Origin of the sequence: Dactylosporangium sp. NPDC005555 (assembly GCF_040605635.1) — a bacterium.
Taxonomy (GTDB): Bacteria; Actinomycetota; Actinomycetes; order Mycobacteriales; family Micromonosporaceae; genus Dactylosporangium.
The window spans coordinates 125,059-182,223 of the sequence record NZ_JBEXDG010000014.1 but is presented as its reverse complement, the minus strand read 5'-3'; the positions used below and the strand labels follow the sequence as shown (position 1 = coordinate 182,223).

Below are 57,165 nucleotides of genomic sequence, written 5' to 3'. Positions count from 1 at the left end.
CGAACTGCGCTTCCCACCGCACTGAGGCGATTTTTTGTCACACCCTGGTCGTAGTGTGCGCCCGTGGCCGACTACCACCAGGAAACGCTCGATGCCCTGTTCGACGACCCACGTGCGGCGACGCTGTTCAGCTCGACGTTCGTGGTCGTCGACCTGGAGACGACCGGCGGCGCGCCCGACGGCGGCGGCATCACCGAGATCGGCGCGGTCAAGGTCCGCGGCGGCGAGATCCTGGGCGAGTTCGGCACGCTGGTCAATCCCGAGGAGCAGCTGCCGGCGTTCATCACCGTGCTGACCGGCATCACCGAGGCGATGCTCGTCGAGGCGCCGAAGCTCGACACGGTGCTGCCGGCGTTCCTCGAGTTCGCCGCGGGTGCCGTGCTGGTCGCGCACAACGCGCCCTATGACACCGGCTTCCTCAAGGCCGCCTGCGCCAAGCACGGCTATGCGTGGCCCAAGCCGATCGTGCTGGACACCGCCGCGATCGCCCGGCGGGCCCTGGTCGCCGACGAGGTGCCCAACAACAAGCTGTCCACGCTCGCCCGGCACTTCCACGCGAGCACCCAGCCGATCCACCGGGCCCTGGACGACGCCCGCGCCACCGTCGACGTCCTGCACGGGCTGATCGCCCGGCTGGGCAGCCACAAGGTGCACACCATCGGCGACACGATCGAGTTCGTCAAGGCGGTCAGCCCGTCCCAGCGGCGCAAACGCCACCTCGCCGAGGGCCTGCCCGACGCACCGGGCGTCTATGTGTTCCGCGGCCACAAGGACCGCCCGCTGTACATCGGCACCAGCTCGTCGATCGCCACCCGCGTCCGCAGCTATTTCACGGCCGCCGAGAAGCGTGCCCGCATCGACGAGATGATCAACGCGGCGCAGCGGGTCGAGGCGATCCTCTGCGCGCACTCCCTGGAGGCCGAGGTCAGGGAGCTGCGGCTGATCGCCGTGCACAAGCCTCCGTACAACCGCCGGTCCAAGTTCCCGGAGCGCGTCATATGGCTCAAGCTCACCGGCGAGACCTATCCGCGGCTGTCCGTGGTGCGCGAGGTGCAGCCCGACGGCGCCGCCTATCTGGGCCCGTTCAGCTCCCGGCGCGGCGCCGAGCTCGCCGCCGCCGGCATCTATGACGCGCTGCCGATCCGCCAGTGCACCCACAAGCTGTCCCTGCGCACCAAGACCCCCGCGTGCGCGCTCGCCGAGCTCGGCCGCTGCCCGGCGCCGTGCGAGCACCGCATCTCCCCCGGCGACTACGAGACGGCGGCCGCCGAGCCGTTCCGCACCGCGACGACCGGCGACCCCGGCCCCGTCGTCCGCGGCCTCATGGCCCGCATCGAGGCGCTGTCCGCCGCGCAGCGCTTCGAGGACGCGGCCACGATCCGCACCCGGCTGATCACGTTCCTGCGCGCCGCGATCCGCATGCAGCGGCTCGCCTCCCTGACCAGCCTGCCCGAGCTGATCGCCGCCCGGCCGTCCGCGAAGGGCGGCTGGGAGCTCGCGGTGGTCCGGCACGGCCGGCTCGCCGGGGCGGGCGTGTCACCCCCCAGGGTGCATCCACAGCCGACTCTGGATGTGGTTCTCGCCACAGCTGAGACCGTCCAGCCGGGCCACGGGCCGACGCCACGCGCGACGCCCGAGGAGACCGAGCGCATCCTCGCCTGGCTCGAGCGACAGGAGACTCGGCTGGTCAAGGCCGATATGGGCTGGTCATCCCCGGCGACCGGCGCCGGCAGATGGCGTCCGTTCCTCACCCGCGCGGAGGCCGCCGCTTCGGTCCGGATCGACCTGGAAGGCTAAGCACATCGGACGATCGCACATACTCAAATGACCGATCGGATGCCACGAGGGAAACTAGGCTGGAACCTACCCAAACCCAGGCCCGCCCGGCCCGTCGGTGAGGAGGTGCCGCATGGAGCCCGGTCTGCATCAGTCCGGCGCGCCCCTGGATGCTGGCCCCTCCACGGTCACCGGCGCCGGTGGTGCCGACTCCGGGTCCGCGTCCGCGCACAGCGAGTTCATGTTGGACCCACTGACGCCCGGGGGCAAGTCCACCGAACCGGCGGGTTTTGGGCACACGCTGCCGACGGGGTTCACGGTCGGCGGGGCGACGCCTCAGGCTCCCGGCGCCACCGACGCGCACCAGCTGCGGGACGCGGTGGGCGAGGTCCTCCTCGGGCCGCGGGGACTGCCGACCGCCGCGATCAACGTGCCCGCATCCCCGGCCCGGCGGCGCCACCCCGCGCACCAGGCAGAGCGGCCTGCGGACCGCAACTCGCGGGACAGGGTGCAGCAGGACCGCCCGCGCGACCGGGCGTACGCGGACAGGTCCCCCACCGACCACTCCGACCCTGACCGCCACCCCGCGGACCGCTACGACTCAGGCAGCCACGACCCGGCCGGTCACGACCCAGGCGGTCACGAGTCCGGCAGTCACGACTCGGGTGCTCGCGAGTCCGGCAGTCGCGATCCGAGCGGTCGCGATCCGAGCGGTCACGACTCGGGCGCTCGCGACTCGGGCCACCACGACTCGGTGTCGCACGGCGAGCCCTCGAACGGCGAGACCCCCCATGGCGAGACCCCGCACGGCGAGCCCTCGAACGGCGAGACCCCGCATGGCGAGACCCCGCACGGCAGAGCTCCGCAGGACGGGGCACCGCGGGACGGGTCCGGCGGTCGCGGCTCGGAACGTGACGGCGTCGCCCCGCAGGAGAGGGATCAGCGGGACAAGGGCCGCCAGGGCAGGGAGCCGGAGGACAAGGGCTCGCAAGGTGGAGGTCCACAGGGCAGGGACGCCCGGGCCTCGGACCTCCACGAGCCGGACGCCGCGCAGGGCACGGACCCGCGGGGCAGCGGTCCGCCCGGCGGCGGCGCTCGGGGTGCGGACCGGCAGGCAGGCGCCGGCCGGGGCGCGGAGTCCCAGGGTGGCGCCGGGGGGCGTTCGCAGGTGGGGACCGTCGGGGAGCAGGCGGCGGAGGGGCGCTCGGTGGCGCGGGACGACACCTTGAGCGACGCGGCGCCTGGGCAGCGGGTTCCGGTGGAGGACGAGTGCCGGTCGGTGTCCGCCGGTGCGGACAGCGGGCCGGACGAGTTCGGGGGTGCGGCGGGTTCCCTGGGGGAAGGGGTACCCGGGCAGCCTGGGGCACGGCGGGTGTCGCGGGACGAGCAGGAGACGGCCGCGTTGTGGGCGGCGCAAGGGCAGCGGGTGCCGCAGGGGCAGCGGACGCCGCAGGATCAGGGTGATGGCCGCAGGGACTGGCCCGCCAATGAGCGGCCGACGGCGGCACGGCCCGCGGGTGAGCGGCCCAGGAACGAGCGGTCCGGCGAGGCCGGCACCGACAGGGGCACCGCGGACAGGCCGGCAGGCACGGCCACCGGCAGGCTCGCGGACACGACCGCCGACGGAGCCTCGGCGAAGGCCACGGGCACGACCACCGGCGAAGAGCGGGCCAAGAGCGCGGAGCAGAGCACCGGCACGACCGCCGACGACGACCCGGCGAAAGCCACGGGCACGACCACCGGCGAAGGACAGGCCAAGAGCGCGGAGCAGCGTGCCGGCGGCGCGGCGGCGGGCGACCTGGACGGCGCGGCCGGCGCGGCCGCGAACACCGACGCGGGGAAGGCCAAGCGGGCGGCCGGGGTCGATGACCGGTTCGCGGCGCCGCGGGCCAGGTTGACGGCGCCGCCCACCGAGGACACGCCGGTGCCGCCGGTGCCGTCGTCGTACTCGGCGCTGGTCGGTGGGGCGGTGCCCGGGGATCCGACCTCGACGTACTCGGCGATCATCGGGTCACGGCTGCGGGCGATGCTGCCGTGGCAGTCGACCGAGGACCCGATGGGCAACGTGCTGCGGTCGCACAGGACGATCCATCCGACGGGCGACGTGGCGTTGCTGCGGCGGGCGTACTCGACGGCCGAGCAGATGCACCGCGGGCAGATGCGCAAGAGCGGCGAGGCGTTCATCTCGCACCCGCTCGAAGTGACGGAGATCCTCGCCGACCTGGGCATGGACACGACGACGCTGGTGGCGTCGCTGCTGCACGACACGGTCGAGGACACGGACTACACGCTCGGCGCCCTGGAGCGGGACTTCGGCGGGGAGGTGGCGCTGCTCGTCGACGGGGTGACGAAGTTCGACAAGATGTTCTACGGCGCCGACGCCGAGGCCGAGACGATCCGCAAGATGATCGTCGCCGCCGGGCGGGACGTCCGGGTGCTCGTGATCAAGCTCGCCGACCGGCTGCACAACATGCGGACCCTCGACGCCCGGTCGATCAAGTCGCAGGTACGGATCGCGACGGCGACGCGGGAGGTGCTGATCCCGCTGTGCGAGCGGCTCGGCATCCAGGCGCTGAAGCGGGAGCTCGAGGACTGGGTGCTGCGGGCGGTCAGCCCCGGCGGGTACGCGCTGATCGACGAGTACGTACGGCAGCGCACCGGCTGGGACGGCTACCTCGAGCGGGTCATCGCGGCGGTCAACTCGGACCTGAAGAAGTTCGGCATCGACGCGCAGGTCTCGCCGCGGCCGCGGCACCTGTACTCGATCTGGAAGGACACGGTCGACGGCAACTACGAGGACCCGCACGACATGCCGCGGGTCGTCATCATCGTCGACGGGCCGGAGACCGACTGCTACGCCGCGCTCGGCGCGGTGCACGGCAAGTGGCGGCCGGTGCCGGGCCGGTTCAAGGACTTCATCGCCACACCCAAGGGCAACAACTACAAGTCGCTGCACACGACGGTGCTCGGGCCGGAGGGCCGGTCCCTCGAGGTGCTGATCCGCACCGAGGAGATGCACCAGGCCGCCGAGTACGGCATCGTCGCCAACTTCCGGTATCCGCACGCGGCCGCCAGGTTCGGCCCGGCGTCGAAGGCGGAGCAGCTCAACTGGCTGCGTCGGCTGCTGGACTGGGAAGCCTCGGCGTCGGACCCGTCGCAGTTCATCGCCTCGCTGCGGTGCGACCTCGCCGAGGACCAGATCCTGGTGCTCGCGGAGGGCGGCGGCCGGCCCGTGCTGCTGCCGCAGGACGCGACGCCGGTCGACCTCGCGTACATCCTCGGCGCGGACGTCGGCAACCGATGTATCGGCGCGAAGGTCAACGGGCGGCTGATCGCGGTGTCGTCGCCGCTCGCCGACGGTGACACGGTCGAGATCATCACGCGGACCGGGCAGCGCGACGACTTCGACGCCGACGCCCCGGCGCGGGGGCCGTCGTCGGAGTGGCTGGACTTCGTGAAGACGCCGCACGCCAGGCTGCACATCAGCCGGTGGTTCGAGGCGCACGAGGCGCCCGCGATCACGGTCGCCAACAAGGTGCGCCTCGGGCGGCTCGCGGTCGGGCTCGCGCTGCGCAGGCAGGGCCGCGGCCTGGCCAGCGACCTGCCGCTCGTGCGGCTCGCGACCCGGCTCGGGTACCCGGACCTCGAAACGCTGCTCGTCGCGGTCGCCGATCACAGCCGGACGGCGGACGAGGTGGTCGAGGAGTTGATCGCCCTGGTCGACCACTCCCCCAGATAGGCGGCTAGCCTTTCCGGGATGGCGGTAAAACAACAACTGCGCATGGTGGCGTACCGGACGTTCTACCGTCTCCCGGCCCGCTGGAAGCGACGCATCGTGCGCACCTTCCAGCCGACGTACACCATCGGCGCCGTCATTCTCGTGCGCGACCCCGGGGCGAGCAGGATCCTGCTGCTGCGGCAGCCGCCCGGTGCGGGCTGGTCGCTGCCGGCGGGCCTGATGGACCGCGGCGAGCGGCCCGTGCAGACCGCGGCGCGTGAGCTCGCCGAGGAGACCGGGATCGAGCTGCCGCTGGAGCGGTTCCGCCCGGCGAACCCGAACGCCGTCGTGCACACCCGCGGGCAGTGGGTCGACATGGTGTTCGAGACCGAGGTGGAGCCGTCCGACGAGTTCACCATCGACGCCGCCGAGGTCATCGAGGCCGCCTGGCACCGGCTCGACACGCTGCCGCCGCTGACCGTGTCGACGTCGCAGCTGCTCGCGCACTACGGGATCGGCCCGTACAAGGACTACCCTGAGGTACTGACGAAATGACGGCGATCTGCGCGGTGATCCTCGCCGCCGGTGAGGGGCGGCGGCTGCGGCCGCTGACGGAGCACCTGCCGAAGGCGCTGTGCCCGGTCGGCAACGTGGCGCTCCTCGACAGGGCCATGGCCAGGGTCGCGGCGCTCGGGATCGCCGGCCCGGCCGACCTGGCGGTCAACGCGTGCTACCTCGCCGGGCAGGTCGTCGCGCACGTGGGCGACCGCGCGCACCTGTCCGTCGAGCCGGGCGACCCGTTCGGCACCGCCGGCGGCGTCGCCCTGCTGAAGGACTGGATCGCCGGCCGCGGCGTCCTCGTCGGCAACGCGGACGCGTACCTGGCACCGTCGCAGGAGCCGGACGGTTCCGATATCGCCGAGCTGCTGGAGGACTGGGACGGCACCACCGTGCGGATGCTCGGCGTGCCGGGGCCGCCGAAGGAGTTCGGCGGGCATCGGTTCGCCGGGTTCTCCCTGCTGCCGTGGGACCTCGTCAAAGGCCTGGAGGCCGTCCCCTCCGACCTCGTGCGGACCACGTGGCGGCCCGCGGAGCGGGAAGGGCGCCTCGACGTGGTCGAGTATCGCGGCACCTACCTCGACACCGGCACGCCGCGGGACTACCTGAAGGCCAATCTGCATGCCGTACACCAGCGGAACCTCATCGCCGAGGACGCCGTCGTGACCGGGGTCGTCGAGCAGGCGGTCGTCGGGCGCGGTGCCGTCGTCGCGGGGCGGGTCAGCCGGGCGGTGGTGTGGCCGGGCGCCGAGGTGCGGGAGGGCGAGACGCTGCGCGACGCGGTCCGGGTCGGGCGGGAGCTCACCGTCGCCGCCGATTAGCATGACGATGTCCACATGCTGGAAGGAGCACCGCAGGTGATCACCGCGATCGTCCTCATCGACTGCGCCACCGACTCGATCCCCGAGGTGGCCGAGAACATCGCCAACCTCCCCGGGGTCAGCGAGGTCTACTCCGTCGCCGGCAACGTCGACCTGATCGCGATGGTCCGCGTCCGGCAGTACGAGGAGATCGCCGAGGTCATCGCCGGTCGCATCTCCAAGGTGCCCGGCGTCGTCGACACCGACACGCACATCGCGTTCCGCGCCTACTCGCAGCACGACCTCGAAGAGGCGTTCTCGATCGGCCTTCCCGACACGGACTAATTTCCGGGTTTTTTGCCGCGCCTCGCAGAAAGCCGTGCGTCCCTTCGGTGGCAGGACCGCAAGAAGCCCCTGTTTGTCCTGCTGACGGCGTCGGGAGTGCGGCAAATCGCATCGAACGTGCCGCGCTGACCCGGTAACCTCGACGCCCATGAGGATCGGCATCGTCGGAGCCACGGGTCAGGTGGGCAGCGTCATGCGCCACATCCTGGCCGAGCGTCAGTTCCCCGTCACCCAGTTGCGCCTGTTCGCGTCCGCCCGCTCCGCGGGCCGGCCGATCGACTGGCAGGACCAGCAGATCACGGTGGAGGACGCGGCGACCGCCGACTACTCCGGCCTGGACATCGTGCTGTTCTCCGCGGGCAAGGGCACGTCGAAGGAGCTCGCGCCGAAGGTGGCCGCCGCCGGTGCCGTCGTCGTCGACAACTCCTCCGCCTGGCGGATGGACCCCGAGGTGCCGCTCGTCGTCGCCGAGGTCAACCCGCACGCGATCGCGGACCGCCCGAAGGGCATCATCGCCAACCCCAACTGCACCACCATGGCCGCCATGCCGGTGCTGCGCCCGCTGCACGACGAGGCCGGCCTGGTCGCCCTCGTCGCCGCCACCTACCAGGCGGTGTCCGGCGCCGGGCTCAGCGGCGTCGCCGAGCTCGACGAGCAGGTCCGCAAGGTCGCCGACGGCGCGGCCGCGCTCGCGTTCGACGGCTCGGCCGTCGAGTTCCCGGCGCCGAAGCAGTTCGCCCGGCCGATCGCGTTCAACGTGCTGCCGCTCGCCGGTTCGATCGTCGACGACGGCTCGTTCGAGACCGACGAGGAGCAGAAGCTCCGCAACGAGAGCCGCAAGATCCTCGAGATCCCCGCTCTGCTGGTCTCCGGCACGTGTGTCCGGGTGCCCGTGTTCACCGGCCACTCGCTGCAGCTCAACGCCAGGTTCGAGCGGGCGATCTCCGTCGAGCGGGCGTTGGAGCTCCTCGCCACCGCGCCCGGCGTCGTCGTCACCGACGTGCCGACCCCGCTGCAGGCCGCCGGCGCCGACCCGAGCTTCGTCGGCCGGGTCCGCGCCGACGAGACCGTCGAGCACGGCCTGTCGCTCTTCGTCTCCAACGACAACCTGCGCAAGGGCGCGGCCCTCAACGCCGTCCAGATCGCGGAGCTCCTGGTCAAGTGAGGTTGACGGGAGGGGCCCTGGCCCCTCCCGTCACCGTCAGACGTGCCGGCCGAACCAGTCCAGGATCGCGTCGAACCTGGCGACCCGGTGCGACGGCCGCCCGGTGCGGGAGAGCTCGTGCCCCTCCCCCGGGAACAGCAGCAGCTCGACCGGGGTCCCCCGCCGTTTCAGCGCCACGAACAGCCGCTGCGCCTGTTCGACCGGGCAGCGCCAGTCCTGCTCCGAGTGGATGATCAGCACCGGGATGTCGATCTTCCCGGCGTACGTGAGCGGGCTCTGCACCTCGAACGAGCCGCCGTCGGCGCCGTACAGCGAGTCCGCGAACACCCAGCCGATGTCCGAGCTGCCCTGGAAGCTGTCGATCGCGTTGACGGCCCGCTCGGAGACGGCGGCCTTGAAGCGGTCGCCGTGCCGGCCCGCGAGCCAGGTGGTCATGAACCCGCCGTGCGACCCGCCGAGCACCCCGACCCGGTCGCCGTCGAGGTCGTCTGCGGTCAGCGCCGCGTCGAGCAGGGCGAGCAGATCGGTGGCGGAGACCTCACCGACGTTGCCGCGGACCGCCCGGCCGTGCGCCTCGCCGTAGCCGGACGAGCCGCGCGGGTTGCCGTAGACGACCGCGTAGCCGGCGCCCGCGTACATCTGCGCCTCGTCGAAGAGCCGCCAGCCGTACTGCGCGAACGGCCCACCGTGGATCATCAGCAGCACCGGGTGCGGGCCGTCGCCGGCGGGCCGGACGACCCAGCCGTGGACCGGGTAGCCGTCGGGCGCGGTCCCCGTCACCTCGACCTGGTCGAGGGCCGTGACACCGGCGGAGAAGGTCGTCAGCCTGACGTCGCCGGCGTAGACCTCGCCCCAGTCGGCGGGTCCGGCGATCGTGGCGACGAGGGTCCCGTCCGCGGTCTCGCCGAAGCCGGTGACCTGCCGCTGCCCGTCGATCACGACGTCGGGGGCTCCGCCGTCGTACGGCACGCGCAACAGCTGGACGGCGCCGCGGTGCTCGTTGCTGAACAGCACGCCGCCCGCGGTGGCGGCGATGTCCCCGCCGGGCGCGGCGAGCGTGTACCGCTCGGGGTCGAGCAGCTGCCGGGCCGGTCCGTCGTCGAGCGGCACCGACCACAGCGACTCGTTGCGCATCACCGGGTCGACGCGGCCCTCGCCGGCGAGCCCGGCGGTGAACAGGACCGAGCGTCCGTCGGGCGCCCACCGGCACAGCCCGGCGGTGTACGTGGTGTCGGTCAGCACCCGGATGTCGCCGCCTGCGGCGGGCATGACGCAGACGTCGGACGCGAGGTCGTCGCCCCACGTGTCGTGCTGCTCCGACACGAACGCCAGGGTCCGCCCGTCGGGGCTCCAGTCGGGGTCGCCATGGCCGCGCTCACCGTCGGTCAGCTGCGTGACGGTGCCGTCGAGGTCGGCGACGTGCAGGTGCGCCGGGCGGTCCAGGAGGAACCCCAGACCGTCGATACGGTAGAAGTACCGGGTGATCCGTCTCGGTGCCTCCCCTTCCGCCCCGATCGTCTCGCCCTCCTCGGTTTTCCCTGTCCCGTAGCGCCCCTTTTCCGGTACACGAGCGGAGAACGCCAGACGAGCGCTGTCGGGCGACCAGGCGGGCGGGCCGGCGCCCAGTGGCAGGTCCGTCAGGCGGCGCGGCTCGCCCCCGGCGATCGGCATGACGCACAGCTGCGGCGGGCCCTCGTGCTCGGCCTTCGCGCCCCCGGCCCGGCTGCCCGCCGCCTTCGTCGCGCGCAGGAACGCGAGCCACCGCCCGTCCGGCGAGATCCGCGGCGCGCTGTCGTGCCACCCGTGGGTGAGCTGGAGCGGCTCGGCGCTGCCGTCGGTCCTCAGGAGCCAGAGCTGGGAGGTGTACGCGTCAGCGGCGAACTCGAGCCGGGTCACCGGCACGACGGCGATCGTGCCGTCCGGGCTGACCGCCGGCGCGCCGGGTAGGCGCATTTGGGACAGATCGATTGGCTTCACGTTCCGCACAGTAGTCTGGGTCACAGTTCTTACTCGCCGGTAACCTCCTACCTCTACCCTACGAATCCATGGAGTCGTCGGAGTTCCTGGCCCGCGGTGACGATCAGCTCGCGCTGCACCCGTTCCCGGTGGACGGCGCCGCGACCCTGGCCGTCCTGTGGCCCGCGATGGGCGTCCCGGCCCGCTACTACCGGCACTTCGCGGCCGCGCTGAACGCCACCGGCATCGAGGTCGTCGTCGCCGACCTGCGCGGCACCGGCGCCAGCACCCCACGCCCGTCCCGCGCGTCCCGCTACGGGCTCGCCGAGCTCACCACCGACGTCGAGGCGGTCCTGGACGCGTTGAAGCCCCGCCGGGCCGGCCGCCGGTGTGTGCTGGTCGGGCACTCCCTCGGCGGGCAGGTCTGCGCGCTGCACCTCGCGGCCCGCCACGCGGCCGGCCTCGACCCCGGTGTCGACGGGCTCGCCCTGCTTGCCGTCGGGCTGCCGTACTGGCGGCGCTACCCCGGCCGGATGGGCCCCGGCACGCTCGCCCTCACCTCGACCCTGGCGCTGACGTCCTCGGTCCTCGGCGTCTGGCCGGGCTGGGGGTTCGGCGGCCGCCAGGCGCGCGGCGTGATCCGCGAGTGGGCCTTCACCGCGCGGACCGGCCGCTATCCGTCCCTGGCCGGGGTGGACGTCGAGGCGGCGCTCGCCGGGGTGCGGCTGCCGGTGCTCGCGGTCGACATGGAGGCCGACCAGTACACGCCCGCTCCGACGGTGGACCACCTGACGGCAAAGATGACCGCGGCGACGGTCGAGCGTTCGCACTACTCGGCGGCGGAGGCCGGCTCGCCGATCGACCACTTCACCTGGGCCCGGCACGGCACGCCGCTCGCCGCCCGCGTCGCCACCTGGGCCGCCGCTCTCTGACCGCCGCCCGCGGGGCGGCCGTGTGCTCGATTCCCGTGATCCGGAAGACTTGTTGTCGCCAGGGCGACGATTTCTCTTCCGGATCACGGGCCGGCGGCGGGAGAGGGAAACGACGAAGCCCTCAGCCGTGGTGGGCTGAGGGCTCCGTGCGGGGTCGTTCAGTGGCCGCTGGTGATCTCTTCGCGGTCGCGGTCCGTGTCGGAGTCGAGCTGGCGCGGCTTGGGGGCCGGGCCGGCCTTTTCGATCGGGTAGAAGAAGCCCTTGACCGTCGGGGCGAGGGCGCCGAGGCGGTTCATCTTCTTCGGCACGACCCAGCCGGCGTAGTCGAGGCCGTGGTGGCCGTCTTCGTGGCCGTTGGCGGAGGGCAGCGGCTGGTGGATCTCGACGAACTTGCCGTCGGGAAGGCGGCGGATGATGCCGGTCTCCACGCCGTGGGCAAGGACCTCGCGGTCGTGCTGCTGCAGGCCGAGCGCGATGCGGAACGCCACGTAGTACGCCAGCGGCGGGATGATCAGGATGCCGATGCGGCCGGCCCAGGTCATCGCGTTGAGGCTGATGTGGAACTTGTCCGCGAAGACGTCGTTGCCGCCGGAGATCAGCAGGACGACGTAGAACGCGATGGCCATGGAGCCGAGCGCCGTGCGCAGCGGGTTGTCGCGGGGGCGCTGCAGGAGGTTGTGGACCGCCTTGTCCTTCGTGAAGCGCGCTTCCATGAACGGATAGAAGATCGGCAGCATCGTCAGGATGCCTGGTAGCACCACCGTGGGCCAGAAGATCGCCGGGATGGTGTAGCCGTCACCGTAGAAGAAGTCGAACCGGATCTCCCAGGCCGGGAAGAGGCGGGTCGAGCCGTCGAGGAACATGACGTACCAGTCGGGCTGGCTCGCCGCCGAGACGACCGCCGCCTTGTAGGGGCCGAACAGCCAGATCGGGTTGATCTGGAAGAGACCCGCGAGCGCCGCGATCATGGCGAACACGATCATGAAGAAGCCGCCGGCCTTAGCCGCGAAGCCGGGGAACATGCGCACGCCGACGACGTTCTCGTTGGTGCGGCCCGGGCCGGGCCACTGCGTGTGCTTCTGCTTCACCAGCAGGCCCATGTGCACGCTGATCAGGCCGAGCAGCGCACCCGGGACGAGCAGCACGTGGACGATGTACAGGCGGTCGAGGATGACCTCGCCGGGGAACTCGCCGCCGAACAGCGACGTGGTCACCCAGGTGCCGACGATCGGGATCGACAGCATGATCGCGCTGGCGATGCGCAGGCCGGTGCCGGACAGCGCGTCGTCGGGCAGCGAGTAGCCGCCGAAGCCCTCGAGGAAGCCCATCCAGAAGAGCAGGACGCCGACGATCCAGTTCGCCTCACGCGGCTTGCGGAACGCGCCGGTGAAGAAGATCCGGAACATGTGCACCACGATCGCGGCCATGAACAGCAGCGCGGCCCAGTGGTGCATCTGCCGCATGAACAGGCCGCCGCGCACGTCGAACGAGATGTGCAGGGCGGTGTTGTACGCCTGGGACATCTCCACGCCGCGCAGCGGGGCGTAGCTGCCCTCGTAGACGACCTCGCGCAGCGACGGGTCGAAGAACAGCGACAGGAAGATACCGCTGAGCAGCAGCACGACGAACGAGTAGAGCGCGATCTCACCCAGCAGGAACGACCAGTGGTCGGGGAAGACCTTGTTCATCAGCCGCCGGAGCGGGGTGGCCGCCTGGAACCGCTCGTCGATTGCCTTGGCGGAGTTGGCCGGGAGTGCCCGGACGTCGATCTTGCGCCGTTTCATGGCCGCTCCCAGAAGGCCGGTCCGACCGGAATCTTGTAGTCCGAGGTCGCGATGAAGTACCCCTCATCGTCCACCGTGATCGGCAGCTGGGGCAAGGCGCGGCTGGCCGGACCGAAGATGGGCCGCGCGTTGTCCGTGATCTGGAACTGCGACTGGTGGCACGGGCACAGCAGGCGGTTGGTCTGCTGCTCGTACAGGCTGGCGGGGCAGCCGGCGTGCGTGCAGATCTTCGAGTAGGCCACGAAGTTCTCCCACTGGGAGCCCTTGTTGATCTCCTTCGCCTTGCTCAGCGTCGCCTCGGCGTCCACCTCACGCAGGTGGATGAGCAGCGTCGGCGAGTCGGCCCACTTGTTGCTGGCGCCGTGCGGGATGCCGGGGAAGACGGTGATCTGACCGCCGACGCTGACGTCGGCGGGGCGGATCGGGGTGCCGTCCTCGTGGGTGAGGCGCACCGGCTTGCCGTCGTTGTACTTCGGGTCCCAGCCGGTGGTGAAGAAGATGTTGTCGCCGTTCTGCGTCGGCGCCTTGATCAGCGAGCCGACCAGGAGGGCACCAGCGACCGCGCCGAGCGGCGCGGCACCGGCGAGGAACGCCATGCCGACGAAGCGGCGGCGCTTGAGGCCGAGCTCGTCGCCCATGTTGAGGATCGTGGCCGCGGTCAGCACCTGCTCGGTGCTGTCCGACGGGCCGTCGTGCCGCTCCTGGATCGAGACCTCTTCGGGCAGGAGCTTCTTGCTCCACACCACGATGCCCAGGCCCAGGGTGAGCAGGGCCAGGCCGAGCGTCGCGCCGAGGACCGGCGTGTAGTACGGGTACAGCGAACGGTAGGTCGAGTCGCCCTCGCCGTACTTCCACGGCCAGGCGATGTAGGCGACCACGAACGCGGTCCCCGCCAGGCCCGTGAGCAGGAACAGGAACGCCAGGAGGCGCTCGATGCGGCGCTCCGCGCGGGTCCCCGGGACCGGGAACCGCGGCGCGTAGTGCACGATCTGCACGCCGTCGCGGCGCGCGCCCTCCTTGACCAGGTCGAACCTGGTCAGCGACGCGTCACTGGCGTCGAACTCGTCGTCGGACGGGTGGTGGGTGGTCATGACTTCCCTGCAATCCACAGCGTGGCGAACACGAGCGCCGCGATACCGACGAGGAAGATGACGAGGCCTTCGGGCACCGGGCCGTACCGGCCGAGGTTCCAGCCGCCCGGGTCGCTCGCCTGGTTCTTGTTGAGGTCCTGGATGTAGGCGATGATCGCGGCCTTGTCATCCGGGCTCAGCTGGTTGTTGCCGAACACCGGCATGTTCTGCGGGCCGGTCAGCATCGCCGCGTAGATGTCGCGGTTGGTCGAGTGCTTCAGCGACGGAGCGAACTTGCCCGAGGACAGCGCGCCGCCGCCGGTGGAGAACGCGTGGCACGAGGAGCAGTTGACCCGGTAGAGCTCGCCGCCGTGGGCGAGGATCTTGTCGCTGCCCGCGGCCTTCTTGATCTCTTCGTTGAGGCTCTCCGCGCTGGGCAGCTGGGGTCCGCCGCCGAGCTCCTGGATGTACGCGCCGAGCTGCGCGGCCTGGTCCTCGTTGAACTGCGGCTGCTTGCGCTCGGCCTGCGCCTCCTGGCGCGCCAGCGGCATGCGGCCGGTGTTGACCTGGAACTCCACGGCGGCGGAGCCGACCCCGATGAGGCTCGGTCCCCGGTTGTCCACGCCCTGGGCGTTGCGCCCGTGGCAGGTGATACAGCTGACCTCGTAGATCGCCTTGCCCTCGGCCGCGGATTCGGACAGCTTCACGGTCTCCTCGGCGCGGCCGACGCCGGGTGCGTACGCGGTGTAGAGGCCTCCGGCCAGTGTGAGCGCCGCGACCAGCCGCACAGCCGCCGACAACCGCCGGCGAAGCTTGCCCCGCGCCGCGCGCGCGCCACCCGGCACCAGCCGGGCAAGCGGCCGCTTGCTCTGCTCAGAAGTCATGGCCTCACCTTTGTCGTCATCACCTATGTCGTCTCGTGGCTCTGGTGGTCTCGTCGGGAGAGCGTGACGCGGCCCGATCGGCTACTGCAGGAAGTAGATCATTGCGAACAGTGCGATCCACACCACGTCGACGAAGTGCCAGTAGTAGGACACGACGATCGCGGCGGTGGCCTGGGCGGGGGTGAACCGGCCCATGGTCGTGCGGATCAGATAGATGATGAAGGCGATGAGGCCGCCCGTGACGTGCAGGCCGTGGAAGCCCGTCGTCAGGTAGAACATCGAGCCGTAGCCGTCGCCGTTGATCTTCACACCCTCGGAGACCAGCGTGACGTACTCGTTGGCCTGGCCGAGCACGAAGATCAGGCCCATCACGAAGGTCAGCGCGAACCACCGGCGCAGGCCGTGCACGTCACCGCGCTCGGCGCGGAACACGCCGATCTGGCAGGTGATCGACGACAGCACCAGGATCGTGGTGAAGACCAGCGCGTACCAGACGTTGAGCACGTGGGTGTGCTTCTCCCACAGCTCAGGAGCCGCCGCACGGATCGAGAAATACATCGCGAACAGCGCCGCGAAGAACATCAACTCGCTGGAGAGCCACACGATCGTCCCGACACTGACCATGTTGGGCCTGGTCAGTGAGTGGATCTGGCTCTTGGCAATCGCTGGGGCCGCAGTCACGCCGCCATTATTGCCCCCCGATCATCACCGACTTTTCACGGGGTCCACCAGCGAGGGACGATTCGGCCTCCGGCATAGGCTGTGCACGTGTTGCGAGCTGCAGAACCAGGGCCTCCGACGGCGACGGCGATCCTCGGTTCCTTCCACGTGTCGTGGCTGACGCTGCTGCTGGTCGTCGCCGCCGGCCTGTACCTGACGGGTGTGCTGAGCCTGCGCAGGCGCGGCGACAACTGGCCCGTGGCCAGGATCGTGCTCTTCCTCGGGCCCGGACTCGGCTCGATCGCCGCGGTCACCATGACCGGCGTCGAGGAGTACGACACGACGCTGCTGAGCGTCCACATGGTCCAGCACATGATGCTGTCGATGATCGCGCCGATCTTCCTCGCCCTCGGCGCGCCGGTGACCCTCGCGCTGCGCACGCTACCGCCGCGCGGCCGCCGGATCCTGCTCGCCGTGGTCCACTCGCGGGTCGCCCGCGTCCTGGCGTTCCCCCTGGTCGCGTTCGGGTTCTTCGTCGTGACGCCGTTCGCGTTGTACTTCACCGGGCTGTACGAGCTGACGATGCGCCACGCGTGGGTGCACGAGCTGACGCACGCGCACTTCATCGCCGTCGGCTGCCTGTTCTTCTGGCCGCTCATCGGCCTCGATCCGCTGCCGGGACGCTGGCCGTACCCGGCGCGGGCGCTGCTGATGTTCCTGTCCACGCCGTTCCACACGGTCCTCGGGCTGACCATCATGCAGAGCAAGGAGCTGCTCGGCGGTGACTGGTATCCGTCGCTGGGCCTGCCCTGGGCCGACCCCGCGCACGACCAGGTCGTCGCCGGCGGCATCCTCTGGGCCGGCGGGGAGATCGTCTCCGTGACGATGCTCGCCGTGCTCGTCGTGCAGTGGATGCGCCAGTCGGACCGGGAGGCGAGACGCGTCGACCGGCGCCTGGACCGCGAGGAGCGGCAACGGCTCGAGGAGCAGGAGTGGTCCGCCCGCACCGGCATCGCCATCACCGATGACGGTACGATCCCCGAGGCACCCGCCACACGAGGAGCAGCGCGCACATGACACAGCACACGGTCCTGCTGTACAGCGACGATCCCGAGGTCCGCGACCGCATGCGGCTCGCCATCGGCAGCCGTCCCGCGGCCGACCTGTCGGTGAAGTTCGTCGACGCCTCCACCTACGCCGAGGTCGTCGGCCTCGTCGACGACACCGACGTGGACCTGCTGGTCCTCGACGGCGAGGCGACCCCCGGCGGCGGTCTCGGCATCGCCCGCCAGCTCAAGGACGAGATCACCGACCCGCCGCCGGTCGTCCTGGCGATCGCCCGCGCCGCCGACCGCTGGCTGGCGTCCTACGCGCGCGTCGAGGGCACGATCATGTATCCCCTCGACCCCGTCACCACCGGCAAGACGGTGTCGGACCTCCTGCGTTCGCTCCCCGTCCAGGGCTGAGCATGGGCGAGCGGACCTGGCCCCAGCTGCTCAACGCCCTGCTCCGGGGCGAGGACCTGTCGCTGGACGACGCCGGCTGGGCGATGGGCGAGGTGATGGCCGGCTCGGCCACCCCGAGCCAGATCGCCGCGTTCGTCGTCGCGCTGCGCGCCAAGGGTGAGACGATCACCGAGGTGGCCGGCGTCGCCGAGATGATGCTGTCCATCGCGCCGAAGGTCCCGCTGACCGCCGCGCAGCGCGACGCCGCCGTCGACATCGTCGGCACCGGCGGCGACCGCGCCAACACCGTCAACATCTCGACCATGGCCGCCGTCGTCACCGCCGCCGCGGGCGTGCCGGTCGTGAAGCACGGCAACCGCGCCGCCTCCTCCTCCACCGGCGCCGCCGACCTGCTCGAAGCCCTCGGGGTCACCATCGACCTGGGCCCGAACGAGGTCGCCCGCTGCGTCGCCGAGGTCGGGATCGGCTTCTGCTTCGCGGCCCGCTTCCACCCCGGCATGCGCCACGCCTCCGCCACCCGCCGCGAGATGGGCGTGCCCACGGTCTTCAACTTCCTCGGCCCGCTGACCAACCCGGCCCAGCCGACCGCCGCGACCGTCGGATGCTTCGACACCCGCATGGCTTCGGTGATGGCGTCGGTACTGGCGGGGCGCGGCTTCTCCGTCCTGCTCGTCCGAGGTGAGGACGGGCTGGACGAGTTCACGACCGGCGCGCCGACCAGGGTGTGGGCGGTCAGCGGCGGCACGGTCACCGAGTCGGTCCTGGACTCCGTCGACCTCGGCCTGCCCCGGTCCGCCCCGGGCGACCTGCGCGGCGGTGACCCTGCCCACAACGTGGCTGTGGCGCACCGCATGTTCGCCGGCGAGACCGGCCCGGTCCGCGACGCCGTGCTGCTGAACGCGGCCGCGGCGATCGCCGCCCGCGACGGCCTGTCCACCGACCTGCCCGCGCAGCTGCGAGCGGGCATCGCCCGCGCCGCCGCCGCGGTCGACTCAGGCGCGGCGACAGACCTCGTCGCCCGCTGGTCCGCCTTCAAACCGTAACCGGCCGGGCCGTCCGGCGGCTGGTCGGTGTAACTCATGATCCGGTAGAGATTTTGTCGCCCTGGCGACCAAGACTCTTCCGGATCATGGAAGCGCGGACGGAGGCACGGTGATGCCACGCGCATGCGTGTGAGGCTGCCGCGCAAGCCGGCAGTGCGTCGCGGAGCGGCGCATTGGGGGGCTCCGGGGGTGAGAATCCCCCCGGCGGGACCCGCCGCGAAGCGGTGGGGCGGCGAGCTTTCGCCGAAGGCGACAGGCGGGTAACAGCGGGTAACAGCGTGACCCATCGGTGGCGGTCGGCGTTGACGATGCGTGGCCAACACTCCTAATTCCCAGAAGAAGGCGCTGCTTTCGGCGGTTGTCGCCGGGGCGCTGACGCTCGGCTTCGCCGGCATGATGGCGAAGTCGTGCGGCGCGCCGGTCAAGGAGCAGGCGGAGGCCGCCAACCCCGCCCTGGAGCTCGTCGACAGTCTCGCGTCGCGGCTGGTGCTCGGCCTGCAGACGGACGCGACGATCCAGTACCAGACCGCCGGCGGGGTCAACGTCGTGGTGTCGCAGTCGATGCCGCGCAGGGCGTACCGCGGGGCGGGTGTCACGTTCATCTCGACGCCGGACGGCACGTATCACTGCAGGACCGTGACGCCGTCCCCGTCACCGAAGGCCAGGAAGAGCCCTCAGCCGGTCGCTCAGTGCGACGAGGGCCCAGGGGCGGACACGCTGTCCCCCACCCAGGCGAAGGCGATCAGCGACGCGTTCGGGGGCGAGTTCATGGCCCCCGAGGCGGCGATGGGCAGGCTGGCGACGATCGCGCAGGGTCAGGACGTGCGGACCGGGACCTCCAAGCGGGGCGACGCCCAGTGCGTGTCGGTGACCGCGAAGGGGATCCGCACGGAGACCGCGTGCGTCAACCCGGCGGGGCTGCTGGCGTACTTCGACGGCACCACGGACGCCGGGAGGTACACGCAGCTGACGTTGCAGTACACGACCCCGAGCGTCAGCGACGAGGCGTTCCTGCCGCCGGGAGCGAAACCGAAGGCGACGGCCGCGGCGAGCGGCAGACCGGCGGCGCGCACCCCGAGCCCGAACCCCGGGCCGAGTGGTACCGAAAAGTGATCCGACACGCCGCCGGCCCTGCCCGGACGCAAGGGCCGCCGGTGGCAGCGTGACGGGCATGGAGCTGCACTGCGACACCTGTGCCCGGCAGCGGAACTTCGAGCGGCCGGCCCGTTCGGACCACCCGCGGGCGACCTGCCCCGACCGGGCCTGCACGGCCTGCGGCGCGGCGATCGTGGTCGCGCCGGTCATCCTGCTGATGGACCGCCGGTCGAGGGTCACGCTCCAGCAGGGACGCCGGAAAGCGGCCTGAACGACCGTTCAGCTCTCGGTGCCGACCGTTCGGCGCAAGTTCCGTGCGGGTACACATCGATGCTGGAGAATCTGTCCATGAATCTCCGGCGCGCCGCCGTCCTTGCGCTCACCCTTGCGCTGGCCGGCATCGTCACCCCCGCATCCCCCGCCGCCGCGGCCGGCATCAACGAGAAGCTGGCCGTCATGTCCACCTGGTCGCAGCCGACCGCCGGGAGCTACAACACCTGGAACGCCGCCCGCCAGAACCAGGCAGCCTGGGCCTCCTACGCCTTCGACTGGTCCACCGACTACTGCTCGACCAGCCCCGACCAGCCGCTCGGCTTCGACTTCCGGCTGTCGTGCCAGCGGCACGACTTCGGGTACCGCAACTACAAGGCGGTCGGGCAGTTCCCGGCCAACAAGTCCCGCATCGACAGTGCCTTCTACTTCGACCTGAAGGCGAAGTGCGCCACGTACAACGCCGTCGTCCGGCCCGCCTGCACCAGCCTGGCGTGGACGTACTACCAGGCCGTCTCGGCGTTCGGCAGCCTCGCGTCGGTCAGCGCCGCCGACCTGCAGCGCGCCGCCGACATCAAGCAGCGCGCGGAGGTGGCGGCCGCACAGGCCCGCTAGCACACAAAAAAGGGGGGCCTCCGTGGAGGCCCCCCTTTTCGTGGGACTCAGTGCTCGGCGCCGCGCCGCGTGCCGGTGTAGTACTCGAACATCAGGCCGCAGGTGGCGATGATGACCGAGATCAGCCCGACCGCCACCAGCCACCACTGGTCGAAGGCGAGGCCCAGGCTGGCCGTCGCCGCGGCGAGCGCGATGCCGACCGGCCAGTAGCTGCCCGGGCTGAAGAAGCCCAGGTCGCCGGCGCCCTCGTAGATCTCCGCTTCGGGCCGGTCCTCGGGACGCGGCTCGATACGGCGCGAGATCAGCCACAGCGCGCTGCCGATCATGGTGAGCAGCAGGCCCGACAGGATCAGCGCGACCACGCCGATCCACTCCACACCCCGGTGCCCGGTCTGCTCGTGCGGCGCGACGTTGGTCCACCAGCCGTAGAGCGCGGCCATCGCGAACACGAACAACGCGAGCACGAAGAACAAACGTCCTTCTGACTTCATCGCCGTGCGCCCTTTCTCAGCTCGAGGACCGCTTGGTGCGGTCGGTGTCGAACGGATGCGTCGTCGTCGCGTACCCCTGGTTCGGGAAGCCCAGCTGCGCGAGGGCCTCCGGGGTGCTCTTGCCCGCGCCGCGCAGGCCCAGATACTGCTGGTACTGGTCCGCCGAGACGACCCGCAGCTCGAAGTTCATCATCGAGTGGTAGGTGCCGCACAGCTCCGCGCACCGGCCGACGTAGGCGCCGGCGGCACTGTCCTTGAGGTTGATCTCGAACCTGTTCTCGACACCGGGGATGACGTCCCGCTTGAACAGGATGTCCGGCACCCAGAACGAGTGGATGACGTCCCGCGAGGTCTCCTTGAACTGCACCGACTTGCCCGCCGGCAGCACCAGGACCGGGATGTAGTCGTCGGCGCCGACCGTCGTGATCGGCTTGCCGTCCGGGCCCTTGGTGTCGCTGTAGACGAACTGCCAGTTCCACTTCGAGGCGATGACCTCGACGTTGACGTCCGGGTTCTTGGAGAGCCGGTCGACGTCGGTCTGGATGATCGCGGTGTAGAAGAACAACACGGCGATGATCACGAACGGCGCGACCGTGTACAGGATCTCGAACGGCATGTTGTACCGCGTCTGCGGCGGCAGTTCGTCGCCGCGCTTGCGATACCGCACGACGCACCAGAAGATCAGGCCCCAGACGAAGACGCCGACGACGAGCGCCGCGACGACGGACCCGATCCACAGGTCATACATGCGGTCGCCCTGCTGGGTGATGCCCTTCGGCCAGCCGAACCCGGCGAACGCGTCGTCGACGGAACACCCGGCGAGCAGGGTCGTCACCGCGACGGCCGAGACGGCGAGCCCGACGGCGCGCGCGGGGCTCAAACCTCTTGAGACCACCTGCTCCTGCCTCCTTAGCAGCGCCGCGCGGCCCGTCTCCGGGTCGTCGCGCGGCAAGCCTCACCAACGCTGGCGAGCGTACTCGACCATGCGCGGTCCGCCCGGCTTGGGGTGGTCGTGTCCGGCCCGCGATACCGTTGCGCGGGTGGGTGTCTACTTCGACGCCGCCACCGCGATGCCGCCGCATCCCGTTGCGCGGCAAGCATTTCTGGCCGCGCTGGACGACGGCTGGGCCGATCCCGGCAAGCTCTACACCCCCGCCCGCCGGTCCCGTCAGCTGCTGGACGCCGCCCGGGCGACGGTCGCCGAGGTGCTCGGCGTCCGCCCCGACGAGCTGCACTTCACCGCCGGCGGCACCGACGCGGTCCGCGGCGCGATCGCCGGCGTCAGGAGGGCCCGGGGCCGCCGGCGCGTAGTGCACAGCGCGGTCGAGCACTCCGCCGTCATCAAGGCCGCCGGCGACGACGCGGTCGCGGTGCCGGTGTCGCTGACCGGCCTGGTCGACCTCGACGCCCTGCGGACGGCGCTGCATTCGCCGGAAGTGGCCCTGGCCGCCGTGCAGAGCGCGAATCATGAGGTGGGGACGGTGCAACCCGTCGCCGAGGCCGCTCAGCTGGCGTCGGCGGCGGCTGTGCCGCTGCTGGTCGACGCCGCGCAGTCGATCGGCCGCACGCCGGTGCCCGGCGGCTGGTCCCTGCTGACCGGCAGCGCCCGCAAGTGGGGCGGCCCGGCCGGCGTCGGCGTCCTCGCCGTGCGCAAGGGCACCCGCTGGGAGCCGCCCTGGGAGCCGGCGACGGACGTGCCGGCCATCCTCGCGGCCGCCGCCTCGCTGCGCGCGGTGCACGCGGAGGCGGCGGCGGAGTCGGCCCGGCTGAGCGCGCTCGTCGAGGAGATCCGCGCCACGGTCGCCGCGACCGTGCCGGACGTCGAGGTCGTCGGCGAGCCCGAGCGGCGGCTCCCCCACATCGTCACGTTCTCCTGCCTCTACGTCGACGGCGAGGTCCTGCTGCACGCCCTGGACAGGGCGGGTTTCGCGGTGTCGTCCGGCTCCGCCTGCACCAGTGACACGCTGCGGCCCTCGCACGTCCTGGCCGCGATGGGCGTCCTCACCCACGGCAACGTCCGGGTGTCCCTGCACAGTGGAGTGTCCACCGAGGACGTCCGGCGGTTCCTCGCGGTGCTGCCGGGCCTGGTCGCCGACGTGCGGGCCGAGGTGGGCATGTGAGCCTGGTCGTCGATGCGCTCGGGAAGCGCTGTCCCCTGCCGGTCATCATGCTGGCGAAACTCGCCGCGACGTCTCCGCCGGGCACCCGCATCGCGGTCCTCGCCGACGACCCGGCGGCGGCCGTCGACATCCCCGCCTGGTGCCGGATGCGCGGTCACACCTTCATCGCCACCGACGGCGACCGTCATACCGTCGAAGTATGCTGATCGCGCGGGCTACTGGCAGCGGACACTACGGATGGTAGCCGCTTCGAAGATCGATTAGTGTGCTCGGGGTAGGGTCAGAGAAAGCGGAACGTGACACCGGCACCCGATCGATCCGTGACTGTCACGCGGGACGCATGCGCTTGATCAGCAGGTAGGCCTCACAGCCGAGGCAGAGGCCGAAAACCGCGTTCAGGAACGCGGCGACCAGGGCGAACGACGCGCCCACGATGCCGAGCGCCGCCGGACCGGCGAGGTAGCCGATCACGGTGAGCACCGCGAAGAGCAGGCCGACGGCCTGGGCGAAGCGGACCGGGGCGCCGTCCTCCCGCTCGGTCGGCGGCGCCAGGCGCGGCGCGACGAGGTAGCGGTAGAGCAGTCCGTACGGGGTCAGCCGCGGGTCGTACGCGCCGATGGCGAAGATCACCGCCTGGGCGAGGGCGAGCCAGCCGTTGCCGGTGAGCAGGACGACGACGAAGACGATCGCGGTGATGCCGGCCGAGAACCGGGGGCCGCGGGGATCGAGACTCACGCTGCCAGGACCTCCGTGACGGTGGCGCGCAGGGCGGCCCGGTCGGGCACGCCGACGGTGCGTTGCGCGATGTGGCCGCCGCGGTCGACGACCAGCAGCGTCGGCAGGCGCCAGATGCCGAGGTCGCGCACGGCGTCGAGGTGCTCGTCGGCGTCGAGCTCGACGTGCCGGACGCCGGCGACGGCCGAGGCCAGGTCGGCGCAGACGGCGCGGACCTGGCGGCACGGCGCGCACGTCGCGGACGAGAAGTGCAGCAGCGTGACCGTGTCGCGGGCCGGGCTGAGCAGGCCCGCAGGCAGGTCACCCCCGGCCGCGCGGAGCTTGCCGTAGCGGGCCCGGTAGACGAGCCCGACCACGGTGGCGAGGGCGAGCAGCGCCACGACCACGATCGTCACAGCGGCAACTGTACGCCCGTTCCTACTACACCGATAGGGATGGTTCAGGCAGCCAGGTGGGCGCGGATCTCGTCGGCGGCGGTGTCGCCGTAGGACTCGGCGATGCGCTTCGTGAACTCGGCCGGCAGGATCTCGTACTCCTGCGGGCCGACGGTCTCCAGGACCAGCGCGGCGACCATCGAGCCGACCTGCGCGGCCCGCTCCAGGCCGAGGCCCCAGGACAGCGCGGCGAAGAAGCCGGCGCGGAACCCGTCGCCGATGCCGGTCGGGTCGTTGGCGACGACCCCCTTCGCGACCGGGACGTGGATCTCGGCGGGCAGGTCGCGGCCCCGGATGAGGGCGCCGTCCTTGCCGAGGGTGGTGACGAGGACGCCGACCTTGTCCAGCAGCGACTCGGTCGTCAGGCCCGTCTTCGACTCGAGGAGCTCCTTCTCGTAGTCGTTGGTCAGCAGATACGCCGCGCCGTCGATCAGCTTGCGGATCTCGTCGGCGGACATGCGGGCCAGCTGCTGCGAGCAGTCGGCGGCGAACGGCACGCCGAGCGCCCGCGCCTCCTCCGTGTGCCGGACCATCGCGACCGGGTCGTTGGCGCTGACCAGGATCAGGTCGATGCCGCCGACGCGGGTGCCGACCGGGGACAGCTCGATGTTGCGGGCCTCCGACATCGCGCCCGCGTAGAACGACGCGATCTGGCACATGTCGTCGTCGGTGGTGCAGACGAAGCGGGCGGTGTGGGCGATCTCGCTCACGTACACCGAGTCGCAGTCGACGCCGTGCCGGGTCAGCCAGCTGCGGTAGTCGTCGAAGTCGGCGCCGACGGCACCCACGAGGATCGGCCTCAGGCCGAGCAGGGCCATGCCGTAGGCGATGTTGGGGGCGATCCCGCCGCGGCGCACCGTGAGGTCGTCGACGAGGAACGACAGCGAGACCTTGTGCAGCTGGTCGGGCAGGAGCTGCTCAGCGAAACGGCCCGGGAAGTGCATCAGGTGGTCAGTCGCGATCGAACCGGTGACGACGATCTTCATGGAAACCTCGGTCTCAAGACAACAGGGCCTGCACAGAGTAGTAGCCGCCCGCGCTCAAGGTGCGCTGGAGTCCCACAACCTAGAAGCATCATCAAAAGCTCTTGATCAGCACAAAGCCGCCCTCCGAAGGTCCGGAGAGCGGCTCTGAAAGGCGAACTAGTGGAAGGAGTCGCCGCAGGCGCAGGAGCCCTGGGCGTTGGGGTTGTCGATGGTGAAGCCCTGCGCGTCGATCCGGTCGGCGAAGTCGATCGACGCGCCGGTGAGGTAGGGCACGCTCATGCGGTCGACGACGACCTCGAAGCCGTCATAGGTGCTGACCTTGTCCCCGTCGAGCGAACGCTCGTCGAAGAAGAGCTGGTAGCGCAGGCCGGAGCAGCCGCCGGGCTGAACCGCGACGCGGAGCCGCAGGTCGTCCCGGCCTTCCTGCTCGAGCAGGCCCTTCACCTTGACGGCGGCTTCCTCGGTGAGGCCGATGCCGGCCGGGTTGTCCGTCTGAACAGGCTCGGCAAACTTCGAAGCGGTCACGATCAAGGCTCCCTGCGGTGATGTCTACAGTTCCATCGGGTACCAACGCGGAGGCGACCGACGGCATTCCCTCCCATAGTGACACGGTTTCGTGCTAGCGGCTCCACTGCACAGCCAGGCGTTCCCCCAGTTCCCGCAGCCCGTCGGCGGGGCGGGCGAGGGCCTCGGCGACGCTGCCGAAGTGCTCGACGAGGGCGTGGGCCTCGGTGACGCCGATGCTCGCGGCCTCCCGCCGGCCCGCGTCGATCCGCCCGGCGACGACCACGCAGGGCACGCCGAGATCACGTGCGGCGTTCGCCACACCCGCCACGACCTTGCCGCGCAGGGACTGCTCGTCGAAGGCGCCCTCACCGGTCACGACCAGGGAGACCTCCTCCAGCTCGGCGTCGAGGCGGGTCAGCTCGCGGACCAGGCCGATGCCGGACGTGACGCGGCCGCCGAGAGCGAGCAGGGCGGCGCCGAGCCCACCGGCGGCGCCGGCGCCGGGCAGGTCGGCGAGGCCCGGCGGGGCGGTCGGCAGCGCCTGCAGCACGCCGGCGAAGCGGGCCAGCGCGGCGTCGAGCTGGAACACGTCCTGCCTGGTGGCGCCCTTCTGCGGGCCGTAGACGGCGCTCGCCCCGTGCAGCCCGAGCAGGGGGCTGTCCACGTCGGTGGCGGCGACCAGGGTCGCTTCCCGCAGCCTCGGTACGCCACCCAGGGCGGCACAGTCGATCAGGGCGGCGCCGCCGTACGGCAGGGCGAAGCCGGACGCGGACAGGGGCGCGGCGCCGAGCGCGGCGAGGAGGCCGGCGCCGCCGTCGTTGGTGGCGCTGCCGCCGAGCCCGACGACGAGCGTGGTCGCGCCGGCCTCGACCGCGGCGAGCAGCAGCGTGCCGAGGCCGAACGTCGTGGTGTGCTTCGGATCACGTTCCTCGCCGGACAGCAGGTGCAGGCCGCAGGCCTCGGCGCTCTCGATGTACGCGGTGGCGCCGTCCAGCACGACGTGCCCCTGCGCCGGCCGTCCGAGCGGACCGGTGGCCGCGACGGTGAGGACACGTGCGTGCGGCAGCGCCGCGGCCAGTACACCCGCGAAACCCGGACCTCCGTCCGACAGCGGCCGCAGGATCAGGTCGTCGCCGGGCCTGACGTTGCGCCAGCCGGCGGCGAACGCCCCGGCGGCTTCGACGGCCGGGATCGTCCCGGCGAACTTGTCCGGGCACACGAGGACGCGCATCCGGACATTGTCCACGTCACAGTTGCGTGGTAGTGCGGGCGTGCGACGATCGAATGGTGACCTGGGCTGAACCATCGTCAACCGCCACCGCACTCCTGCTGCTGGGCCGCGGCACCGACCCCGACACCGAGAAGGGTGTCGAGTGTCCCGGCGACCTGCCCGCACCGAGCGACCCCGGCCTCGTCGAGCGGGCGAGGGCCGCCAAGGCCGCCCTCGGCGACCGCGTCTTCGTGCTCGGCCACCACTACCAGCGCGACGAGGTGATCCAGTTCGCCGACGTGACCGGCGACTCGTTCAAGCTCGCGCGGGAGGCCGCCGCCCGGCCCGACGCCGAATACATCGTGTTCTGCGGCGTGCACTTCATGGCCGAGAGCGCCGACATCCTCACCTCCGCCACGCAGCGGGTCGTGCTGCCGGACCTGGCCGCGGGCTGCTCGATGGCCGACATGGCCGCGCTCGTGCAGGTGGAGAAGGCATGGGACCACTTCACCGCGCTCGGCATCGCCGAGGACGTGGTGCCGGTCACATACATGAACTCGACCGCCGACATCAAGGGCTTCGTCGGGCGCAACGACGGCGTGGTGTGCACGTCGTCCAACGCGGAGACGGCGCTGAAGTGGTCGTTCGAGCGCGGTTCGAAGGTGTTCTTCCTGCCCGACCAGCACCTGGGCCGCAACACGGCCGTGCTGAAGATGGGCATGAGCCTGTCCGACTGCGTGCTGTTCGACCCGCACAAGCCCGGCGGCGGGCTGACCGACCAGCAGCTGCGCGACGCGAAGATGATCCTGTGGCGCGGGCACTGCTCGGTGCACGGCCGCTTCACCCTGGACAGCGTGCGGGACGTGCGTGCCCGGGTCCCCGGCGTCAACGTGCTGGTCCACCCCGAGTGCAGGCACGAGGTCGTCACGTCGGCCGATCACGTCGGCTCGACCGAATACATCATCCGCATGATCGAGGCGGCGCCGGCCGGGTCGGCGTGGGCGGTCGGGACCGAGCTCAACCTGGTCCGCCGGCTCGCCCTCGCGCACCCGGACAAGCAGATCATGTTCCTGGACCGCAACGTCTGCTACTGCTCGACGATGAACCGCATCGACCTGCCGCACCTCGTGTGGGCCCTGGAGGAGCTCGTCGCCGGCCGTGTGCCGAACGAGATCACCGTCGACGCCGGCACCGCGCACCACGCCCGGGTGGCGCTCGACAGGATGCTCGCCCTGCCGTAGGGGGGACCGTCCGATCACCCTCCGGTCACTCTGAGTGGCGGCCGGAGGATGATCGCTGTCGGAGTCACGTCTTCGTGCCATGACGGACGTGCGGTCTGCGTTCGCATGCCGTAGATGTGGTTATGCTGCTGCGCGGGTTCACGCTCCGTCAGCACATCTGCCTTCAATCCCTGCCTGCAGGAGGGTCTTTCCGTGACCAACTACGACGCCGGTGACGTCCTCACCGTGCACGGCGGCGCGCCGCTCAACGGCGAGCTGCGGGTGCGCGGTGCCAAGAACCTCGTCTCCAAGGCGATGGTCGCGGCGGTGCTGGGCGAGACCCCGAGCACGCTGTTCGACGTGCCGGCGATCCGCGACGTCGAGGTGGTCACCGGCCTGCTCGAGCTGCACGGCGTGAAGGTCACGCGCGGCGCGCTCGACGGCGAGCTGCACTTCGACACGTCCGACGTCGAGTCGGCCAACGTCGACGAGATCAACGTGCACGCCGGCTCCAGCCGCATCCCGATCCTGTTCTGCGGGCCGCTGCTGCATCGGCTCGGCCACGCGTTCATCCCCGACCTCGGCGGCTGCAACATCGGCGGGCGGCCCATCGACTTCCACATCCAGGCGCTGCGCGACTTCGGCGCGGTCGTGGAGAAGTCCGAGAAGGGCATGGACATCACCGCCCCCAACGGGCTGCACGGCGCGAAGCTGGAGCTGCCGTACCCGAGCGTCGGCGCGACCGAGCAGATCCTGCTCACCGCCGTGCGCGCCGAGGGCGTCACCGAGCTGCGCAACGCCGCGGTCGAGCCGGAGATCATCGACCTCATCTGCGTCCTGCAGAAGATGGGCGCGATCATCAAGGTCCACACCGACCGCGTGATCGAGATCCAGGGTGTGCCGCGGCTCACCGGCTACACCCACCGCCCGATCCCGGACCGGATCGAGGCGGCCAGCTGGGGCGCGGCGGCCCTCGCCACCCGCGGCGACGTGTTCGTCCGCGGCGCCCGGCAGGCCGACATGATGACGTTCCTCAACCTGTTCACCTCGGTCGGCGGCGCGTTCGAGATCGACGACACCCCGGGCATGGGCGGCATCCGCTTCTGGCACCCGGGCGGCGAGCTCAACGCCGTCGCGATGGAGACCGACGTCCACCCGGGCTTCATGACCGACTGGCAGCAGCCGATGGTCGTGGCGCTCACCCAGGCCCGCGGCCTGTCGATCGTGCACGAGACCGTGTACGAGCGGCGCCTCGGCTACACGGCCGCGCTCAACCAGATGGGCGCCACCATCCAGACGTACCGGGAGTGCCTCGGCGGGACGCCGTGCCGCTTCGGCCGCCGCAACTTCATGCACTCCGCGGTCATCGCCGGCCCGTCCAAGCTGCACGCCGCCGACCTGGTGATCCCCGACCTGCGGGCCGGGTTCAGCCACCTGATCGCGGCCCTGGCCGCCGAGGGCACGTCCCGCGTGTACGGCGTGAAGCTCATCCAGCGCGGCTACGAGGACTTCGAGGCCAAACTCAACGGCCTCGGCGCCCACGTCGAGCTGGGCTGACGCGGATCCGCGCGGCGGGCGCCCCGAGCGTTGGGACGCCCGCCTACTGTCCGCTACCCTTCACGCGTGCCGTCGTTGTTTTCCCGTAAGTCAGCAGAGCCCGCCGAGGCGCCCGCCGCCGAACCCGAGACGTCCGAGGTCACGGCCGACAGGCGCCAGACGCTGAGCAAGCGCGACCTGGGCAAGACCACCCCGAAGCGGGTCGTGGCCGGCCGGCGCGTCGCCGAGCCGCCCGCGGCCAACCGCCGCGAGGCCGCCAAGAAGATGCGGGAGCGGCAGCGGGCCGAGCGGCTCGAGGCCCGCGAGGGCATGGCCAACGGCGAAGAGCGCTTCCTGCTCCCCCGCGACAGGGGCCCTGAGCGGCGCCTGGTGCGCGACATCGTCGACTCCCGGCGGACCATCGGCACGTTCTTCTTCGGCACCACGTTCCTGGTGATGCTCGTGGGCTTCAACCGCGACCTCAACCCGAGCATCTATCTGGCGGCGAACGCCCTCTTCGGTGTCATGGCGGTCGCGACCGCGATCGACAGCTTCCTGATCTCCCGCACCATCAAGCGTCTCGTCAAGGAGCGCTACCCCAGCTCGACCGAGAAGCTCGGCCGGCTGTACTTCTACGCGATCATGCGCGCCATCTCGTTCCGCTTCATCCGCAACCCGAAACCGCAGGTGAAGGTCGGCGCCAAGATCTGACCCCCGGACGGCGGGCGGATCAGACCCTCCGGGCGGCAACGGGGCGACAACGATTCGGCGGCGGCGCCCCGCCCGACGGTGGCGGTGGACGGCTCCTAAGCCGTACCCTCCCTTCGCGACCGGACCACGATTTCACCGGGTAGGCGTGTGGCGAGCGCCGGTGCATGATTGGTGCCGGAGCGGGGCGAGGAGAGCGAAGCTGTGAGCGACGAGTACCCGGGGGAAGAGCCGGGAACCGCCGCGCCCACCTGGGCCGCAGTGCCGACGATGCCGTGGGGCAGGGTGCCGGAGCAGCGCCGCGACGAGCAGTCGCCGCCGGGTCGCGGCGGGCCTGAGCACCAGGGCGGCGAGCAGCGGGGCGACGACCCGTCCGGCCGCCGCGGCCAGGGCCGGCAGTACGGCGACCCACGCTTCTCCGGCGACCCGCGCACGGCCGACCCGCGTGGCGGCGAGTTCCGCGGCGGCTCCGGCGACCCACGCACCGGTGATCTACGGCCCGGTGACCCACGTGGCGGCGAGTTCCGTGGCGGGCCTGCCGACGAGCGCGGCCGCCAGCAGGGTGCGCCGCAGCCGCGGTGGGCGCAGGGGCCGCAGCAGGGCGGCTATCCGGTGCAGCAAGGTCATCCCGGGCAGCAGCCGCCGCAGGGGTACCAGCCGCCGCCGGTCCCCCAGCAGGGGCGTCCTCAGCAGGGCGGGTATCAGGGACAGCCGCACCCGCAGCAGGGCCACCCGCAGGGGCGGCACCCGCAGCAGGGGCGCGACGACCGGCGCGGCTACGACGACCGGCGCGGCTACGACGGCCCGGTCGACGACCGGCGCGGCTACGACGACCGGCGCGGCTACGACGGCCCGGTCGACGACCGGCGCGGCTACGACGGCCCCTACGAGCGCGGGCATGACGACCGGCGCGGCTACGACGGCCCGCATGACGACCGGCGCGGCTATGACGACCCGCGGCGCGGGTACGACGGACCCTATGACGATCGGCGCGGCTACGACGGCCCGCCGGCCGGGCACGGGCGTCCGCAGCACCAGGGGCACGGCCGGCCGCGCAACCCCGCCCTGGACGAGCCGACCGACGAGGTCCCCCGGGTGCGCCGCGGTGCCGCCGGGACGACTGCGCCGGCCGGTCGGTCCGGCGCGGGCAGGGCCACGGTCTACGGCGCCCCGCCGCCGGTGGACGCGCCGATGAGCGCACCGCCGGCCGGGACGACGTACGGCGGGCAGGGCCGCTCCACGGTCTACGGCGCCCCCGCCCAGCACACCGCACCGCCCCCGCACGGCGGTCCTGGTCAGCACGGCGCACCGCCGCCCCAGGGACGCACGTACGGCGCCCCGCAGCAGGGTGCGCCGGCGGCGCGGACGTATGGCGCCCCGGTCCAGCACGAGCCGGTCCACAGCGACCAGGGCGGCGACCAGGGCATGGCGAACCGGCCGGTGTCCTCCGCACCCGTGTCCTCGGCGCCGGTCTCGGCGGCTCCGGTGTCCTCGGCGCCGCATCCGCCGGCGTCCGGCCATGACTGGCAGGACGACCCCACCAACCGGCCGGTGTCCTCCGCACCCGGCTGGGACGGTGACCCCACCAACCGGCCCGTCTCCTCCGCACCCGGCTGGGACGGTGACCCCACCAACCGGCCCGTCTCCTCCGCACCGGGCTGGAGCGCTGACCCCGGCAACCGGCCTGTGTCGTCCGCACCCGGCTGGGACGGTGACCCGGGCAACCGCCCCGTCTCCTCCGCACCCGTGTCGTCCGTCCCCGTCTCGGCCGCTCCGGTTTCCGCCGCGCCGGTCTCGGCGGTGCCCGTGTCCGCCGTGCCGTCCCAGACCACACCGCCGCACGCCACACCGCCGCACGTCGGACCGTCGCACGCCGGGCCGTCGTACGCCGGGCCGGAGCAGGTCGCGCCGGGGCAGCCTGCGGTGCAGGAGCGGGGCGTGGTGCCGGAGCAGGCGGGGCCGCCGACGGCGGAGCAGGTGCCTGCCGACGAGCTCCCGGCGGTGTCCGTGCGGCCGATGAGCGCGCCGCCGCTGGACGCACCGGATGCGCCGTTCAACGCGTTCGGGTCCGCCGGAGGCGCAGCACCGCAGGAGCAGGCGGTGGACGTACCGACGCAGCAGCCGGAGACCGAGGGAGCCGCAGCGGTGCAGCAGACCGCGATGGACGCCTATCGCTCCGCGACGCTGACCGGGGCCGGGGTCGACGGGCTGCAGGCGACGGGCTATCTGCCGATCGTGCGGCCCGGCGCGGAAGGGTTCCCGGCCGAGCTCGCGGCGCTCCTGCCGCCGGCGCCCGCCCCGAACGAGGTCAAGGGCGAGACGAAGGGCGAGGAGACCGCGGGGCCCGACCCGGAGCAGGTCCTCGCCGGCTACGTGTGGCGCTTCGACCCCGACACGCTGCGTGAGCAGATCGAGGGCGACGAGGTGCGGGAGCTCACCGAGATCCGCGACTCGCTGACCACGAAGCTGAACCGCGTCGAGGACAACCCGACGCGGGCGCGGCTGCTGAGCCTGCGCGCCGTGGTGTCCCGCATCCTCGGCGACCTGCCGAAGGCGTTCGCGGACGGCAAGCTCGCCCTCGCGCACGCCGAGGCCACCGGCGAGCTGCGCCGGATCGCGATCGCGCAGGCGCGGCTCGCGCACGTGCTGCAGTGGCGGGAGGAGTTCGAGGAGGCCGACCGGCTGTTCACGCTCGCCAACTCCAGCGAGCTGCCGGACCGGCTGCGGGCCACCATGCACCAGCACGCCGGCAAGTGCGCCTACGACCAGGGCCGGTACATGGAGGCCTGCAACCACTTCGAACGGGCCCTCGACCTGCGCAAGGAAGAGGACCCGGAGCTCATCGCGCAGACCGAGCTCGCGCTGGACGCCGTGTTCCGGCGGGTCGCGGAGAAGGGCTGGGGCCCGTACCCGCGCAGCCGCGACGAGATCCTGCAGATCCGCAGGTCACCGGCGCCGGCGTTCGACGAGCAGACCCAGCGCTGGGGTTACATCGAGCCCGACGGCAACTTCTGCATCGGCCCGGGGTACCTGGACGTGCAGCCGTTCCGCGACGGCGTCGCGTGGGTCCAGCGGCAGGGCTCGCAGAACTGGGAGCTCATCGACGACACCGGCAAGCTGCTCATCGAGCCGGCCGCCGGGTATCTCGGCGTCGGCAGCTTCTCCGACGGCGTCGCCTGGGTGTCGCGGGACGGCACCAACCGGTGGATCGCGATCGACAAGACCAACGCGGTGCTGATCTCGACCGGGTTCGACGACGTCCGGCCGTTCCGGCGGGGTGTCGCGGCGGTCCGGCGCGGCGAGCACTGGGGCGCCGTCGACAGCATCGGGCGGGTCGTCGTGTCGTTCCAGTACGACGGGTTCGCCACGGCACTGCTCGACGGCCGGTACATCGACGGCTTCAGTGACGAAGGTCTCGCCGTGGTGTCCCTCGACGGGCGCAAGGGGGTCGTCGACCGGTCCGGGCGCGTCCTGGTGCCGCCGATCCACCACACGCTGATGATCCACCCGGTCGCGTTCCTGATCGCGGACGACTCGCAGCGCTGGGGCGCCCTCGACCGGCGCGGCCGGACCGTGATCGAGGCCACGTTCCCGAGCCGGATGGGCGTGACGGACGAGATCGACCGCCTGCTCGCCGACACCCGGCCCGTCATGTAGTTGTACGGGCGGGCGTCCGGTCCTGTAAGCAAGAGGGTATGGAGTTTCGTCACCTCGGCCGGTCCGGGATGCTCGTCAGCGAGATCTCGTACGGCAACTGGATCACCCACGGCTCGCAGGTCGAGGCGGAGCAGGCGACCGCCTGCGTCCACGCCGCCCTCGACCTCGGCATCACCACCTTCGACACCGCCGACGTCTACGCCGGCACCCGGGCGGAGGTCGTGCTCGGCGACGCGCTGAAGGGGCAGCGCCGCGAGGGCCTGGAGATCTTCACGAAGGTCTACTGGCCGACCGGCCCCGGCCGTAACGACCGCGGCCTGTCCCGCAAGCACATCCTCGAGTCGATCAACGGCTCGCTGCGGCGGCTGCAGACCGACTACGTCGACCTGTACCAGGCGCACCGCTACGACTCCTCGACGCCGCTCGAGGAGACGATGGAGGCGTTCGCCGACGTCGTGCGCAGCGGCAAGGCGCTCTACATCGGCGTGTCCGAGTGGCGGGCCGACGAGATCCGCGCCGCCGCCTCGCTGGCCCGGGAGCTGCGCGTCCAGCTGGTGTCGAACCAGCCGCAGTACTCGGCGCTGTACCGGGTCATCGAGGCCGAGGTCGTCCCGGCGTCCGAGGAGCTCGGGATCGGGCAGATCGTGTGGTCGCCGCTCGCCCAGGGCGTCCTGACCGGCAAGTACCAGCCGGGTCAGCCGCCGCCGGCGGGGTCGCGGGCCACCGATGAGAAGTCGGGCGCCAACTTCATCGCCTCGCTGCTGCGCGACGAGGTCCTCACCGCTGTCCAGCAGCTCAAGCCCCTCGCCGAGCAGGCCGGGCTGACGATGGCGCAGCTCGGGGTGGCGTGGGTGCTGCAGAACCCGAACGTGTCCTCGGCGATCGTCGGGGCGACCCGGCCGGAGCAGCTGCAGGACAACGTGAAGGCGGCGGGCGTGAAGCTCGACGCGGAGCTGCTGAAGCGGATCGACGAGGTCCTCGACGCGGTCGTGGAGCGCGACCCGCGCAAGACGGTCAGTCCCGCTCAGCGTCCGTAGTGTCACGGGGGCCGCCGCGGCGGCCCCCGTCTCACGACCAGAAGCGGAACAGGCCGAGGCCCCTGCCGACCAGGCTGTCGGGCAGGCCGATCACGTCGCCGATGCCCAGGACGACGGTGAAGAACCAGTCGTTGATGACCGGTGACCACAGCAGCGCGATGAGCAGCAGCATCCCGTAGGGCGCGACGTGGTTGAAGCCGCGCTGCCACTGCGGGCTCAGCCACGGGAAGAGCAGGTTGCCGCCGTCGACGCCCGGCATCGGCACGAAGTTGAGGATGCTCGCCGTCAGCTGCAGGAACGCCAGGAAAGCCAGCCCCGCCCAGAACGCCGGGTCGCCGCCGTTGTCCAGGCCCAGGGCGAACGGCAGGACCAGCACGACGGCGAGCACCATGTTGGTGGCCGGGCCGACGAAGCTGATCAGGCTGTCCATGAAGCGGCTGCGGATCGCCGCGTGGTTGACCCAGACCGCCCCGCCCGGCAGGCCGATGCCGCCGATCAGCAGGAACACGACCGGCAGCACGATCGACAGCAGCGGGTGCGCGTATTTCAACGGGTCGAGCGTCAGATAGCCACGGTGCGCCACGTCATGATCGCCACCTTTGAAGGCGACCAGGGCGTGCGCGTACTCATGCAGACACAGCGAAACGGTCCAGCCGGTCACGACGAAGAGAAACACGTCGATTCCGGGGTCGCCGAACCCGGTCCACGTCAGCCATCCGGAGATGACGAACGCCGCGAGGATCCCCAGGAACAGCGCACTCGGCCGGAACGCCTCGCGGGGCAGTCCCCCGACCCGGCCCGGTGACCGGCCGAACGCCATCGCCGTCAGCCCCCCGCCGGTAGGAGGCTCATCTTGTATTCCAAGCGCTCGTCCTCGGTCAGGATCGCGGTCGTCGCGCCCTTGGCGACCAGCTCACGCCAGCTCTGGCCCAGCCAGGACTCCGCGTCGGACTGGCTGGAAAACGCCTCGTTCGGGCCGTCGACCGCCCGGTTCTCAGCGTCTTCGAACTGCCACGTCCACGCCATCAGTCACGCTCCCGTCCCAGGTAGGTAGTTTCGAGCGTATCGGGCTGAGGGCGATGTGCCGATGCCGCCCACCGGAAAGTGAACCCTGGGTCATAAAGTACGGGGCATGCGGTTGCTGGTGCTCGGTGGAATCCGGTCCGGGAAGTCGGAAGTAGCGGAGTCGCTCGTCGCGGACGCGGAGCGGGTGCGCTACGTCGCGACCGCGCCGGAGCATCCCGGTGGGCTCCCTGACGAGGCCTGGTCGGCGCGGCTGACCCGGCACCGGGCCCGGCGGCCCGCCGGCTGGAGCACCGAGGAGGTCGGCACCGAGCCGGACCGCCTCGCGGACCTCCTGCACGGCGCGAAACCCGAGGACGTCCTGCTCGTCGACGACCTCGGTGGATGGCTCACGGCGATGTTCGACGCCGCCGGTGACTGGGCCGACCCGAGCGCCCTCGACAGCCGGATCACGGCGCTCGGCGACGCGGTGCGGGCCTGCCCGGCCGCGCTGCTGGTGCTGGTCGCCCCCGAGGTCGGGTTGGCCGTGGTGCCGACGACGCAGGCCGGTCGCACGTTCGCCGACGCCAACGGGCTGCTCAACCAGCGGGTCGCGGCGGCCAGCGACGGTGTCGCGATGGTCGTCGCGGGGGAGGTCACCTGGCTGCGTGGCGGTTCGGAGGTCGGCCACGCCGGGGGCCGTTTCGTTGCCGCGCCCGCTCCCGCTCCGTTCGAGTTCTCCGGCACCGTCGCCGGTGCGGTCCTGTCGACCGCGGACAGCGGCGAGACCCTGTCGTTCCAGCCGGGCATGGAGCTGCCGCTGCCCGACGAGTCGACCGCGGCCGAGGCCGGCGAGCGGCTGCTCACCCTTCGTCTCAACGGCGCGGGCCTGGGTGGGCTCGTGCCCGTCGTCCGCTTCGCCGGCGGCACGCAGGGCCGGCCCGACCCGCGTCCGTGGCAGCGGCCGCGGGTCCTCGTCCTGCGCGGCGACCGGACCGGAGGCTTCGCCGCGGGCGACTCGGCCGCCGCCGCCGACCGCCGCCTCGAGGACGTCGTGGAGGGCACCGGCACCCTGGCCGTGCTCGCCGCGACCGCCGGGGCCAGCGTCCAGGCGATCGACTGCCCCGAGGCGGGCCCGGCGGAGCTGCACGACGCCCTCGACGACGGCAGCGTCGACGCGGCCCTGACGCTCGGCTGGCGGCTCGCCGACGCCGCCGCCAACGAGGGCGTCGACCTGCTCGTCCTGGCCGCGTGCGGGGCCGGCTCCGACGCGGCCGCCGCGGCGATCGTCGCGGTCCTCACCGGCGGCGAGCCGGCCGCGATGCTCGGACGGGTCGTCGACGCGTCCGGCTTCGTCAACGACGCCGCCTGGATCCGCAAGGTCGCCGCCGTCCGCGACGCCCGGCACCGCATCCGCGCCCGCAGCCGCGAGCCGCACACCGTCCTGTCGATGCTCGGCGGCGGCGACATCGCGGTCGCCACCGGCATCCTCCTCGGTGCCGCCTCCCGCCGCCTGCCGGTCATGATCGACGGTCCGGTCGGCATCGCCGCGGGCCTCGTCGCCCGCGACTACGGCGCGCAGACCCGGCACTGGCTGCTCATGGCCGACCACGGCGAGAACCCGACGGTGAAGCTCGGCGCCGACGTGCTCGGGGTCACCCCCTTCCTGCAGCTCAAGCTGGCGCTCGGCGAGGGCGGCGCGTCGCTGGTGGCGCTGCCGCTGGTCAACACCGCGCTCACCGTGGCCGCGGCGACCCCGCCCCGCGAGCCGGTCGTCGAGCCGGAGGACGGGCTCACCGAGCAGGAGCGGATCGAGGCGGAGATCCAGCGGGTCGTCGCCGACTCCCCCACCGCCGAGATGCCCTTCGTGAAACCGTCGTGGGAGGCCTGAGGCTCGCCCTGACCCTCTTCACCATCGCCCCCGCCGGCGTCGCCCGTTTCGACCGGCCGACGGCCCGCACGGCGATGGCGTTGGCGCCGCTGGTCGGTGTCATGCTGGGAGGTGTCCTGGGCGGCCTCGCGCTCGGGCTCCGCGCCGGTGGCGCGTCACCCCTGATGGCGGCCGCGGCGACGGTGGCGCTGTCGGCGGTGTGCACCCGCGCCCTCCACCTGGACGGCCTGGCCGACACGGCCGACGGTCTCGGCTCGTACCAGGGCGCCGACAAAGCACTTGAAATCATGAAAAAGTCGGACATCGGGCCGTTCGGCGTGGTGGCGATCGTGGCCGTCCTGCTCCTCGACGTGGCCGCCCTGACCAGCGTCTACGCCCGCCCGTGGCCGGAGGTCCTCGCGCTGGTCGTGGCGGGCACCGCCGCCGGCCGCCTCGGCGCCACCGTCGCCTGCCGCGCCGGCCTGCCCGCGGCCCGCCCCGACGGTCTCGGCGCCCTGGTCGCGCAGACCCTCCCCCGCGCCGCGGTCGCCGCGATCACGCTGCTCGTCGCCGCCGCGGCCGCCCTGGCCGACCCCGTCCGCGGCCCCCTGGCGGTCCTCCTCGCCGCGGCCGCCGCCTGGGCCGTCACCGGCCACGCGCACCGCCGCCTCGGCGGCGTCACCGGCGACGTGATCGGCGCGGCGGTGGAACTCGCCACGATGACCGCCTGGCTGGTCCTCGCCACCGCCCCCTGACCGCCGCCGCCGCGGCCCGGTCCGCCGGAGCGGGTGGGGTGCCGGCCGGCGACCCCACCCGGACCACGGCTCAGCGCACGTTCGACGTCACGAACGGTGGCTTCACGACGCGGACGTTCGAGCGGCGGCCGCGGACGTCGAGGGTGACCTCCGCGCCCTCGGAGACGCCCGCCGAGGTGTCGATCAGGGCGAGCCCGATGCCGACCTTGCGGGTCGGTGAGAAGGTGCCGCTGGTGACCTCGCCGATGGCGGTGTCGCCCGAGGCCGCCAGGACGGTCATGTGGGCGCGCGGGATGCCCCGGTCCAGGGACTCGATGCCCCACAGGAGGCGGCGCGGGCCGGCGGCCTTCTCGGCGAGGAGCGCGTCACGGCCCCAGAACTGGTCCTTGCCCCAGCCGACGGCCCAGCCGGACCGGGCCTGGACGGGACTGATGGAAAGCGACAGGTCCTGGCCGTGCAGCGGGTACCCCATCTCGGTGCGCAGCGTGTCGCGGGCGGCGAGGCCGCACGGGCGGGCACCGCCCTCGACGATCGCGTCCCAGAGGCCGTGGGCGTCGTGGGAGGGCACGACCAGCTCATAGCCGTGTTCGCCGGTGTACCCGGTGCGGCACACGACCACGTCATGGCCGTTGAAGGCGGAGACGGTGAAGCTCATGTAGTCGTGGTCGGTGGGCAGGCCGAGGCCGGCGAGCAGTTCCGCGGAGCGGGGGCCCTGCACGGCGAGGACGGCGAAGAGCTCGTGCTGGCCGATCACGCTGATGCCGGTCGGCGCGGCCTCGACGAGGCGGCGGACCACCTCGGCGGTGTTCGCGGCGTTCGGGACGAGGAAGACGTCGTCGTCGCCGAACCGGTACGCGATGAGGTCGTCCACCACGCCACCGTGCTCGTCGAGGCACAGGGTGTACTGGGCCTGACCTGCGACGATACGATTGAGATCGTTGCTGAGGCAGCGGTTGACGAAGTCGGCCGCGCCGCGGCCGCGCACCCGGGCCTTGCCCAGGTGCGACACGTCGAACACGCCGGCGTCCTCGCGGACCGCCGTATGCTCCTTGAGCACGCCGCCTCCGGCGTATTCCAGCGGCATGTCCCAGCCGCCGAACGCCGCGAACTTGGCACCGAGCGCCGCATGACGGTGATACAACGCGGGGTGCCGCAAGGGTTGCGTCATGCCCGCAACCTATCGCGTTGGTTATCGTGTCCAGCACCCGATTCGGCGGCATGCTGAGGATGCGGTACCACCGCAGCCGACGCTGACGCAGAACACCACCAGTGATGTGGAGCCCGAGTGACCGCCCTGAACCTGGTCGACACCGACCCCGCCGAACTCGCCGTGGACGCCGTGGTCGTCGGCGTGTACGCACATGACGGCGGTGACGCCAAGCTGCTGCTCGCCTCCGGTGCGGAGAGCGTCGCGGCGGCGTTCAGCGACCGGCCGGGCGGCGGGCTGGCGGAGACGCTGCACGTCCTCGGCGCGACCGGCGCGGTCGGCGAGGTGACGAAGGTCCCCGCGTTCGGTGCCGTGACGGCGCCGCTCGTCGTGGCGGTCGGGCTCGGCGCGGAGCCGTCGGGTGCCGCGCCGGCGGCGGAGACGCTGCGCCGGGCCGCCGGTGCCGCGACGCGCGCCCTGGCGGGGTCGGCGTCGGTGGCGCTCGTGCTGCCGCTGTCGGACCGGGACGCGCCCACCGACGACGAGCTGACCGCCGGCGTGCGGGCCGTCGCGGAGGGGGCGGCGCTGGGGGCGTACCGCTTCGGCGGGTACAAGACGAAGCCGTCCGCGGCGCGTCGCGACCCGGTCCGCAAGGTCGTCCTGCACGTGCCCGACGCCGCGGCGAAGCTCGCCAGGGCCGCGGTGAAGCGGTCCGGCACGGTCACGGCGGCGGTGGCCCGCACCCGCGACTGGATCAACACCGCGCCCAACGAACTGCGGCCGCCGCAGTTCGCCGCGCAGGCCGCCGAGGCCGCGGCGGCGGCGCAGCTGGACGTCACCGTCCTGGACGAGAAGGCCCTCGCGAAGCAGGGTTACGGCGGCATCCTCGCCGTCGGGCTGGGATCGGCCGCCGCGCCACGGCTGGTGCGCATCGCGTACGAGCCGGCGGGCGCGACCCGCAGAGTGGCGCTGGTCGGCAAGGGCATCACGTTCGACACCGGCGGCGTGTCCATCAAGCCCGCCCAGGGCATGTGGGAGATGAAGTCCGACATGTCGGGCGCGGCGGCGGTCGTGTCGACGATGATCGCGATCGCGGCGCTGAAGCCGAAGGTCGCCGTCGTCGCGTACGCGCCGATGGCCGAGAACATGGCGTCCGGCAGCGCGTACCGGCCGGGCGACGTCGTGACGATGTACAACGGGCACAAGGTCGAGGTGCTCAACACCGACGCCGAGGGCCGCATGATCCTGGGCGACGCGATCGCCCGTGCCTGCGAGGACGAGCCCGACTACCTGTTCGAGGTGTCGACGCTGACCGGCGGGCAGGTCATCGCGCTCGGCAAGCGGATCGCCGGGGTCATGGGCACGCCGGAGCTGTGCGAGCGGGTCCGTGACGCGGGCGAGCGGACCGGTGAGCCGGCGTGGCCGATGCCACTGCCGGACGACGTGCGCCAGGGCATGGACTCCGAGGTCGCCGACATCTCGCAGGTCAACGCGGGCATGGACCGGGCCGGGCACATGCTGCAGGGTGGCGTGTTCCTGTCCGAGTTCGTCGCCGAGGGCGTCCAGTGGGCGCACATCGACATCGCCGGTCCCAGCTACCACTCCGGTGAGGCGTTCGGCTACTGGGCGAAGGGCGGCACCGGCGTGCCGGTGCGCACCCTCGTCAGCCTGGTCGAGGAGATCGCGGCGGAAGCCTAGGAACGCTTGTTGCGGGCGTTGTAGTCGCGCATCCGCTGCGGGTAGCCGACCAGGGCCACGTCGTAGATCGGCATGCTCAGTTTGTGCGCGAACTGCCGCGCCGCCCGGGGGTCGTCGACGCGGCGGCGGGTCCACTCGCCGTCGTGTGCGATCAGCAACAGTGTCGTTTCTGTCACTGTGGTGCGGGGCTCGATGAACCCTTCGACGCCCCGCCGCGACCGGACGAACTCCTCCAGATGCCGCAGATCCTCGCGGCTAGCGGTGCGTCCACCTGCGGCGGGTCTACTCCGGCGGAACCAGGCCACGATCCGTTTCCCTCCCCGTGAAGATCCCCCGACGATCCCGTGTGACCGGGCACCCGGCGGGCGCCGTCGGGGCACCTACCGTCGCAGGCGGACAAGGGTGGTGACAAGATGGCCAAGGATCGTCATGCCATCACGGACCCAACAGGTCCGTGCATCACCTGGGAGAATTCGTGAGCGACCCACACGCCAACTCCTTCGACGTCCTGATCCTGGGCGGCGGCAGCGGCGGCTACGCGGCGGCGTTCCGCGCCGCACAGCTGGGCCTGTCCGTCGGCCTGGTCGAGAAGGACAAGCTCGGCGGCACCTGCCTGCACCGCGGCTGCATCCCGACCAAGGCGCTGCTGCACGCCGGTGAGGTCGCCGACGCGACCCGCGAGGCGGAGCAGTTCGGCGTCCAGGCGAAGTTCAACGGCGTCGACATGAAGGCGGTCAACGCCTACAAGGACGGCGTCGTCACCAAGCTCTACAAGGGGCTGCAGGGCCTGGCGAAGGCCCGCAAGGTGACGCTGATCGAGGGCGAGGGCCGGCTCGTCGCCGCCGACACGGTCGAGGTGTCCGGCACGCGGTACAAGGGCAAGAACGTCGTCCTGGCGACGGGCTCCTACTCCAAGTCCCTGCCGGGCCTGGACGTCGACGGCGAGCGGGTGCTGACCAGCGAGCACGCCCTGACCCTGGACCACGTGCCCGCGTCGGCGGTGATCCTCGGCGGCGGCGTGATCGGCTGCGAGTTCGCCAGCGCGTGGAAGTCCTTCGGGGTCGACGTGACCATCGTCGAGGCCCTCCCGCGGCTCATCGCGGTCGAGGACGAGGCGAGCTCCAAGGCCCTGGAGCGGGCGTTCCGCAAGCGCGGCATCAAGTTCAAGGTCGGCAAGCCCTTCGAGAAGGTCGAGCGCTCCGGCGACGGCGTCAAGGTGACGATCCAGGGCGGCGACACGATCGAGGCGGAGCTGCTGCTCGTCGCCGTCGGCCGTGGCCCGACGACCGCCGGCCTCGGCTACGAGGAGCAGGGCGTGAAGATGGAGCGCGGGTTCGTCATCACCGACGAGCGTCTGCGCACCAGCGTCCCCGGCGTCTACGCCGTCGGCGACATCGTGCCCGGCGTCCAGCTCGCGCACCGCGGCTTCCAGCAGGGCATCTTCGTCGCCGAGGAGATCGCCGGGCAGCACCCGCAGGTGATCGACGAGGCCGGCATCCCCCGCGTGACGTATTCCGAGCCGGAGGTCGCGTCCGTCGGGCTCAACGAGTCGAAGGCCCGCGAGCTGCACGGCGACAAGATCGAGACGGTGCAGTACGACCTGTCGGGCAACGGCAAGAGCCAGATCCTGAAGACCGCCGGCTTCGTGAAGCTGGTCCGGGTCAAGGACGGCCCCGTCGTCGGCGTCCACATGGTGGGCGCGCGCGTGAGCGAGCTGATCGGTGAGGGCCAGTTGATCTACAACTGGGAGGCCTTCCCGGGCGACGTCGCCCCGCTCGTGCACATGCACCCCACGCAGAACGAGGCGATCGGTGAGGCGTTCCTGGCGCTCGCCGGCAAGCCGCTGCACGTCCACTGATCATCTGGGACCCGACCGCCACAAGCACTGTTCGAGGAGACTGTTCATATGCCGGTATCGGTCACCATGCCCCGGTTGGGCGAGAGCGTCACTGAGGGCACCGTCACCCGCTGGTTGAAGGCTGAGGGCGACCAGGTCGAGGCCGACGAGCCGTTGCTCGAGGTCTCCACCGACAAGGTCGACACGGAGATCCCGTCACCGGCGGCCGGGGTGCTCACGCGCATCGTCGTGCAGGAGGACGAGACCGCCGAGGTCGGCGCCGAGCTCGCCGTCATCGGCGACGCCGGCGACGCGCCCGCGGCCCCTGCCGAGGAGCCGGCCGAGGAGCCCGCCGCCGAGGAGCCCGCCGCGGAGGAGCCGGCCGAAGCGCCGGCTGCCGAAGCGCCGGCTGAAGCACCCGCCGCGCAGGCCGCACCGGCCGCCGACGGTGAGACCACGTCGCTGAAGATGCCGGCGCTGGGCGAGTCCGTCACCGAGGGCACCGTCACCCGCTGGCTCAAGCAGGTCGGCGACGCCGTCGAGGCCGACGAGCCGCTGCTGGAGGTCTCCACCGACAAGGTCGACACGGAGATCCCCTCGCCGGTCGCCGGCACCCTGCTGGAGATCAAGGTCGCCGAGGACGAGACCGTGGAGGTCGGCGCCGAGCTGGCCGTCATCGGCGCGGCCGGAAGCGGAGGCGGCGGGTCGCAGCCCGAGCCGAAGGCTGAGCCCGCGCCCAAGGCCGAGCCGGCGCCCAAGGCCGAGGCCAAGCCGGAGCCCAAGGCCGAGCCGAAGCAGGCCGCCGCGCCCGCCCAGGCCAGCGCCCCGGCGCCCGCGCAGCCGGCGCAGACCAGGCCGGCCACCGCCGCACCGGTCGCCGCCGGCCCGTCCACGTCGGTCACCCCCAGCGCCAACGGCAAGGCCCAGGCCCAGGGCGACGAGGCGGGGTACGTCACGCCGCTGGTCCGCAAGCTCGCCAATGAGCACGGCGTCAACCTGGCGGCGCTGTCCGGCACCGGGGTCGGCGGCCGGATCCGCAAGCAGGACGTCCTCGACGCCGCCGAAAAGGCCAAGCAGGCCGCCGCGGCCCCGGCGGCCTCCGCCGCGGAGCCGAAGGCGGCCGCGCCCAGGCAGGAGCAGAAGGCGGCGCCGAGCCCGCTGCGCGGCCAGACGCAGAAGCTGACCCGCATGCGCGCGCTCATCGCCCGCCGCATGGTCGAGTCGCTGCAGGTGTCGGCGCAGCTGACCACCGTCGTCGAGGTCGACGTCACCAAGGTGGCGAAGCTGCGGGCGAAGGCCAAGCAGCAGTTCCTCGACACGCACGGCGTGAAGCTGTCGTTCCTGCCGTTCTTCGCCCTCGCGGCGGTCGAGGCCCTGCGGGTGCACCCGTCGGTGAACTCCTCGATCGACCTGGAGGCGGGCACCGTCACGTATCACGACGCCGAGCACCTGGGCATGGCCGTCGACACCGAGAAGGGGCTCATCGTCCCGGTCATCCGCAACGCGGGCGACCTCAACCTCGGCGGGCTCGCCAAGCGGATCGCGGACGTGGCCGAGCGGACCCGCACCAACAAGCTCAACCCGGACGACATCACCGGCGGCACGTTCACGCTGACGAACACCGGCAGCCGCGGCGCGCTGTTCGACACGCCGATCATCAACCAGCCGCAGGTGGCGATCCTCGGCACCGGTGCGGTCGTCAAGCGGGCCGTCGTCGTCAACGACCCCGAGCTCGGCGAGATCATCGCGCCGCGGTCGATGGTGTACCTGGCGCTGTCCTACGACCACCGGATCGTGGACGGTGCCGACGCCGCCCGCTTCCTCACCACCGTCAAGGAGCGCCTCGAGGGCGGCAACTTCGAGGCCGACCTCGGCGTGTAGCACCGCGACGCGAAGGGGCGCCCCACCCGGGGCGCCCTTTTTCGTGCGGTCATGTTGACCTTGGAGACTTTGGCTCACCCTGACGAGTCAAAGTCTCCAAGGTCAACCCCCCCGGTGCGTCGGTTTGTGGGATGCGGGGTTCGACTGGGCAAGATGACGGCATGCAGATCCTCATCGCGGGCGCTTCCGGGTTCCTCGGCGGGCGGTTGGTGCCGCACCTGCGCGCCGCCGGGCACCAGGTCACGCAGCTCGTCCGCCGGCCCGCCCGCAACCCCGGCGAGCTGCGCTGGGACCCGGCCGCGGGGCTGCTGGACGCGAGCGCCCTGGCCGGCAAGGACGCGGTGATCAACCTCGCGGGCGCGGGCGTCGGCGACCGGCGGTGGACCGAGCAGTACAAGCGGACACTGCGCACCAGCAGGGTCGACACCACGTCCACCCTCGCGAAGGCGATCGCCGCCGCCGGGGACCAGCGCCCGCGGGTCCTGCTGAACTCGTCCGCGGTGGGGTTCTACGGCGACACCGGCGACCGGGCCGTCGACGAGCAGTCCCCGCCGGGTGAGGGGTTCCTCGCCGACCTGTGCCAGGTGTGGGAGGCCGCGACCCACCCCGCCGAGGACGCCGGGACCAGGGTGACGCTGCTGCGCACCGGCTTCCCCCTGGCGAAGGACGGCGGGCTGCTGAAGCCGCTGTACCTGCAGTTCAAGCTGTTCGCCGGCGGCCGGATGGGCAACGGCCGGCAGTACCTGCCGTGGATGTCGCTGCCGGACTGGCTGAACGCCGTCTCGTATCTGCTGGACCGCGACGTGAGCGGGCCGGTGAACCTGACGGGACCCGAGCCGGTCACCAACGCCGAGTTCTCACACGCCCTGGCCAAGGTGCTGCACCGGCCCAACCTGCTGCCGGTGCCGGGGATCGCGTTGAAGGTCGCCGTCGGCGAGTTCGGCGGGGAGGCCGTCGCCAGCCAGCGGGTGCTGCCCGGGGTCCTGGTGCGCGAGGGTTTCCCGTTCGCGCACCGGACCGTCGGGGCGGCGCTTCAGCAGGCGGTGTCGGCGACCACGTAGTAGTTGGCGCCGGTCTGCTGCAGGCCGTGCGTGGTGAACACGTTGTAGAGGCCCATCGCCTGGTTGGAGCCGTTGGCGTACACGTAGCCGCCGCTCTGGTGCGCCCGGCCGGCGGTGACGTGCGCGTAGTTCGACGCCCGCACGCACGGGCCGGTCGTGGGGGTCTGGGTCGGCGTCGGCGACGCGGTGGGCGACGCGGTCGGCGTGCCGGTGGGGGGCACCACGCCGCCGTTCAGGCCCCAGTCGAGCGCCTGGTAGTACGACGAGCAGATGGTGTCCTTGTAGTACGTGCCGGCGGTGCCGCACTGCTCGGTGGCGCTGCCCGGGTCGACCGGGGTCGCGTGGGTCATGCCGGACACCAGGTACACCTTGACCTTGTCGGCGTAGTTGGCCAGCGACGTGCCGCCGGGCAGCGACGACGTGGCGGTCGGGGTCTGCGAGACACCGAGTACGTTCGTCCACTGGTCGCGCAGTTCGGTCGCGTTCGCCGGGGCGACGGTCGTGTCCGAGGTGCCGTGCCAGATCGACACGCGCGGGCGGGTGCCGCTGTAGCCGCTGTACGCGTTGCGGACCAGGTCGCCCCACGCGGCGGGGGTCTTGTCGACGCCCGGGTTCATGCAGCCGAACGCGCTCGTCGTCGAGGTGGCGCAGCGGTACGGCAGGCCCGCCATGATCGCGCCGCCGGCGAAGACGTCCGGGTACGTGGCGAGCATCACGGCGGTCATGGCGGCGCCGGCGGACAGGCCCGTCACGTACACGCGGCCGCGGTCGACCTGGTAGTTCGTGGCGGCGTAGTCGACCATCTGCTTCACGGAGAGGGCCTCACCGCCGCCCCGGGCGGTGTCGCCGGTCTCGAACCAGTTGAAGCAGCTGGAGCTGTTGTTCGCCGATTTCTGCTCCGGCAGGACCAGCGCGAAGCGCCACAGGTCCGCGTACTTGCGCCAGCCGGCGTTGCCGAAGTAGTCCGTCGCGTTCTGGGTGCAGCCGTGCATGGCCACGACCAGCGGCGCGTTCGCCGGCAGGCCGTCGGGGCGGTAGCTGTACATGGTGAGGTTGCCGGGGTTGGAGCCGAAGCTCGACACGGTCGTCAGGGTCGCCGCGTAGGCGGGCGTCGACACGACGGTCAGGCCGGTGGCGGTCGCCATGACGGCGAGGGCGGGCAGGATGAAGCGCAACCAGCGGGGCATGGCGGTGCCCTTTCCTCTCGGGGGGATGCCCACGCTAGGTGTGACGCTTCACGCACCACTATGTCCGTTGTCCACACATTCCTGGCCTGGATGCATGGTGGGGTACCGGCGTTAGGCTGAGGCGTGACCAGCATTCTGGGTTTTGCGGTGAAACGAGCCGGCCTCGTCGACTACGAGACGGCCCTGGCCGAGCAGCGACGCATCCACGAGGCCGTCGTGGACGGCACGGCACCCGACACGGTGCTGCTCCTGGAGCACCCGAGCGTCTACACGGCCGGCAAGCGCACCGAGCCGCAGGACCGCCCGTTCGACGGCACGCCGGTCGTCGACGTCGACCGCGGCGGCAAGATCACCTGGCACGGCCCCGGGCAGCTGGTCGGCTACCCCATCGTCAAGCTCCCCGACCCGATCGACGTGGTCGCCTACGTCCGCCGGATGGAGCAGTTGCTGATCGACGTGTGCGCCGAGTTCGGCCTGGCCACGGTGCGGGTCGAGGGGCGCAGCGGGGTGTGGGTCGCCGCCGACGGGCGCGGCCCGGACCGCAAGGTCGCCGCGATCGGCATCCGGGTCGCGCGGGGCGTGACGCTGCACGGGTTCGCGATCAACGCCGACTGTGACCTGTCCCGCTACGACATCTTCGTCCCGTGCGGCATCCGCGACGCGGGCGTGACGTCACTGTCCGCCGAACTGGGCCGGGACGTCACCGTCGAGGAGGTCCTGCCCGTCGTCGAGCGGCACCTCAAGACGCTGCACTAGCCGATGATCCGGTAGGCGACGAGCGGGATCAGCTCCGGGTCGACGTCGTCGAGGCGGTCGTGCCCGGCGCGGCTGAAGCCGATCAGGCCCTGCAGCGACCGGTCGGCGAGCCCAGGGTCCGCGACAGGGTCGTCGCCGGCCTCGAAGGGCAGCGGCGCGCCCTTGTCCTCCAGGACGCCGGGACCGGTGCAGACGCTGAGCGACCGGACGAGCGCGCCGTCGCGCCACAGGCCGAAGCTGCACCATCCGGCGTCGCTGTGCGCGGCGTGCAGCAGCACCTGCCGGCGCCCGGCCGCCTCCAGGACCCCGTGGGACAGCTCCGACGGCCGCTGCGGGGTCAGCGCCCAGCTGCAGACCAGGTCGAGGCCGGTGAAGCAGCCGACGTACGCGACGTCCCGCGGCGGGTCGAGCGCGTCGGCGAGCAGCTCGTCGCCGATCTCCCGCAGGGTGGCGCCGGGAAAGAGCCGTTGCGCGAGCCCGCGGGTGGCGGGCTTGTCCAGGACCGGGCAGGCCCGCAGGACATCGATGGGATTTCCGTCGGAATAGACCACCAACGTGTCGTTGAACGCCACGGTTGCGTGATTGCCGGGTGTACGGCTCGGGAAACCTCGCAGACGTGACGTCAATCGCGTTCCCGACGGCTGGGCAGGCCTCGGGCGTAGGCTTTCCCGTGTGACCGCCGTTGTTCCGGAAGGCCGTCGTCTGCTGCGCATCGAAGCGCGAAACGCGGAGACGCCGATTGAGCGCAAGCCGCCGTGGATCAAGGTCTCCGCGAAGATGGGACCTGAGTACACGCACCTGCGAGGCCTCGTGCAACGCGAGGGCCTCCACACGGTGTGCCAGGAGGCCGGCTGTCCCAACATCTACGAGTGCTGGGAGGACCGCGAGGCGACGTTCCTCATCGGCGGCGACCAGTGCACCCGGCGGTGCGACTTCTGCCAGATCGACACCGGCAAGCCCGCCGAGTTCGACGCCGACGAGCCGCGCCGCGTCGCCGAGTCGGTCGCGACGATGGGCCTGCGCTACGCGACGGTGACCGGGGTCGCCCGCGACGACCTGCCCGACGGCGGCGCCTGGCTCTATGCGGAGACCGTCCGGCAGATCCACGGCCTCGTCGACGGCTGCGGCGTGGAGCTGCTCATCCCCGACTTCAACGGCGAGCCGAAGCTGCTCCGCGAGGTCTTCGAGGCCGGTCCCGAGGTGCTCGCGCACAACGTGGAGACCGTCCCGCGGATCTTCAAGCGGATCCGGCCCGCGTTCCGCTACGAGCGGTCCCTCGACGTGATCACCCAGGCCCGCACCGCCGGGCTGGTCACCAAGTCCAACCTGATCCTCGGCATGGGCGAGGAGCGCGCCGAGGTGTCCCAGGCGCTGCGTGACCTGCACGACGCCGGCTGCGAGCTGGTGACGATCACGCAGTATCTGCGGCCCACCCCGCGGCACCACCCCGTGGAGCGCTGGGTGAAGCCGGAGGAGTTCGTCGAGCTGCGCGAAGAGGCCGAGCAGATCGGGTTCGCCGGCGTGCTCAGCGGTCCCCTGGTGCGTTCGTCCTACCGGGCGGGCCGGCTCTACCGGCAGGCCCTCGACAGCCGGGCGCTCAAAGCTTGACGGCCTCCCACTAGAGTGGGTGGTATGGCAAAGGCCCAGGAGCCGGAGAAGGTTTCCTTCTTCACTCGGCTCAAGCAGATCGGCATGGTGTTCTCCTTCACCGCCAAGCGTGACAAGCTCTTCGTCCCGCTCGTCGCGGTGGTGGTCCTCGTGCCGCTCATCGCCGTCGGCGTGGCCGTCGCCCTCGGCGTGTCCTGGGTGTGGGCCCCGATCGGTGTCCTCGCGGCGCTGCTGGGCACGGTGATCGTGCTCAACCTGCGCTCGCAGAAGGCGATGATGCGCGAGGCCGAGGGGCAGCCCGGCGCGGCCGCCTCGATCATCGAGAACATGCGCGGCGACTGGCGGGTCACCCCCGCGATCGTCTCCACGACACAGTTCGACATGGTGCACCTGGTCATCGGCCGGCCCGGCGTCGTCCTCCTCGGCGAGGGCAACCCGACCCGGGTCCGCGGCCTGATCAACCAGGAGCGCCGCCGCCTCGTGAAGGTCATCGGCAACGCCGACCTGCGCGACTTCGTGATCGGCAACGAGGAGGGCCAGCTGCCGCTCGCGAAGCTGCGCAACACGCTCGTCCGGCTGCCGCGCACCATCACCGGCAAGGACGTCAACGCGCTCGACAAGCGGCTCACCGCCCTGTCGGCGCGCCCGCAGATGCCACGCGGCGCGATGCCGAAGAACATGAAGCCGCCGAAGGGCGCGTTCAAGGCGATGCGCGGGCGCTGACCCCCGCCTATGAGGCCGCCGGTGCCGTGCCGACCACCCACGAGCCGGCGGCTTTGTCGTGCAGTCCGCGGCCGTCCTTGTCCATGATCAGCGCCGGAACCGCCAGCAGGAGCAACGCCCCACGCAGAATGGCCCGCGGGACCCCGATCGGGCCGCCTGTGGCCATTGACACACACCGGATGCTGAAGAGCCGCATGCCCAGGGTCTGCGCGAAGAATCCGAGAAACAGCCCGTAGACCACCAGCAGAATGCCGGGTGCGAGCCACGGCGCCTCGACCGGATCCGCGAACGCCCTGCTGATGAGCAGGCACAACAGCCAGTCGACGAGCAGCGCGCCGAAGCGCCTGGACAGCGAGGCCCCGGAGAGTTCCACGACGGGTCAGCCTACCGAACAGGTGACCGTCGATGATCGGCTGAACCGGTGGCGCCGAAACACAGTGGAAACAATCGAGACATGCCTGGGCAATCGCACAGTTCTACGGTCGCGACCAACCAGCCACCTTCACACTGAAGTGATCACCACGACTGGCACTGCCTGCGACCTGGAGGACGAGTGTTCGCCAATTCTGACGAGCTGCTGCGATACGTGAAGGACGAGGGCGTCCGCTTCGTCGACATTCGCTTCTGCGACCTGCCGGGCATCATGCAGCACTTCAATGTCCCCGCCGAGTCGTTCGACGAGAGCGTGTTCAGCGACGGCCTCGCGTTCGACGGTTCGTCCATCCGTGGCTTCCAGGCGATCCACGAGTCGGACATGATGCTGCTGCCGGACCCGACGTCCGCCTTCATCGACCCGTTCCGGATCGAGAAGACCCTGGCGCTCAACTTCTTCATCCACGACCCGTTCACGCGTGAGGCCTACTCCCGTGACCCGCGCAACGTGGCGAAGAAGGCCGAGGCGTATCTCGCGTCGAGCGGCATCGCCGACACCGCGTACTTCGGCCCCGAGGCCGAGTTCTACATCTTCGACTCGATCCGGCACGAGACGTCGGCCAACCAGGCCTACTACTACATCGACTCGGTCGAGGGCTGGTGGAACTCCGGCAAGGACGAGCCGGGCGGCAACCGTGGTTACAAGACCGCGTACAAGGGTGGCTACTTCCCCGTCCCGCCGGTCGACCACTACGCCGACCTGCGTGACCAGATCGTGCAGCGCCTCATCGGCGCCGGCTTCATCGTGGAGCGCTCGCACCACGAGGTCGGCACCGCCGGCCAGGCCGAGATCAACTACCGCTTCGGCACGCTGCTGCAGTCCGCCGACCAGCTCCAGCTCTTCAAGTACATCGTGAAGAACGTCGCCTGGCACGCCGGCAAGACCGCGACCTTCATGCCGAAGCCGCTCTTCGGCGACAACGGCTCCGGCATGCACACCCACCAGTCCCTCTGGCTGGGCGGCGAGCCGCTGTTCTACGACGAGGCCGGCTACGGCGGCCTGTCGGACACGGCCCGCTGGTACATCGGCGGCCTGCTGCACCACGCGCCGTCGCTGCTGGCCTTCACCAACCCGACGGTGAACTCCTACCGCCGCCTGGTCCCCGGCTACGAGGCCCCGGTCAACCTGGTCTACTCGCAGCGCAACCGCTCCGCCTGCACCCGTATCCCGGTGACGGGCACGAACGCCAAGGCCAAGCGCGTCGAGTTCCGCGTCCCGGACCCCTCGGCCAACGTCTACCTGGCCTTCGCCTCCATGCTGATGGCCGGCCTGGACGGCATCAAGAACAAGATCGAGCCCCCGGCCCCGATCGACAAGGACCTCTACGACCTCCCGCCGGAGGAGGTCGCCAACGTCAAGCAGGTCCCCGGCTCGCTCGAAGAGGTCCTCAACACCCTCGAAGGCGACCACGGCTTCCTCCTCGAGGGCGGCGTCTTCACCCAGGACCTGATCGACACCTGGATCTCCTACAAGCGCGCCAACGAGGTCGACCCGGTCCGCCTCCGCCCCACCCCGCACGAGTTCGCGATGTACTACGACGTGTGATCCACCCCCGCCACGCTGAACGGCGCGGCGGGTAGCTCCTCCAGACGGCGGTCACGCCCGGCCCTCACCGGCCGGCGTGACCGCCGTTTCGCGTCGTGCCACGATCCGGCCACGGACGGGTCGGCGCGGCTAGTGGGCGTCGAAGATGCGCTCCACCGCCTGGCGGGCCCGGCGGGCGACCCGCAGGTACTCGTCGAGGAACTCCTGGGGCTCCACGCCGCCCAGGATGCGGGCCACGGCGGCCAGGTCGGGGCCCTGGCGCGGGAGCTGGTCGGTGGCTCGGCCGCGGACCAGGGTGAGCAGGTTGCGGACCCTGGAGGCCTGCTCCCAGGCGGACTGCATGGCGGTGGCGTCGGCCGGCTCGATCAGGGCCGCCTCGGTCGCCGCGGCCAGCGCCGACAGCGTGCGGGTGGTGCGCAGCGCGGGGACGGTGCGGCCGTGCAGGAGCTGGAGCAGCTGGACGGTCCACTCGACGTCGGCGAGGCCGCCGCGGCCCAGTTTCGTGTGGGTGGCGGGGTCGGCGCCGCGGGGCAGGCGTTCGCTGTCGACGCGGGCCTTGATGCGGCGGATCTCGTGGATCTGGTCGCGGGTGAGGCCGCCGTCCGGGAAGCGCATCGTGTCGGCCAGCTCCAGGAAACGCTCCCCCAGAGGGACGGAGCCGGCCACGTGGCGGGCGCGCAGCAGGGCCTGTGCCTCCCAGACCTTCGACCAGCGGGCGTAGTACTGCTGGTAGGCGTACAGGCTGCGCACCAGCGGACCCTGGCGGCCCTCGGGGCGCAGGTCGGCGTCGACGCCCAGTGGCGGGTCGGGGGCGGGTCGGGCGAGGAGGCGGCGCAGGTCCTCGGCGACGGTGAGCGCGAGCCCGCTGGCGGCGTCGTCGGCCATGCCGGGCGGCGGCTCGTAGACGAAGAGGACGTCGGCGTCGGAGGGGTAGCTGGTCTCCTCGCCGCCGAGGCGGCCCATGCCGATGACGGTGAAGTGCAGGCCGCGGTCGACGGCGGGCACGGCGGTGACGCCGAGGGTGGCGGTGAGCGTGGCATCGATGACGGCGGAGAGGGCGACGCCGACGGCGGACACGTCGAGGAAGCCGAGAAGGTCGGCGCAGGCGATGCGGAACAGCTCGCGGCGGCGGGACGCGCGGACGGCGTTGATCGCGGTCTCGGGGTCGTCGTGGCGGGCCGCGGCGGCGGCGAACTGGGTGGCGAGCTGGGCGGCGGTGCGGGGCACGAGCTCGGCGTCGTCGGCGAGGAGGCGCAGCGCCTCGGGGTCGTGGACGAGGAGTTCGGTGACGTACCGGGACAGCGCGAGCAGCCGGGCCAGGCGCAGCGCGACCGGGCCCTCGTCGCGCAGGAGCCGCAGATACCAGGGGGTGTTGCCGAGCGTGTCGGAGACCTGCCGGTAGGCGAGCAGCCCGCGGTCGGGTTCGGGGGCGTCGGCGAACTCGCTGAGCAGGACCGGCAGCAGCTGCCGCTGGATGGCCGCGGTCCGGGACACGCCACCGGTGAGGGCCTCGATGTGGCGCAGCGCGCCGGCGGGGTCGGCGAAGCCGAGCAGCTCCAGGCGGGCCTTGGCCGCGGTCGCGGTGAGGCGCAACTGCTCGCTGGGGACCCGGGCGACGGCTTCGAGCAGCGGCCGGTAGAGGAGTTTCGCGTGCAGCCGGCGTACCTCCTGCGCGTGCCGGACCCAGTCGGCGCGGAAGGACTCGACGGCGTCGCGGGCGGCGTTCGGCCGGTAGCCGAGGGCGTGCGCGAGCCAGCGCAGCGCGGCCGGGTCGTCGGGCACGGTGTGGGTCCGGCGGAGGCGTTGCAGCTGGAGGCGGTGCTCGACGGTGCGCAGGAAGCGGTACGCGCGCAGCAGCGCCTCACCGTCGGCGAGCCCGACGTAGCCGCCTTCGATGAGGGCTCGCAGGCCCTCGATGGTGGTCGGGGTGCGCAGGGTCTCGTCGGCGCGGCCGTGCACCAGCTGCAGCAGCTGCACCGCGAACTCGATGTCGCGCAGCCCGCCGGGGCCGCGTTTGATCTCGCGGTCGACCTCGGTGCGCGGGATCTGCTCGACGATGCGGCGGCGCATCGCCCGGACCTCGTCGACGGCCTCGGGGCGTTCGGCGGCGGACCAGATCAGCGGCTGGAGCTCCTGCAGCCACCGGGCGCCGAGCTCGAGGTCACCGGCGGCGGGACGGGCCTTCAGCAGCGCCTGGAACTCCCACGTCTTCGCCCACTTGCGGTAGTACGCGAGGTGCGAGGCGACGGTCCGCACGAGCGCGCCGCGGCTGCCCTCGGGGCGCAGGGCGGCGTCGACGGGCCAGGCGACGAAACCGCAGATCTCCATGAGGCGGGCGGCGAGTGTGCTGCCGGCCCGCATGGCCACCTCGACGTCGACGCCGTCGGCGCCTTCGGCGCCGCCCAGGGGCTCGGCGACGAAGACGACGTCGACGTCGCTGACGTAGTTGAGCTCCCGCCCGCCGCACTTGCCCATCGCGACGACGGACAGGGTGCAGACGCCGGCGGACGTGGGATGCTCCACCGCGGCGATGGCCAGGGCCGCGGACAGGGTGGCGTCGGCGAGCTCCGTCAGGCGGCGCATCGTGACGTCGACGTCGGCCGCCCCGGTGAGGTCGGCGGCGACGATGCGGAGCAGTTCCCGCCGGTACGCGCTGCGCAGGAGCGGGACCGTGGACGCGTCGCGGGTCGCGTAGCCGGCGGGGCGATGGTTCTGCTCGCCCTGCAGCTCCTTCCACTCCGCGGGGTTGGCGACGAGCAGGTCGCCGAGGGTCGCGGACACGCCGAGCACCCCGATGAGCCGCCGCCGCAGCGACCGGTCGGTGAGGACGGCGTCGCGGACCTCCTGCCCCGCCGCCTCGACGAGCCGGTGCAGCTGGAAGAGCGCCAGGTCGGGGTCGGCGGCGAAGTACAGCGTGTCGAGCAGCGTCGCGGCGTCGTCGTCGGTGGGGCGGCGGGTCTCCGGGTCCCACAGCCGCAGCCCCTCGGGCCCGGCGAGGGCAGAGGAGCGGGCGTCGTCGGTGAACCCGAAGCGGGCGAGGTGACCGGCGGGGGGCATCAGGCGGGCCCCAGCAGCGGCAGGGACCGCAGGCCGCCCTCACCACGCGGGGTACGGCCGAGCGCGACGGCGGCGAACCGCTCGGCGAACGGCTGCCACACCTCGGCGACATCGGGCAGCGCCGCCTCGACGCTCTCCAGGAGCTCGATCGGGTCGATGCCGAGGTCGGCGAGGGTGCCGACGCCGTCCATCGCCCACTGCGCGAACATCGGCAGGTCGCACTCGATGTGGAACTGCAGGCCCCACGCGGTCGCGCCGATCCGGAACGCCTGCACCGGGTAGTGGGTGGACGCGGCGAGCAGGGTCGCGGTGACGGGCAGCTCGACGATCTCGTCGACGTGCCAGTGCAGCACGTCCGGGGCGAACGGCACGGCGGCGAAGACGGGGTCGGTGTCGGCGACGTCGCGGCGGGCGACGAGCCGCACCCCGATCTCGGGCCCGGCGGCGCTGCGCTCGACGGTGCCGCCGTGCGCCTGGGCGAGCAGCTGCGCGCCGAGGCAGATCGCGAGGGTCGGCACCTTGTGCCGGACCGCTTTGCGCAGCAGGCCGTCGAGCTGCGGGAACCACGGCGCGGCGCGGGACCCGTCAGGGCCGGGGAACGCGTCCTGCTCGCCGCCGAGCACGACGAGGGCGGCGTAGCCGTCCAGGTCGGCGGGGAGTTCGTCACCCGCGTGCGGGCGGACGACGGCGAGCTCCAGGCCACCGTCCGTCAGCCAGCCGGCGAGACGCCCCGGACCGTCGCTGGGGTCGTTCTCCACCACGAGCGCCAACCGTCCCCGCGGGGACCCTTCGATCGTCACGACCCGACAATAACGGCGTGCGAGTGCTACGACGCGGAGACATGGTCGCTCTGGTGTCACCGTCCGGGCCGACGAGACCGGACCGGGTGGCCCGGGGCATCGAGCTGCTGTCGAGCTGGGGGCTGCGGGTGCGCACGGGCCGGCACGTGTTCGACCGCAGCGGATACCTGGCCGGGCACGACGACGACCGGCTCCGCGACCTCAACGACGCCTTCGAGGACCCGGATGTCCGCGCCGTCGTATGTACGAGAGGCGGCTACGGCGCACAACGCATCGTCGACAGGGTGCGCCTGGGCGAGCCGAAGCCGCTCGTCGGGTTCTCCGACATCACCGCGCTGCAGCTGGCGGTGTGGCGGACCGCCGGATGGCCGGTGGTGCACGGGCCGGGCGCGGCGTGGTTCGACGACCGTCTGCCCGCGGACTCGGCCACCTCCTTGTGGGAGGCGCTGTTCACGTCCGGGCCGCTGCGGTCGTACACCAGCGGCGACGAGGAAACGGGTGCCGTGCGGGTGCCGGGGGCGGCCGTCCGCGGGGTGCTGCTCGGCGGGAACCTCTCGATGCTGGCCAGCACGATCGGCACCGCCGACATGCCGTCGTTCGCCGGAAGGATCATGCTCCTGGAGGACGTGGGCGAGGCGCCGTACCGCGTCGATCGCATGCTCACCCACCTGCGGCGTTCCGGTGCGTTCGAGGGGGTCCTGGGGGTGGCCGTGGGGCAGTTCACGAACTGCGCGGACCGCGGGCCGACGACCGTCGTGGACGTGCTGCGCGAGCATCTGCGCGCCCTCGGGGTGCCGGTGCTGGGCGGGCTGAGGATCGGGCACGGCGTGGGGCAGGAGACGGTGGTGCTCGGTGCTCCCGCCGTCCTGGACGCGGACGTGGGCTGCCTCACCTCTCGCGCCGACCGGTCTTCTGGCTGATGGCGGGCGGCCGGGGCTGCGGCAGGATTGCGGGCATGAGTGAGCGAAGCGAGCGAATCATGTCGCAGGGTGGACTTGGCGCTCATGTCGTCGGTGAGCGAAGCGAG

53 protein-coding genes (1 of these 53 only partly in view) are annotated in these 57,165 nt (G+C 71.8%); 32 read left to right on the top strand and 21 right to left on the bottom strand.

Annotated elements, in window-relative coordinates; translation table 11 throughout:
* From ABZS58_RS18740 to ABZS58_RS18710, 7 genes are all read left to right on the top strand, one after another.
* Positions 1–25: the 3' portion of a GAF domain-containing protein gene (locus ABZS58_RS18740; RefSeq protein ID WP_354782982.1), read on the top strand. Its footprint begins 911 nt before the window's first position; only the last 25 of its 936 coding nucleotides appear in the window; the start codon falls outside the window, past its left edge; the stop codon is at positions 23–25.
* A 38-nt stretch (positions 26–63) separates the two neighbouring features.
* Positions 64–1,797, top strand: a complete 1,734-nt coding sequence (locus ABZS58_RS18735; RefSeq protein WP_354782980.1) for a DEDD exonuclease domain-containing protein — start codon at positions 64–66, stop codon at positions 1,795–1,797.
* A gap of 1,912 nt (positions 1,798–3,709) precedes the next feature.
* Positions 3,710–5,515, top strand: a complete 1,806-nt coding sequence (locus tag ABZS58_RS18730) for an HD domain-containing protein (RefSeq protein WP_354783010.1) — start codon at positions 3,710–3,712, stop codon at positions 5,513–5,515.
* An 18-nt stretch (positions 5,516–5,533) separates the two neighbouring features.
* Positions 5,534–6,049, top strand: coding sequence for an NUDIX hydrolase (locus ABZS58_RS18725; RefSeq protein WP_354782978.1), 516 nt, complete (start codon positions 5,534–5,536; stop codon positions 6,047–6,049).
* Positions 6,046–6,873, top strand: a complete 828-nt coding sequence (locus ABZS58_RS18720) for a sugar phosphate nucleotidyltransferase (RefSeq protein ID WP_354782976.1) — start codon at positions 6,046–6,048, stop codon at positions 6,871–6,873. Before ABZS58_RS18725 ends, ABZS58_RS18720 begins: the two co-directional genes overlap by 4 nt.
* 36 nt (positions 6,874–6,909) lie before the next feature.
* Positions 6,910–7,197, top strand: coding sequence for an Lrp/AsnC ligand binding domain-containing protein (locus ABZS58_RS18715; RefSeq protein WP_354783008.1), 288 nt, complete (start codon positions 6,910–6,912; stop codon positions 7,195–7,197).
* A gap of 148 nt (positions 7,198–7,345) precedes the next feature.
* Positions 7,346–8,362, top strand: a complete 1,017-nt coding sequence (locus ABZS58_RS18710; RefSeq protein ID WP_354782974.1) for an aspartate-semialdehyde dehydrogenase — start codon at positions 7,346–7,348, stop codon at positions 8,360–8,362.
* A gap of 36 nt (positions 8,363–8,398) precedes the next feature.
* Here ABZS58_RS18710 and ABZS58_RS18705 read toward each other — a convergent pair whose 3' ends face one another.
* A complete protein-coding gene (locus tag ABZS58_RS18705) occupies positions 8,399–10,339 on the bottom strand; it encodes a S9 family peptidase (protein ID WP_354782972.1) in 1,941 nt (646 codons plus the stop codon).
* A 68-nt stretch (positions 10,340–10,407) separates the two neighbouring features.
* On the opposite strand from ABZS58_RS18705, the gene ABZS58_RS18700 reads away from it, so the two are divergent.
* Positions 10,408–11,250, top strand: a complete 843-nt coding sequence (locus ABZS58_RS18700; protein ID WP_354782970.1) for an alpha/beta fold hydrolase — start codon at positions 10,408–10,410, stop codon at positions 11,248–11,250.
* A 158-nt stretch (positions 11,251–11,408) separates the two neighbouring features.
* On the opposite strand, the gene ABZS58_RS18695 is transcribed toward ABZS58_RS18700, so the two are convergent.
* From ABZS58_RS18695 to ABZS58_RS18680, 4 genes are all read right to left on the bottom strand, one after another.
* On the bottom strand, positions 11,409–13,034 hold the full coding sequence (locus tag ABZS58_RS18695) for a ubiquinol-cytochrome c reductase cytochrome b subunit (protein ID WP_354782968.1): 1,626 nt from the start codon (positions 13,032–13,034) through the stop codon (positions 11,409–11,411).
* Complete coding sequence (locus ABZS58_RS18690; RefSeq protein ID WP_354782966.1) at positions 13,031–14,125, bottom strand: Rieske 2Fe-2S domain-containing protein; 1,095 nt, start codon at positions 14,123–14,125, stop codon at positions 13,031–13,033. The genes ABZS58_RS18695 and ABZS58_RS18690 overlap by 4 nt, the downstream gene beginning before the upstream one ends.
* Positions 14,122–14,988, bottom strand: a complete 867-nt coding sequence (locus tag ABZS58_RS18685) for a cytochrome c (RefSeq protein ID WP_354782964.1) — start codon at positions 14,986–14,988, stop codon at positions 14,122–14,124. Before ABZS58_RS18685 ends, ABZS58_RS18690 begins: the two co-directional genes overlap by 4 nt.
* Positions 14,989–15,069: 81 nt before the next feature.
* Positions 15,070–15,669, bottom strand: coding sequence for a heme-copper oxidase subunit III (locus tag ABZS58_RS18680; RefSeq protein WP_354782962.1), 600 nt, complete (start codon positions 15,667–15,669; stop codon positions 15,070–15,072).
* Positions 15,670–15,759: 90 nt separating this feature from the next.
* Between ABZS58_RS18680 and ABZS58_RS18675 the strand changes: the two genes are divergently transcribed.
* The 6 genes from ABZS58_RS18675 to ABZS58_RS18650 all read left to right on the top strand — a co-directional run bounded on the left by ABZS58_RS18675 (position 15,760) and on the right by ABZS58_RS18650 (position 20,137).
* Positions 15,760–16,725: a cytochrome c oxidase assembly protein gene (locus ABZS58_RS18675; protein ID WP_354783006.1), complete on the top strand. Its 966-nt coding sequence runs from the start codon at positions 15,760–15,762 to the stop codon at positions 16,723–16,725.
* Entirely contained in the window at positions 16,722–17,114 is a 393-nt protein-coding gene (locus ABZS58_RS18670) for a hypothetical protein (RefSeq protein ID WP_354782960.1), read from the top strand. Before ABZS58_RS18675 ends, ABZS58_RS18670 begins: the two co-directional genes overlap by 4 nt.
* A 2-nt stretch (positions 17,115–17,116) precedes the next feature.
* The gene (gene trpD, locus ABZS58_RS18665; RefSeq protein WP_354782958.1) at positions 17,117–18,157 is read left to right on the top strand and encodes an anthranilate phosphoribosyltransferase; all 1,041 of its coding nucleotides are present in this window, start codon (positions 17,117–17,119) and stop codon (positions 18,155–18,157) included.
* Positions 18,158–18,469: 312 nt separating this feature from the next.
* Entirely contained in the window at positions 18,470–19,270 is an 801-nt protein-coding gene (locus ABZS58_RS18660; RefSeq protein WP_354782956.1) for a hypothetical protein, read from the top strand.
* A gap of 49 nt (positions 19,271–19,319) precedes the next feature.
* A complete protein-coding gene (locus tag ABZS58_RS18655) occupies positions 19,320–19,523 on the top strand; it encodes a hypothetical protein (RefSeq protein WP_354782954.1) in 204 nt (67 codons plus the stop codon).
* 77 nt (positions 19,524–19,600) lie between these two features.
* Entirely contained in the window at positions 19,601–20,137 is a 537-nt protein-coding gene (locus ABZS58_RS18650) for a phospholipase (protein WP_354782952.1), read from the top strand.
* 47 nt (positions 20,138–20,184) lie between these two features.
* Here ABZS58_RS18650 and ABZS58_RS18645 read toward each other — a convergent pair whose 3' ends face one another.
* Together ABZS58_RS18645 and coxB are read right to left on the bottom strand one after the other, a co-directional pair.
* Positions 20,185–20,628, bottom strand: coding sequence for a cytochrome c oxidase subunit 4 (locus ABZS58_RS18645; RefSeq protein ID WP_354782950.1), 444 nt, complete (start codon positions 20,626–20,628; stop codon positions 20,185–20,187).
* A 16-nt stretch (positions 20,629–20,644) separates the two neighbouring features.
* Positions 20,645–21,523, bottom strand: coding sequence for a cytochrome c oxidase subunit II (coxB, locus tag ABZS58_RS18640; RefSeq protein WP_354782948.1), 879 nt, complete (start codon positions 21,521–21,523; stop codon positions 20,645–20,647).
* Between the two features lie 88 nt (positions 21,524–21,611).
* On the opposite strand from coxB, the gene ABZS58_RS18635 reads away from it, so the two are divergent.
* Positions 21,612–22,748, top strand: a complete 1,137-nt coding sequence (locus ABZS58_RS18635; RefSeq protein ID WP_354782946.1) for an aminotransferase class V-fold PLP-dependent enzyme — start codon at positions 21,612–21,614, stop codon at positions 22,746–22,748.
* Positions 22,745–22,954, top strand: a complete 210-nt coding sequence (locus ABZS58_RS18630) for a sulfurtransferase TusA family protein (protein ID WP_354782944.1) — start codon at positions 22,745–22,747, stop codon at positions 22,952–22,954. Before ABZS58_RS18635 ends, ABZS58_RS18630 begins: the two co-directional genes overlap by 4 nt.
* 121 nt (positions 22,955–23,075) lie before the next feature.
* Here ABZS58_RS18630 and ABZS58_RS18625 read toward each other — a convergent pair whose 3' ends face one another.
* The 5 genes from ABZS58_RS18625 to ABZS58_RS18605 all read right to left on the bottom strand — a co-directional run bounded on the left by ABZS58_RS18625 (position 23,076) and on the right by ABZS58_RS18605 (position 26,641).
* Positions 23,076–23,483, bottom strand: coding sequence for a DUF4395 domain-containing protein (locus tag ABZS58_RS18625; RefSeq protein WP_354782942.1), 408 nt, complete (start codon positions 23,481–23,483; stop codon positions 23,076–23,078).
* A complete protein-coding gene (locus ABZS58_RS18620) occupies positions 23,480–23,878 on the bottom strand; it encodes a thioredoxin family protein (protein WP_354782940.1) in 399 nt (132 codons plus the stop codon). The genes ABZS58_RS18625 and ABZS58_RS18620 overlap by 4 nt, the downstream gene beginning before the upstream one ends.
* 44 nt (positions 23,879–23,922) lie before the next feature.
* Positions 23,923–24,903, bottom strand: a complete 981-nt coding sequence (locus ABZS58_RS18615) for a carbohydrate kinase family protein (RefSeq protein WP_354782938.1) — start codon at positions 24,901–24,903, stop codon at positions 23,923–23,925.
* A 156-nt stretch (positions 24,904–25,059) separates the two neighbouring features.
* Positions 25,060–25,428, bottom strand: coding sequence for an iron-sulfur cluster assembly accessory protein (locus ABZS58_RS18610; RefSeq protein WP_354782936.1), 369 nt, complete (start codon positions 25,426–25,428; stop codon positions 25,060–25,062).
* A gap of 94 nt (positions 25,429–25,522) precedes the next feature.
* A complete protein-coding gene (locus ABZS58_RS18605) occupies positions 25,523–26,641 on the bottom strand; it encodes a glycerate kinase (protein ID WP_354782934.1) in 1,119 nt (372 codons plus the stop codon).
* Between the two features lie 56 nt (positions 26,642–26,697).
* On the opposite strand from ABZS58_RS18605, the gene nadA reads away from it, so the two are divergent.
* The 5 genes from nadA to ABZS58_RS18580 all read left to right on the top strand — a co-directional run bounded on the left by nadA (position 26,698) and on the right by ABZS58_RS18580 (position 34,778).
* The gene (gene nadA, locus ABZS58_RS18600) at positions 26,698–27,861 is read left to right on the top strand and encodes a quinolinate synthase NadA (protein WP_354782932.1); all 1,164 of its coding nucleotides are present in this window, start codon (positions 26,698–26,700) and stop codon (positions 27,859–27,861) included.
* A 192-nt stretch (positions 27,862–28,053) separates the two neighbouring features.
* A complete protein-coding gene (gene murA / locus ABZS58_RS18595) occupies positions 28,054–29,397 on the top strand; it encodes a UDP-N-acetylglucosamine 1-carboxyvinyltransferase (RefSeq protein ID WP_354782930.1) in 1,344 nt (447 codons plus the stop codon).
* Between the two features lie 66 nt (positions 29,398–29,463).
* Positions 29,464–30,087, top strand: coding sequence for a DUF3043 domain-containing protein (locus ABZS58_RS18590; protein WP_354782928.1), 624 nt, complete (start codon positions 29,464–29,466; stop codon positions 30,085–30,087).
* Positions 30,088–30,288: 201 nt separating this feature from the next.
* On the top strand, positions 30,289–33,741 hold the full coding sequence (locus tag ABZS58_RS18585) for a WG repeat-containing protein (protein ID WP_354782926.1): 3,453 nt from the start codon (positions 30,289–30,291) through the stop codon (positions 33,739–33,741).
* A gap of 38 nt (positions 33,742–33,779) precedes the next feature.
* Entirely contained in the window at positions 33,780–34,778 is a 999-nt protein-coding gene (locus ABZS58_RS18580; RefSeq protein WP_354782924.1) for an aldo/keto reductase family protein, read from the top strand.
* A gap of 31 nt (positions 34,779–34,809) precedes the next feature.
* Here the strand turns inward: ABZS58_RS18580 and ABZS58_RS18575 are convergent, their stop codons facing one another.
* Positions 34,810–35,598, bottom strand: a complete 789-nt coding sequence (locus tag ABZS58_RS18575; protein ID WP_354782922.1) for a site-2 protease family protein — start codon at positions 35,596–35,598, stop codon at positions 34,810–34,812.
* 5 nt (positions 35,599–35,603) lie between these two features.
* Positions 35,604–35,804 (bottom strand): hypothetical protein, encoded by a 201-nt coding sequence (locus ABZS58_RS18570; protein WP_354782920.1) that lies wholly within the window; start codon positions 35,802–35,804, stop codon positions 35,604–35,606.
* Between the two features lie 106 nt (positions 35,805–35,910).
* Between ABZS58_RS18570 and ABZS58_RS18565 the strand changes: the two genes are divergently transcribed.
* Positions 35,911–37,671: a bifunctional adenosylcobinamide kinase/adenosylcobinamide-phosphate guanylyltransferase gene (locus tag ABZS58_RS18565; protein ID WP_354782918.1), complete on the top strand. Its 1,761-nt coding sequence runs from the start codon at positions 35,911–35,913 to the stop codon at positions 37,669–37,671.
* Entirely contained in the window at positions 37,659–38,405 is a 747-nt protein-coding gene (locus tag ABZS58_RS18560; RefSeq protein ID WP_354782916.1) for an adenosylcobinamide-GDP ribazoletransferase, read from the top strand. Before ABZS58_RS18565 ends, ABZS58_RS18560 begins: the two co-directional genes overlap by 13 nt.
* A gap of 70 nt (positions 38,406–38,475) precedes the next feature.
* Here the strand turns inward: ABZS58_RS18560 and gcvT are convergent, their stop codons facing one another.
* The gene (gcvT, locus tag ABZS58_RS18555) at positions 38,476–39,573 is read right to left on the bottom strand and encodes a glycine cleavage system aminomethyltransferase GcvT (protein WP_354782914.1); all 1,098 of its coding nucleotides are present in this window, start codon (positions 39,571–39,573) and stop codon (positions 38,476–38,478) included.
* Positions 39,574–39,690: 117 nt separating this feature from the next.
* Between gcvT and ABZS58_RS18550 the strand changes: the two genes are divergently transcribed.
* Positions 39,691–41,250 carry a leucyl aminopeptidase gene (locus ABZS58_RS18550; RefSeq protein WP_354782912.1) on the top strand — a complete coding sequence of 520 codons (1,560 nt, stop codon included), beginning with the start codon at positions 39,691–39,693 and terminating at the stop codon, positions 41,248–41,250.
* Here ABZS58_RS18550 and ABZS58_RS18545 read toward each other — a convergent pair.
* Positions 41,247–41,555, bottom strand: coding sequence for a hypothetical protein (locus ABZS58_RS18545; RefSeq protein ID WP_354782910.1), 309 nt, complete (start codon positions 41,553–41,555; stop codon positions 41,247–41,249). The two genes, ABZS58_RS18550 and ABZS58_RS18545, sit on opposite strands and share 4 nt — an antisense overlap.
* Positions 41,556–41,725: 170 nt before the next feature.
* Between ABZS58_RS18545 and lpdA the strand changes: the two genes are divergently transcribed.
* From lpdA to ABZS58_RS18530, 3 genes are all read left to right on the top strand, one after another.
* Complete coding sequence (gene lpdA, locus ABZS58_RS18540) at positions 41,726–43,108, top strand: dihydrolipoyl dehydrogenase (protein WP_354782908.1); 1,383 nt, start codon at positions 41,726–41,728, stop codon at positions 43,106–43,108.
* A 48-nt stretch (positions 43,109–43,156) separates the two neighbouring features.
* On the top strand, positions 43,157–44,968 hold the full coding sequence (gene sucB / locus ABZS58_RS18535; RefSeq protein ID WP_354782906.1) for a 2-oxoglutarate dehydrogenase, E2 component, dihydrolipoamide succinyltransferase: 1,812 nt from the start codon (positions 43,157–43,159) through the stop codon (positions 44,966–44,968).
* A gap of 161 nt (positions 44,969–45,129) precedes the next feature.
* Positions 45,130–46,029 (top strand): TIGR01777 family oxidoreductase, encoded by a 900-nt coding sequence (locus ABZS58_RS18530; protein ID WP_354782904.1) that lies wholly within the window; start codon positions 45,130–45,132, stop codon positions 46,027–46,029.
* On the opposite strand, the gene ABZS58_RS18525 is transcribed toward ABZS58_RS18530, so the two are convergent.
* Positions 46,002–47,216 (bottom strand): PHB depolymerase family esterase, encoded by a 1,215-nt coding sequence (locus ABZS58_RS18525; protein ID WP_354782902.1) that lies wholly within the window; start codon positions 47,214–47,216, stop codon positions 46,002–46,004. The two genes, ABZS58_RS18530 and ABZS58_RS18525, sit on opposite strands and share 28 nt — an antisense overlap.
* Before the next feature lie 147 nt (positions 47,217–47,363).
* Between ABZS58_RS18525 and lipB the strand changes: the two genes are divergently transcribed.
* The gene (gene lipB / locus ABZS58_RS18520; protein WP_354782900.1) at positions 47,364–47,972 is read left to right on the top strand and encodes a lipoyl(octanoyl) transferase LipB; all 609 of its coding nucleotides are present in this window, start codon (positions 47,364–47,366) and stop codon (positions 47,970–47,972) included.
* Here lipB and ABZS58_RS18515 read toward each other — a convergent pair.
* Positions 47,969–48,544, bottom strand: a complete 576-nt coding sequence (locus ABZS58_RS18515; RefSeq protein ID WP_354782898.1) for a hypothetical protein — start codon at positions 48,542–48,544, stop codon at positions 47,969–47,971. The genes lipB and ABZS58_RS18515 overlap by 4 nt on opposite strands.
* A 100-nt stretch (positions 48,545–48,644) precedes the next feature.
* Between ABZS58_RS18515 and lipA the strand changes: the two genes are divergently transcribed.
* Both lipA and ABZS58_RS18505 read left to right on the top strand, forming a co-directional pair.
* Entirely contained in the window at positions 48,645–49,580 is a 936-nt protein-coding gene (lipA, locus tag ABZS58_RS18510) for a lipoyl synthase (protein WP_354782896.1), read from the top strand.
* Between the two features lie 24 nt (positions 49,581–49,604).
* The gene (locus ABZS58_RS18505) at positions 49,605–50,303 is read left to right on the top strand and encodes a DUF4191 domain-containing protein (protein ID WP_354782894.1); all 699 of its coding nucleotides are present in this window, start codon (positions 49,605–49,607) and stop codon (positions 50,301–50,303) included.
* Between the two features lie 7 nt (positions 50,304–50,310).
* Here the strand turns inward: ABZS58_RS18505 and ABZS58_RS18500 are convergent, their stop codons facing one another.
* Positions 50,311–50,676, bottom strand: coding sequence for an RDD family protein (locus tag ABZS58_RS18500; RefSeq protein WP_354782892.1), 366 nt, complete (start codon positions 50,674–50,676; stop codon positions 50,311–50,313).
* 180 nt (positions 50,677–50,856) lie between these two features.
* Between ABZS58_RS18500 and glnA the strand changes: the two genes are divergently transcribed.
* The gene (gene glnA, locus ABZS58_RS18495) at positions 50,857–52,281 is read left to right on the top strand and encodes a type I glutamate--ammonia ligase (RefSeq protein ID WP_354782890.1); all 1,425 of its coding nucleotides are present in this window, start codon (positions 50,857–50,859) and stop codon (positions 52,279–52,281) included.
* Positions 52,282–52,410: 129 nt separating this feature from the next.
* Here glnA and ABZS58_RS18490 read toward each other — a convergent pair whose 3' ends face one another.
* Together ABZS58_RS18490 and ABZS58_RS18485 are read right to left on the bottom strand one after the other, a co-directional pair.
* Positions 52,411–55,338: a bifunctional [glutamine synthetase] adenylyltransferase/[glutamine synthetase]-adenylyl-L-tyrosine phosphorylase gene (locus tag ABZS58_RS18490; RefSeq protein ID WP_354782888.1), complete on the bottom strand. Its 2,928-nt coding sequence runs from the start codon at positions 55,336–55,338 to the stop codon at positions 52,411–52,413.
* Positions 55,338–56,132 (bottom strand): type 1 glutamine amidotransferase, encoded by a 795-nt coding sequence (locus tag ABZS58_RS18485; RefSeq protein WP_354783004.1) that lies wholly within the window; start codon positions 56,130–56,132, stop codon positions 55,338–55,340. The genes ABZS58_RS18490 and ABZS58_RS18485 overlap by 1 nt, the downstream gene beginning before the upstream one ends.
* A gap of 47 nt (positions 56,133–56,179) precedes the next feature.
* On the opposite strand from ABZS58_RS18485, the gene ABZS58_RS18480 reads away from it, so the two are divergent.
* A complete protein-coding gene (locus ABZS58_RS18480) occupies positions 56,180–57,058 on the top strand; it encodes an LD-carboxypeptidase (protein ID WP_354782886.1) in 879 nt (292 codons plus the stop codon).
* Positions 57,059–57,165: the final 107 nt, after the last annotated feature.

What these genes read in the sequence shown, in the direction of transcription:
- ABZS58_RS18725 (WP_354782978.1), top strand. Translation starts at nt 5,534, where the DNA reads ATGGCGGTAAAACAACAACTGCGCATGGTGGCGTACCGGACGTTCTAC.
- ABZS58_RS18720 (WP_354782976.1), top strand. Translation starts at nt 6,046, where the DNA reads ATGACGGCGATCTGCGCGGTGATCCTCGCCGCCGGTGAGGGGCGGCGG.
- ABZS58_RS18710 (WP_354782974.1), top strand. Translation starts at nt 7,346, where the DNA reads ATGAGGATCGGCATCGTCGGAGCCACGGGTCAGGTGGGCAGCGTCATG.
- ABZS58_RS18700 (WP_354782970.1), top strand. Translation starts at nt 10,408, where the DNA reads ATGGAGTCGTCGGAGTTCCTGGCCCGCGGTGACGATCAGCTCGCGCTG.
- ABZS58_RS18695 (WP_354782968.1), bottom strand. Translation starts at nt 13,034, where the DNA reads ATGAAACGGCGCAAGATCGACGTCCGGGCACTCCCGGCCAACTCCGCC.
- ABZS58_RS18690 (WP_354782966.1), bottom strand. Translation starts at nt 14,125, where the DNA reads ATGACCACCCACCACCCGTCCGACGACGAGTTCGACGCCAGTGACGCG.
- ABZS58_RS18685 (WP_354782964.1), bottom strand. Translation starts at nt 14,988, where the DNA reads ATGACTTCTGAGCAGAGCAAGCGGCCGCTTGCCCGGCTGGTGCCGGGT.
- ABZS58_RS18670 (WP_354782960.1), top strand. Translation starts at nt 16,722, where the DNA reads ATGACACAGCACACGGTCCTGCTGTACAGCGACGATCCCGAGGTCCGC.
- trpD (WP_354782958.1), top strand. Translation starts at nt 17,117, where the DNA reads ATGGGCGAGCGGACCTGGCCCCAGCTGCTCAACGCCCTGCTCCGGGGC.
- ABZS58_RS18650 (WP_354782952.1), top strand. Translation starts at nt 19,601, where the DNA reads ATGAATCTCCGGCGCGCCGCCGTCCTTGCGCTCACCCTTGCGCTGGCC.
- ABZS58_RS18645 (WP_354782950.1), bottom strand. Translation starts at nt 20,628, where the DNA reads ATGAAGTCAGAAGGACGTTTGTTCTTCGTGCTCGCGTTGTTCGTGTTC.
- ABZS58_RS18635 (WP_354782946.1), top strand. Translation starts at nt 21,612, where the DNA reads ATGCGCGGTCCGCCCGGCTTGGGGTGGTCGTGTCCGGCCCGCGATACC.
- ABZS58_RS18615 (WP_354782938.1), bottom strand. Translation starts at nt 24,903, where the DNA reads ATGAAGATCGTCGTCACCGGTTCGATCGCGACTGACCACCTGATGCAC.
- ABZS58_RS18605 (WP_354782934.1), bottom strand. Translation starts at nt 26,641, where the DNA reads ATGCGCGTCCTCGTGTGCCCGGACAAGTTCGCCGGGACGATCCCGGCC.
- ABZS58_RS18580 (WP_354782924.1), top strand. Translation starts at nt 33,780, where the DNA reads ATGGAGTTTCGTCACCTCGGCCGGTCCGGGATGCTCGTCAGCGAGATC.
- ABZS58_RS18575 (WP_354782922.1), bottom strand. Translation starts at nt 35,598, where the DNA reads ATGGCGTTCGGCCGGTCACCGGGCCGGGTCGGGGGACTGCCCCGCGAG.
- ABZS58_RS18570 (WP_354782920.1), bottom strand. Translation starts at nt 35,804, where the DNA reads ATGGCGTGGACGTGGCAGTTCGAAGACGCTGAGAACCGGGCGGTCGAC.
- ABZS58_RS18565 (WP_354782918.1), top strand. Translation starts at nt 35,911, where the DNA reads ATGCGGTTGCTGGTGCTCGGTGGAATCCGGTCCGGGAAGTCGGAAGTA.
- gcvT (WP_354782914.1), bottom strand. Translation starts at nt 39,573, where the DNA reads ATGACGCAACCCTTGCGGCACCCCGCGTTGTATCACCGTCATGCGGCG.
- sucB (WP_354782906.1), top strand. Translation starts at nt 43,157, where the DNA reads ATGCCGGTATCGGTCACCATGCCCCGGTTGGGCGAGAGCGTCACTGAG.
- ABZS58_RS18530 (WP_354782904.1), top strand. Translation starts at nt 45,130, where the DNA reads ATGCAGATCCTCATCGCGGGCGCTTCCGGGTTCCTCGGCGGGCGGTTG.
- ABZS58_RS18525 (WP_354782902.1), bottom strand. Translation starts at nt 47,216, where the DNA reads ATGCCCCGCTGGTTGCGCTTCATCCTGCCCGCCCTCGCCGTCATGGCG.
- ABZS58_RS18505 (WP_354782894.1), top strand. Translation starts at nt 49,605, where the DNA reads ATGGCAAAGGCCCAGGAGCCGGAGAAGGTTTCCTTCTTCACTCGGCTC.
- ABZS58_RS18490 (WP_354782888.1), bottom strand. Translation starts at nt 55,338, where the DNA reads ATGCCCCCCGCCGGTCACCTCGCCCGCTTCGGGTTCACCGACGACGCC.
- ABZS58_RS18480 (WP_354782886.1), top strand. Translation starts at nt 56,180, where the DNA reads ATGGTCGCTCTGGTGTCACCGTCCGGGCCGACGAGACCGGACCGGGTG.